A 56,673-nucleotide genomic window follows, 5' to 3' on the forward strand; every position below is an offset into this window, starting at 1 on the left:
TCGAAAGAGTCTGGAATAGTATTCCCGAGAGTACACGGGATAATTATGTAAATGGAAATCTCGAGACGGTGATGCAGTTCTCATTGCGGGATATCTCAATTCCTGCAGCACAGGAACTGATCACGTATATGCAGGATGATTTGGAATGGTATACCCCGGATGCCGGCATGGATGTTGCATATACCGGTCAGATGGTGATGTTTGGTAACCTTATCGATGGAATCGAGGAGACCAAGAATCCGATGACAATCGTTGGATTTGTGCTCATTCTTGTGCTGTTGCTGTTATTGTACAGGAAATTCACCGCGGTCACGCCGCTTGTTCCGATTATCATGATTGTAGGCTGGAATGGTATCATCATGTATTCATTGGGTCTTACCTACTCGCTTCTTACCGCATGTCTTGGTGCAATGACAATTGGTGTTGCATCAGAGTACACGATTGTTATGATGGAGAGATACCTGGAGGAAAAAGAGAAGGGGCTGGACACAATCACAGCGATTCAGACATCTGTACAGAAGATAGGGGCAGCCGTTTCTGTTTCCGGTCTTGCAACAGTGTGCGGGTTCTCTGCACTTACGCTTTCAACCTCGCCGATTATCCAGAACTTTGGAATCGTTACGGTCATTGCTGTTGGGTTCTCGATTCTGGGTGCAATTATTGTCATGCCTGCCGCAATCTCGGTATTTGAGTCGATAAATGACTTTATAGAAGATAAAAAACGCCATTATGCAGGCGGATATCAAAAAAATAAATAGAAATTGTCAGGATATGCAGCAAAATGTTCTGAATGAAGAACAATACAAAATATTATTTTTTCAAGGAAATTTATTTAGTCGGCGCTGAAATCCGGTTTTATCATGTTTTAGGAATGTATGAAAATTGTGATACACGTCAGATCGGGCGCAGGAGCAACCCTGCGTCCCTGTTCGACAACCCACAAAATCCTGAAAGAATGAATCTTTGAAACCATATCGATGGCATATGTGGTGATCAGACGAACCGAAGCTCGCTCAGGTCCTTTCCTGTGATCTCCTTCTTCTCCAAATGTTCGATTTCATGGGCGAAGCCATATGCCGGGGAACCCTCGAAGGAGATCTCCTTTTTGCTGAGACCCTTGATCCTGATCTCTCCGGCAAGGGGGTCAATGGTCATCTTCAGGATCCTGTCTGCCCTGGCCCTGACACGGAACGGTCGTTCCACGAGGAGACGGGCAGGCTGGTTTCCACATTTTTCGAGCCGGTGGACAGTCCCTTCGCTCTCTTGTATCGCCGGGTTCACGAGGAGATAAATTTCCTCCAGAGAGGAGCCAAGCTTTGTCTCCTCATCGTACACCGACGTCTTCTTCATCACCGATATTGTCGAGAGATTCTCAGAGGCGTAGCTCCAGTCACCTCCATACCGGATCGAGAAGATTATAGGGAGAAGGGCCTCAGGCGAGAGAGAAAACCGTGCGGCAAGATCCTTCTCGGCCTTGAGGAAGGTCAAATCCCTCAGGAGATCGGCAGGTTCCATTGCTCCCTCCTCTTTTCGTAAAGGAATACTCTCCGGGGTTCGATGGATTGGGTGTTTCTCATAACTCCAGACCATCCTTTTCATTTCCCGATCCAGATTCGCCTCTCCATTCTATCTCTCCTCTTTACCCTTTCACTATCTCCGCGTTAATTCTCAGGGATATTGTGAGAGAGTTTTTATTAAACTCTTTTATTGAGGGACGTGCAGGAATGTATATCTGTCACCGGATTCATGTGACATGATATGGTGTGAAATGGACATGTGGGGGAATGTGATATGAATACGAAGGCGGAGACGAAATCCATCATCAGGGTGTATTTCGCCAAAATCAGGGAAGCATTTTATGATCTCTCAGTTGAGGAAAAGTCTGCCTTTATGCGTAAGGATCGGGAACAGATGGACGAACTCGGGATGAAACTCATTATGACGATTGATTGCCGCTGGTCCAATGAAGAGTGGGATTATATCGGAATTGAGGAATGGCCGACCCTGGAATCTCTTGAGAAGCGTGCTACATTCGAAAAGGAAGAGCTGGCAACGTTTCGGTATGTGGAGTCGAGGACGTATCTGGGGACGCGGATGATGGGGGAGTATGGGAAAGAATAAACACCGTTTTTCCTTGGATTTTCTCGTTCTTTGCGTTTGTCTGAGTTGTTTTGCAGCATGGCTGATGTAATGCACTGGTTTCAATGAGTCTGTCCGGTCAGATCGGCATTGTATGGACATACCCACAACGATACCCGTTTATAAGAAGAAAAAAAGACAATTTAAACCAGACAAAGGCCTGGCGAGGTAACTGTATGGCAATGAGTAAAAAACAATTGGAGAAGCAGAACAAAGCAAAGAAGGCCAAGGCAGAAGATCTCTCAAAGCAGGCGGCTGCGGGTAGCGAAGCCGCTAAGAAGAAGCTCAAAAAGCTCAATAAAAAGCTCAAGTGAGCTGCCTGAAATTTTTAACCATTTTTATTTTTTCTTAAAGATTTTTTTCTTAAAGGCTAATAATACGAATATAGCTATGCAAGTCGCAAAATGCCTGTATCCGGAGGGGAGCGGAATAAATCCACAAATACATTTGGGAGATAATTGGAGCCGTATCTGTAATTCCGGTTCGTGAATTGGGTGGAAATGTTCACTCTGAAAATATCGGATGGAGATGTTTGAAAATTTCGATCAGGAAAAATATGGTCAATGAAATATGGTTGAAACAGTCTTTCAATTCTTAAAAAAAGATACGGAGGCACTGTTCGACACCCTGCGAATTCCTGAAAGAATGGATCGTCAGAATCATATCAACAGCAGTTATGGGAATCAGACGAACCGAAGCTCGCTCAGATCCTTTCCTGTGATCTCCTTCTTCTCCAGATGCTCGATCTCGTGGGCGATGCCATATGCCGGGGATCCCTCGAAGGAGATCTCCTTTTTGCTGAGATCATCGACCCTGATCTCTCCGGCGAGGGGGTCAATGGTCATCTTCAGGATCCTGTCAGCACTGGCCCTGACACGGAACGGCCGTTCCTCGATAAGACGGGTGGGCTGGTTTCCACATTTTTCAAGCCGGTGGACAGTTCCTTCACTCTCTTGTATCGCCGGGTTCACGAGGAGATAAATTTCCTCCAGAGAGGAGCCCAGCTTTGTCTCCTCGTCATACACCGACGTCTTCTTCATCACTGATACGGTCGAGAGATTCTCAGAGGTATAGCTCCAGTCACCTCCATACCGGATCGAGAAGATGAATGGGAGGAGGGCCTCAGGGGAGAGGGAAAACCGTGCAGCAAGGTCCCTCTCGGCCTTGAAGAAGGTAAGGTCCCTGAGGAGGTGGGCGGGTTCCATTCTGATTCTTCCTCTTTTTCCGGATATGGGATAATGGTAGGGGTTTGATAGGTTGGGCAGTTCTCAAAATCGTGGGCCATCCTCTCCGTTTTCCCCTCTTCTTCTCCTTCTTGCCGTCATATTTGTCGCAGGCAGAAATATCCGGAACATTCCCGGAGCAATCGTGTTACCTTTGGCTGCCAGAGCCGGGACTGGGTAATATTTATATGTCGAGCGCAGGTATTTAATCATTGATATATAATGATTTCCAATTACAAATACAAACCTCTGGTTTATTTTGCTGCGGTTTTTATCGTGACCTATGTTCTCTGGTTTGCAGGGGCGTATGTAAGTTTTCAGGATGATATAAGCGGGCTCTATATGCTCCTTATGCTGCCCGGGCTGATGGCACCGTTTTTGCTTTCACTTGTGTTTATATTTGGGTCAAAGAATTCAGGACTGATAAAGGATTTTGTCAACCGGTTGTTCAATCTACGGCTGATTGAACCCAAAATGCTGCCGGTATTTTTCCTTATAATGCCGTTTTCTGTCGTGGTCTCCATCCTTCTTTCGCTTCCCTTTGGGGGGGCCGTTTCCCAGTTTCAATTGTCCGAAGGGTTTTCCTTCTCTTCAGGCTTTGTTCCTGTTCTGGTTCTTCTTTTGCTTGCCGCATCCTTTGAAGAGCTTGGATGGCGAGGGTATGCCTTTGACAGTCTCCAGAGCCGTCACACGATCTTTCGTGCATCAGTCATTTTCGGTATACTCTGGTCGCTCTGGCACTTCCCGTTGATATTTGTCAACAACTCCTACCAGTATGAGATTTTTCACGAAAGTATCTGGTATGCGGTGAACTTTTTTGCCGGCTTCATTGCGATTGGAATCATCATCAGCTGGATCTGCATAAAAAACGGGAAAAGTATTCCAGCGGCGATCCTCTTTCACTTTATTGTCAATATGTCGCAGGAGACACTGATGATCACCCAGACAACAAAGTGTATTCAGACGGTTGTCCTCCTGATTTTTGCAGGTGTGATTGTTGCACTGGATAAGGAAATGTTTTTTTCCCGGAACCATCTTGTGGTGGAGGGAAACTAATTGACCGGGGAAAAGACGGATACGCCCGGGGATCTTTATTCCAAATTCCTTTTGATCTGGTTTGGCCAGTTCATCTCGGTAATCGGTACCGGGCTTACCATCTTTTCACTGGGAATATATGTACTCCTGCAGACCGGTACAGCCTCAAGCTTTGTCTTCATACTGATGTGTGTGTTTTTGCCTCCGTTCCTGCTCAAACCCTATGGCGGGATCATGGCAGACCGGTATGACAGGCGTGTGATGATGGTTGTCGGGGATCTGGGAGCATCGCTCGGGCTTCTCTTCATATTTTTTATGATGCTGAAGGGCGACATCGAACTCTGGCACATTTATCTGGGGATTGCAGCCAGTTCGGTTTTTTCAGCGTTCCAGGAGCCGGCCTACAAGGCCTTGGTTACCGACCTTCTGCCCGAAGAGCAATATGCTAAGGCAAGCGGACTGGTGCAGCTGGCAGGTTCTGCTCAATATTTAATATCCCCCTTTTTAGCCGGAATATTGCTGACACTGATGAATATCGAATATATTTTCTTAATCGATATCAGCACTCTCATAATTGCAAGTTTTATTGTTATCTGGGTAAGAAAGACGATAGGCGGGATTCCGGTCCAGCGGGTGGAGCATGACTTCATGGCCGAACTGAGAGAGGGTATTAGGGAATTTTCGAAGAACAAGGGTGTGGTTAACCTGGTCCTTACGATCACCGCCGTGCTCTTTTTTGTCGGGCTGCTTCAGTCTCTGTTTATTCCGATGCTTCTTAACCTGACAACCGCAAAAACCGTAGGGATCTCCCAGTCCGTCTGCGCAACCGGCATGCTGATCGGAAGCCTGTTTATCGGATTGTTCGGCAGCAAAAACAAACAGGTGAAAATACTGGCGGTTTCACTATTCATCGCAGGAATATTTTTTGCCAACCTTGGACTCTCAACCAATATCGTCTTCATTACGCTGGCAGGATTTACGTTCTTTGCGACCCTGCCTTTCATTAACACCTCGATTGAAGTGTTGATCCGGAAAAATATCGATAACAGCAAACAGGGGCGTGTGTGGTCAATTATTTCAATGGTTACCTATCTCGGATCCATCATCGCTTTTGCAGTCACCGGGTTTCTGGCAGATTCTGTTTTCAATCCGCTTCTGGAACCCGGCGGGCCTCTGGCTGAAACAGCCGGTGTTGTTGTTGGCGTAGGGGAAGGCAGGGGAATTGCCCTGATGTTTATCATTTCCGGGTTAATGATTTCCCTGATTTCTTTGGTTTTATGGAGAAACAAAAAAATCAGAATATTAGAAGATGGTGAAGACGAGGGCAGTATTATTAACCTGATTGAAGCAAGCGATTTTGTCTAACGATTTTGGATGGTTTGCCAAAAAACCGGCCTTCCGATGGATTATGGTGCCTGATACATCCATAGATTCAGGAGAGTGGTGGATAGATGAATAAAGCTATCACAGTATCCGGGATTTGGTGAAACAGCATTGTTGAACCAGCATGAATCATCCTAACGCACTCTCATACTTTCATGTGCACTCTTTTTTGGTGATAGTTACGTCCACATTGGCAGAGCCATTGATATCAGGAGAACCGATTCGGTGAAATAATCTTACAGGGGGCATTTTTGCCTTCGCTATAATCCAAACCAAAATGCGGGAAAAAAAGAAGATACCTGCTCTGTCCCACAAGGAATAGAAGATATGGGGTGCAACAAAGGGACACTGCATTATCTAAAGCAGAATGCCAGTAACCGGACTCATTTTACGATGAATGCTCATGGAAAGGGGAGGATTCAGGGATGGATAAAAAATGAAAAAATTACCAATCAATAATCCCCCTTTGCCGCATGTGATGTCACCTGGCAGCGTGGAGGGTGAAGATAAACATTGAGCTCTTCCCGGCACAATCTCCAACAGATTCACCCGCCGACAATGCAGACGATAGAGGCCCGAATATTGGTCAAAAACGGGCAGAAAAATATGCAGACGATATCAAACGCCAGACGGGCCGGGATATCTTCATTTCGCTCAGACCAGGGGCATTGCATGGCAGCAAGACCCTCCTGTTACTTAGATATGAGGTATTTTTTGGATAGTCTGTGAGCTCAGTTTAATAAAACCCGCTGAACGGGACACCGGTTACCGCGAAGGATTTTGTCAGGACTAAGGGCTATGCACTGAGGCTCAGACCCACGGGTGCACGGAAGAGAATAAATGGGGAAATTTAGAGGACGGCTGGTTTCCCATCTGCAACAGGCTGTAAAACCGGATTCTCAAACCTTCTTATCATTAGACAGGTCATCAGAGCGATAAGCAGTCCAAGGATACCTGCTATCAATAATACCGTGTTAATTCCGAAATGGACAAGAATTACTGCAAAAATTACCGGAGAAAGACTCTGACCGACATATTTCATACAATTATGAATCGACAATATTCCGCCTCTTGATTCCTGAGGTGAAATCTTCACGATGAGTACATCGATTGTAGTCTGTGCCAGCCCGAAACCTGCTCCAAACAGCATTAAAAGGAGAAGAATGCCGATAACTGAAGGTACAAAAGAGATTCCTATCATCGCTATTCCGATGAGCGTAAAACCCATACTAATGACCGCAGGCATTGAAAATTTTCGGGTGAAATTCCTTACACGGGAAGCCAGAATAACAACAGCCAGTCCTTCAATTGCGAGCATTAAACCGGATCCTCCTGAGGTAAACCCGAACAAATCCCTGAGCAGGAAGGGCACATAGATGATCAGGGCAAATAACATGAAGAATATCGTAAATGCCAGGAAGACCGTATAACATATCCGAATATCCTTTAGAGAGGCAAATGCTTTCGTAATTCCACATTGCGTTCCTGTTTTCCTGTCACTGCTCGTCTCGGGAAGAAATACCAGTATCAGAACGGCGAACGGAAGGGAAAGTGCATAGAATAAGAACGGATAATTCCATCCCAGCATTGCCAGGCTTCCGCCGATAAGAGGAGCGGATACTGCGCCAATAGCAATAGACATACTGATTCTGCTTATGGCCATTACACTGTCATGGCCTTCATACACCTCCCCGATAATCATCAGAGCCAGTGTCATCATTGACGACACCCCGATGCCCTGTATAAACCTCAGGACCAGAATCGTATGAAAATCTGAGATGAAAAAACATACAAGCCCCGGCAGGCCATAGAAAATGAGACAGGGCACAAGTATGGTTTTCCGGTTAACCCGGTCGATGAAATATCCGACAACAAGGGTAAAAATTGCTGTCGAGATGGTTAATACCGATATCATCAGCCCTATTTCGGCAGCTGTTGTATGCAGAGGCTCGACCATCTCCGGCAATACCGGTGCCAGAACCGCTCCTCCTGCCATTGCAAAAAATGCAGTACAACAGAGCATGAGCAGGTGAATAGCTTTGAATTCCATAATTTCACCCGTTTAATCTTCCATTTTCCGGGATATGTTATCGGACATATCCTTCAAATAATCCACAATTAAGCTCCGATGATCGGTATCATAGCCGGATAACAGAATATCCTCCCACCCTGATGCAATCTTCCAGATATCCGGTTCAATCTGTCTTCCTTTCCCGGTCAAAAACACACGATATGAGCGATTGTCGTCTTCGTCCTTTTGCCGGACAACATAGCCTTCTTCAATCAGTTTTTGTATGGACCTGGTGATTGATGTTTTATCCACTTTTATGATCCGGGAAATCGATTCCTGGTTTATTCCATCGGATTCAAAAAGGGACATCAGTATATAGGCCTGACTGGATCCAATATGGTATGGTTCCAATTCTTTGTCCAGGTATTTCTGAGAGTCCCGGTAGAGAAATGCGATATATTTTCCGATAAATCCTTCACTTTTCATATATTCACCATTGGTAAATGTGATCACAATAACCATCTAATTCAGAATTTTGCTATTCTGCTGTCTTAATTGCCAGGCAAGATAGTTGCAAATGCAACTATTTACGTAATCATCCTATCAATAAATAGTTGCGCATGCAACTAATTGTGCAGTCGAATGGTTACTGCGAGAATCTGAAAAATGGCCTTCACGAGATGAACAAAGTCCGGGATTTGGTGAAATGAGCATTGTTGAATCAGCATGGGGTGCCGCAGGGAAGTGCGACGGATCACTTAGAGCCGGACGGGATGCAGGCAACGGCATTCTATGATCACCTCACCTGTGAGCAGGAACTCATGATATCCTCCGATGAGTACGGTGCCGGGTCGCACTGCCGGTTCGGGGCATTCGGTCAGTCGTTTGCCGCCACGTTTGACTGGCTCGACGATACGATGGGGATGAAGGGGTAATGGGGCTTAATTGACCTTCTTTCCCAATTCTTTTTATTTAATGGGCTGATAAAACGAATCTCTCTATGGAAGTCGTAAAACGCTCGTTTCCAGATAAGAGCGGAAGGCTCTGTTTTGACTCTGTTGAATTCCTGAGATGCAGCAACGAGAATATTCCGGGAATATACTTTCAACAACAGGGTTTCAATAAAGGCGTTATCTGGGAATTATTGAACCATTGTAACCGGCTTAATGTATTTTTGAAAAAATGAATATCTGTTCTCAGCACATTCCGCACGACATGGCCATTGTCCCGGATGGAATATTGAATTCGTTCATATCTGTTGTAGCGATGACTTTGGGGAGATATTTATTTCTTATTCTGAGAGTGAGTCTAATTTTAAGCTCAATTTTTTCATCTGAAACATTAAGTTCAACATCAACTTCATGAGGATTTTTTAGCGCATATTTCGAGACACCAAATTTTTTGGAAGCATTCTGTATCTCTACGCCCTTGATATAATTTCCTTCACCAAAATCAATTATGATATTATCTAAATTCAGCGAATGTGAATATTCAGCCCCTTTGAGGAATAAAAAAAGACTGTCATTCTCATAATCATAATCTATGGTATCTACATCCGTATGAATTAAATTTTCAGTCATTTTATTTCACCCTCCTCTTTCTTTCTTTTTTATAACAGGTTATTAACCTTATTATTATTTCAGGATTGGTATCCTTTACCGAAACTACCAAAGCCAAATCATAATCCTCGTTTAAATTGAATAATATTTCAAATTTTTCGCCTTCTTGATTCGATATTGCTACTGGATCACTACTTATAAGCATTTTATGAATACCATCAATATCAGGCATTACATCATCTTTCCTTTCTTCAAATCGTATATTAAAGTGAGTGGAACTTGTAATATTCTCACTTTTTAATTTGGGAAGAGATTGTAATAATGTTGAAATATTCATGTTATCATATTCGTTTTTGAGATGTCCTTAGTTAAGACATTCGAATTCTTTAGAACGAAAAATAGAAAATTCTGCTGAATTCAGGTCCCCATACTTTGTTCCTTAGAACACTGACATGAATTTGGAGATTTCATTCCCGAAAAGTCTGAATTTGAATCTATTACTACTGTTTTCGAACAGGATCGCCTGGAGCCGGTGATCAGGTCAATTGCATTTTCGAATTTGGACATTATCTTCTTGAAGCCGAATGTCTGAAATATATCAATAGTGTAGGACCTGATGCACATGTGGGATTCCTTCATGAGATGTAATCCTGCAAGAATAGTCTGGCGTATGATATGCAGGAGTTGTTCCGGTTTCTTGTTGATCTGGCGGTTGTCAACCTCGGTGAGCGGGATCGGGTGACCGTGAAGAATTCTTGTCAGGACGGAGAGCTATGCACTGAGGTTAAGGCCCATGGGTGCACGCAAGATGACAGAAGAGGTGAACACATGGTTCAACAAGACGGCCCTGGTATCAGGGCAAAGTGCTGATGTGGAGTTATGTGATGGTGCTGAAGGGCAGTTGTCTGGATCCAGATATTTCTTAACTGTTCGTCTGTCATATCCGTTTCTTCTGGAAAATTTGCTGATGTTTTGCCGGCCTCGTTCCCGTTCCACGTCGTGGGCAATGTCCCGAATCATTAAAAATTCCTCCATGTTCAACATTTTGCCAAACCTCCAAGGTGGTTAACCGAGGTTTGGTTTTTGTGGATTTTTAAACCGGCACACTTGTGGATTTAAAGACGGCAGTGACAGATGGTATGAGGTTCTTAACAACCTCTTTTAATCCTTAATAATCCCTTCTTCTTCCGGAAACATTCCAAGACGCACTCGAATGAAGTTGTACATTTCCTGTGCTATATCTATACCACAACAGCTTTCCACGCCTTCGAATCCTGGTGAAGAGTTTGCTTCACATACTTTGAAGTGTTCCCCGTCGAAAAGCAGGTCTATTCCTGCAATATCAAGACCGAATATCCTTGCAGTTTCGGTAGCCAGCCATTCAATCTCGGGTGTCATTTCAAAAGACCTGACCAATCCTCCTCTTGAGAAATTTGCTTTGAAATCTCCTTCCTTTGCTACTCTTTCCATGCAGGCTACGGCACGTCCCCCAATAATTATGACACGAAGGTCCCGTCCCATACTAGTTTTCACGAATTCCTGTAGGATAAAATTGACGTTGCTCTTTGTTGAACGTATAATTTCCATCAGGTCGACGAATTTAGATTTGCTTCCAGAAAGGAAAACTCCACTTCCCATTGAACCTGACAGCGTTTTTACAATCAACGGAAAACCAAATTGTTCCTCAACAAGGTCTACATTGATGGGATATTTTGCGAGCATCGTCTTTGGGAATGCAATATCCGCTTTGGCGAGTATCTGGTGAGAATAAAGCTTGTCCTTAACAGTTTCAATACTCTGGGATGAGTTGAATGTGTGAACTCCAAGACTTTCCAGATGTCTGATGACCGCCAGTGCGTAGTATGAGGTTTCTGCTCCCATTCTGGGTAAGAGGAAATCCGGAAGTGAAGCAGTTTCTCCATCCAAAAGAATGCTCTTTCTGTCACCTCGTGTGACGATTAGTTCGAATTGTTCGGGTGTTAATACCTTCATCTCGATGTTGTTCTCTTCAGCAACCTCAAGAAGCCGGTTTATTTCATAGGTTTCCGGCTTTAATTCCAGCTCGGAATGCTTGTATAATATCCATCCTTTCACTTTGTGTTCCTCATTTTAATGGGGGAATATTCTCTATGGTATGGGGATTTGGTGGATAAATACTGTACTTATCTGTCATAAATCCGGAATCAAAAAACAATAATTTCAACAGAAGTTCGCCACTTTGATTTCAATCACCCAGGATGACTATCCGCTATAGTGATCAAATAAAATTTTTGTCGGGATAATGAATTTGACAGTTTGGATTATTATACGTGTCAAATCACAAAATCGGCCTGCCCTAAATAGAATATTCAGTAAACATTTGATCGCTTGCCAATCTTAATTATCCCGATGATCTCAACTCCATTATCGACTTCGTACAGGACACGGTAATCTCCCACCCTAATACGGAAGATATCCTCCTTTGTCCCTCTCAGTTTGATCGAACCATGTGGTACGGGATCATCCTTTAGCTTCTCGATTTTGGAAATATCCGGCGTCTGGTCTTAAGATCCAGATTCATTAGAAACTTGCATGACTGTGAAGAGAATCTGAGCAGGTACATTTACAGGCCAAGCTCTGCTTTTACTTCAGATTCTGAGAGAAGTTTTCCTTTCTCCTTTTCCACACGGTAGCTTTGGAGACAGATATAATCTTCTTCGGTAAGGATCGAGTCGGGATCGACCAGATTTGACTTGATCTCCCTGATCTCTTTTTTCAGGATGTCAATCTCCTTCTTCATATCCTCCATGGAAATGGATTCTGTACTCATTTTATCCTACTATTATTCTGCAAGTAATAATATTTTTTGATGGTAGCATCATCTGCCGGCAATATGACAGTGTCAACGCCGGATTCATTATCCCAAGTATGCCAGGAGATTCTTGCGACACTGTCGCAAATATTGAGCTGGCGCACTATCTGACCGATAAGAAACAATCGGTGAGTTACATGAAACCGGAGTATCAGGTTGACCGGGTTGATACGGATGGGATGAGATACGCAGTAAGATTCTCAGTATATCATATGCTGACTGGAAGAAACCGGGTTTCTCAAAAGGTTCATTGCATTATATGAAAAAGAACGCAGAGTCAGAGAAGCCATTTTCCCTCAATCAACACGTTGTTGAACGGTTGATGGCGTGGGATCAACTGAAAAAGACGCTATCTGCCTGAGATTTCTTTCTCAATTTTTCTTTTCTGTTGAGTCGATTCAATGGATGTTGTGAGTTGATGTTAAAGTATTGTTTATGATTATTGAACAGTATCAAACAGATTCTAAACCAAAATGATCAAGAGTATGGCGTGAAATATGCCATAAAATTTATTTATAAATAATATATTACGCTATCAAATGTATTCTTCAGGTATTATTACGCCGTTTGGGAATGAGTTTGTAGTTCTATCAACATGGAAATAATTTGAGAGATCAACGACCTTTTCATTGAATAATGCGTCTTTTGTAAGTATGAAAACTGGATAATTTATTTCTTTTGTGTTTAAATAGGAAATTAAGTTCTCAATTTCCACTGAATCAGTTTCTTTCAATGTGGAAAATATAATAAAATCAGCCCTAATTTTTTTCCTCATTTCTAAGATTCTATCAAGTTGACCAGTTTCAAATCCTCTATCAGCCTTCACTTCTACAATACCAATTTTTGTTCCTAAAGTTAAAAGGATATCAATCTCCCCAATCAAAGTACCAGTTTCATATATTTCAATGTCGAATATAAACCGAATCGCACGATAATTTTGTTTATGTAGAAGGTAAGTTGTTAATAATACTGGTAGAACACCTTGATCAACTGCGGTACAAATTAACTCGTTTAGCTTAAAGGAGTCATTTTGTGCTTTATTTGTATTATATATTGGAATTTTCAAGTCATTATTACAACAATAACATTGTAAATCATCTTGCAATCCGGAGATAGGATACCAAAGGGTAGTACCACACTTTTGACAGATTACTTTTTTCCCTCGCAATAAAAGATTAAGGAAATATAACTTTTCAATTTTTGAGAAAAAATTCTTTTTGTCATTTACTTTTTGGCTCCCACCAGCCAACGAATAAAAATCATCGGCTTCAATATACGTGTCTGATTTTATAGTAGAAATTTCCCCAATTATATCGCAAATAAGATCCTCTAACTTTTCTTCTTCGACACTAGCGTTTAGTTCTTTTGATAATTCTTTTACAATTCTATCAATTCTTTTTGGAGCAATTTTAACAATTAAGTCGAAAACGGCCTCATCCTTTAAGATCTCAATGTTTTGATATCCATCTAGTAGATTAATGACTTGGCTAATTATTTGAGATTGTTTTGATTCCTTAGAAGTTAAACCTCGTTCAGTCAGTATTTCCTTAAATATTTGAACATCAGTAGGAATTTTCAGTTCTTCGTACAATGGAGACTCTTCGTACGGAGCAAAGTCTGATAATAATATTGCTAATCCGTTAGAACCAATTTTTACAAAATGGTGTTTGTTGAATTGATCATCTTGCTTAAATAGTCTTCCAAGAATCGGACTTTGTGGTAATATTGTCTCTTCAAATCCTCTAATCTCAAGTGCGATATTGACATTAAATCCAGATTTTGAAAATAGCTTACTTTGAGGGTGAATTATTCTAACATAGTCATCATTAAATGATACATTCTGTAAATGTTCAAATGAGTCCCAACAACTAAAAGAACTGCTAAAGTAGTATTTATCTGAGGCAATTTCTTTGAATTCTTCGCAGATACTTCTTAAATTATCCTTGAGCTCTTCCCCGCCAGAAAAGATACAAAAATTATTGAACTTTTTGACTCCATAAAGATATTCGTCAACCAATTCAACAGGGATCCAAATTAATTTTGAGTATGGATACGTTGCTCTAGTATTCCAAAAATATGTTATACTTTCTAGGTCATCTGACCTTCCAAAAATTATTGTACCTTCATCTGAAAAATATTTGTTTCTATTATGGTTTACAGAATATATGCTACTAATACTGGTCGGCCTAGACAATAAGGTAGAAACATACAATAAATTTGAATTTTCCTCCCATATTCGGAAAATATCTTGGTTTGCGAGCCTTGGTTGAACATGGTCTATTTTTACTCCTCGAAAAATATTATTAGATTGAATCTCCTTTTCTGCCTTTTTTGATAATGATCCAAGGTTTACAAAATTTACTGAGTTCTCAGGTTCTTTGAATTGACTGTCCCAAACAACAATTTTATTGAATATTTCATAAAAGACCGATCGAACAAGATCTGGGATATTGTCTAAAACAAAGATTGGTATAGTAAAGTGGTTCAAATTAAAATTTCCCTGGCTCTTTGGATCAATTATGCGAACATTAAATTTATCCAATAAAAGATCATTCTCACATTTAGAATAATTTATAATGATGTCTGGATCGTGATATTTTATGAATTCAATGGTATTTTTTGAAAATAATTTGTCATTGTTCAATAAAATTAGATTGAAAAATCCTCCAATCTCCTCTGTGAAAGTATTGTTTATTTCACAAAAGAGATCAAAATCATCATCAATAATGCAGAGTTTCTTTATTGGTCTGGCCTTAGATAGTATGGTTTCAATCCTTGACATTATATGTGGATAGAATTTGAGGCTTTAACCACTTTCTTATTTACCACATAGTTGGAGGACTAAACCAGTTATTAGATTCATCCTTTACACGATGAAGGGAAAAACGTTCAATTTCATCAATAATTAATATGTAATGGTGAAGGAAGATATTGCAGCTTTTTGGTTGGGAATATGAAAACATTACTCTTGAAATAACCGCTGCGGAAAGTCCGATGGCAAACTTGGGTTCAAAATTAAATAGTTTTATTAGATCATGGATATTTTTTTATTTATATTAGATGATGGGAGGAAAAATGCATTCCCAAAGACATAATTCAATGCTCTGACAATTGATTATTTTCATAGGATAAAACATCCCTGCTCTGATTTATAACAGACAATATAGATTCCTTCAGATCGTTTGAGGGTTCAGTTTCAAAAAGGGTTATGCATCTCTCTTCAAGAATTGTCAAATCTGATAGTGTGCATAAAGAAGAGATATTTTTCCAAATTTTCTTAATATCATACAATAACATATCCACTTCAAATGTTTGACCTATATCATGCCTTTGATTAATAGCAAAAATCATTCTTTCAGTTATAAGAGCAAGCCAGTTGACTTTATCCTCAAAAAGAGAGCCAGATCTCCATAATTTATCGATAAAATATTCAAATTGCCGGGTATAAATCAAAGGACTAATCCCAGGGACAGTAATGTGATTAATCAAATGATAGGATCTCAATTTGATTTTACATTCATCATCCATTGCAATATGATATAGATCTTCACCATCGAATGGCAAAAATATGTACATCCTTTCAGCTAAAACCCCGATTGCAACTCCATATGTTTTTGAATCAACAAACTTATTTTCTAATAAATAGCTTAAAAAAAAGAATGTAGTTGTTCCTCTTATTTTGTACTCTTTAAATAATCTGATGAGATTGAAATCATCTGATAATAATATTGAAGTTTCATAAATTGATAACAGTTTAATTGAATCGATTATCCATTTATCAAGGTGCTTGGAAATTTCTTGGTAATCTGAAGGGTCAGCCTCTATATCAACAATTGATATGGAATTTGAATTTCTGAGATAATCCCATAATTTTCTTAGATTGGGATCTTCATAGAAAATTAGGTCTAACTGAATTTTTTCAAACAATGATTTAGAAATAAATAGTTTTGCTTGTATTCTCTCAAGTTCCCCAAGTAAATCCATTTTTGAAAGATTCAATAAAGAGGAATAGTCAAAAACAAAAACCTCACCCGCGTCATAATTATCCATCATCTCCTGTTGAGATGCTTGATCAGGTGGGTGATATCGAATATGAAATTGTGTATCTGTTAATTTATTCACCATTTCAGCATAATTCAAATAAGTGACATTGGCAATAACATAAATTGGGACTTGATGTTCCGTGCATATTCTTTTTATATTTTGATCTCTTTCAAATGCCCGTTTAAATTCGTCGATTATTTCTTGAGGAGGTTTTTCATCATTTTCATTAACAGAAATGACTTTTAAAATTTTTCTGTCTGGGAATTTATCATCATATTCTTGGATGCTAGCAAGCATTCTGTCATTTTCTTTCCCGCTATCCCGATACCGCTGTATCATAGTATAACTATGAGATAACACTCGTTCTTCCCATTCTGAAGATCCTTTTGATGCATCCTTTGCTTTTTCTAAATACTGGAGCATTCCGGTTTTGTTATTTAATAATACTTCAATAATGCTCATGTTAATCAAAAAGCGGATATCTTTTTTAGATTCGGCTTCAGATTCCAGAGACTTAAATATTTTTTTTGCTTCTTCGGGACTACCCCTATGTAAAAAAACCAAAGCAAATTTAATTTTTGTTTCGTAGGTGAATTCTTCCCACATTCTGAGTGAAAATAACTTTTGAGATGCTGAGGAAAAATGGCAAGCGTTTAATTCATTTACAAAATCTAAAAATTCAAGTGTGTGTTGTTCGTTTTCGGGTAACTGAGATGAATTTATACTAAACCGAATTATTTGGAATTCTTTTTCATTAGACCGGTTAAGCAAAATTGAGCAAGTATATATTTCCTTTTTAATTCGCTCTATTAGTGTTGGATCTGTGTTCTTGTGACATAGAGATAGGGCTTTTCGATAGTATTCTAATGCCTTTTCGATGCAATCATACTTTTTCAATTTTGGGCAAATTTCGAAATCAGAAAATAAATAATCCTCTGCTAGTGATATCTCCCTATATGCACTCGCTTTTATTGCATAATGATCTGGATTTTGGGGATCTAACTTGATTGAATTATTGATATATTGTAATGATTTTCTCGGATTGTTGTTTACAATGTAGAATCTAGCGATAAGATTAGATAAAAGGTCATTTTGTTCAGTTAAATCTTGCGCATTTTTTGATGATTCAAAAAAAACTATTGCATCAACAACTGATTTTGTAAAAAATAATCCCCATAAATAGACTTCTAAAAATTGCGGATTGTTTTGCTCAGATTGCTCCCATAGTGGAGCAGATATAGAAAATGATTTTTCAAAATTTTCTTTGCCGTGTTTATTGATATAGATTGATGCAAGAGTTCCCTTTATTTTGTCATTTAAAGGATCAAATTCTAAAGAGCGTTTCGCGTAGTGTTCGGCTGTATCGAAATTTCCACCAACCCCTTTATTCTTATTGTATGTAATTGCCAGTAGATGATATGCTCTCGATAACAGTTTCTTATTTTCTTGAGGTTTATTTTCCATAACCCCGATAACCGCGAATAATTTTGTTTTTGCCTCTTCAATTTCGTTTTTCCCGATTAACTCAATCACTTCTTTAAATTCTTCATCAATGTAATCCAAAGGTACTTTACTAGAAATGAATCCATGGGGCGATTTTACTTCAGATACTACATCCTCAAGAAGGTTTTCCATCCGGTTTTGGCCATCCCTTAACTCCTTGTGCCGCTCCTCACTTTTATACTCGAGAGCAACAATTTCCCCTTCGAGGATTTTCCTTTGAAGAAAAGCATTAAAGGCTTGTTTAATGCAAAAGAATAATTTTTTTCCAAATTCTTCATTTGATTGATTCGTTATTGGCTTAATCTCACAAAAATCTTTAACAAACTCGCTTTCTATTTCAGAAAGCGTTTTTTCGGAGGCTTCATAAATTTGGGAGAAAATGCATATAATTTTATCCGAGTTGAAAAAGGCCTCCAGAGCAGTTATATCGATTTCAGACCCTTCTAAAAAAGATAATTCTTGTTCTAAATTATATTGGAAGGAGGTTGATTTTAAGTAATCTTCAATTTCTTGAGGCCTGAAAATCTTGTGAGCGGCTTTATTTAATCCTGCGGAAATCCCTGAAGAAATGAGGTTTAATAGTATAGTTGCAGTTATAGGATCTACCATTACAATGTATCATTGATTATTGGTATATAAAGTAAAGTCGGAATATTCGGTTCTTCAATGATTGAAAAGGGTTCGGTGCCTCTTAAGAAACTATGCAGAACAGTTTGATATCATTTTTGAGGAGTTCAAAAATTACAAGATAACTATTACCCAAACCAAAAATGCGAGGGGAGGGATTCGAACCCGCGAACTCCTACGAGACTGGGCCCTAAACCCAGCGCCTTTGACCGACTCGGCAACCCTCGCACACGACAATTGATTACAATTGATTGCAATCGTAGAAATTGCAGTCCAGTATTAGCGCTAAAAGGGTATAATCCCTTTTGTCTTCAGGGAATAATCAGGTGAAAAAACGGAAAAAAAGAGAGATCAATTTATGATCTTTCGATGCGGGCATTTGATTAACCGGGAAAAAAAGAGAATTGCCTGAATGAATCCAAAATTCTTCACAATGGCTTTCTCATTACCATATAGGTATTCCCAAATTCATCCGGGTATTTCTCAAAGATTTCGGTCTGCTTTTTCAACCCCTCAATTATCATCAGAGCGACCTCATCATCTGCACATTCCTCTTCGAGTTCTCCAAACTTCTTTCTCAACGGACCGTAGAAACTGTCTTCCCATACGCGTGAAGGGAGCCGGAAGGACCCGACCAGCTCAAGCCCGGCATTCCGGATGAGCTCAAATCCTCCGTCTTCTGTTATCATTGCAGGATGGTGTTCGGCAAAAAATTCCCGTGGCTCATCAGAGGGAGTCCCGGTAAACCAGAATATATCCGAAATCATGATGTGTCCGCCCGGTTTCAGGAGTTTTTTCCAGTACCTGACTGCATTTTCAATGCCAATTATTGAGGCACATCCTTCAGCCCAGATAATATCGAAAGACTCCTCTCCAAAGGGAAGGTCGTCCATAGACGCACGGACCGTTTTCACTCTTCCGGAAAACCCTTCGGCTGCAATTTTTTCATCCACCGCATCGAGAAAAGGCTGGTGTATATCTGTCGCTATTATCCCGCAGGACGGGCACAGGTGGGCAAGGGCCATCGTCTGTACGCCCTTCCCGCACCCAACATCAAGGATCTCACCACCTTCTTCAGGTGGTTCTGCGATGAGTGAAAATGCCTTTTCCGTGTGCTCATCATCCCCGGCCCCCTGTCTGGGAACCGATTCAAAAATTGTAAAAATAGGATTGTTTTCCATATATTTTTTTAATTATAGGATTGGATTTAGTTTGCGGTCGTACCGGCACCGCTGACGCCTGTTCTCCCTGTACCGGTCTGTTGAGAGTTATTCTGATCTTAGTGAAGAGTAGCTAAAAATGAGAGAATTACTGAATTCAGATATGCTCAAACCGGAGGCTTCTCCAGCCATCCGTTCTCTTTTGCCTGTTTCATGATCCGAATCAGTTCACGTCCGGATGCGACCAGGAGAGCCAGGACCAGAGGTCCGATCACAAACCCGACGATCCCCATGATCCACAGCCCGCCGAAGAATCCGACCCACATGATTGCGGGGTGAATGGATGTCCGCTTGCCCATCATGATTGGCCGGAACAGGAGGTCCGGGACCGCACAGACAACCGGATATCCGATGATCGCAATCAGGGCGGCAGCCCGGTAATCCCCTGTGGCAAGAGCATAGATGCCCAGGAAGATCATGATAAGTGTCGGGCCGATAATCGGAATCAGCTGGAACAATGCCACAATCAGGGACCAGAAGAGGATGTGTCCGTATCCCAGCACATAAAAGAACGGAATTGCAAGAAGGAACGTAATCACCGACGTGGAGATATGGACAATATAAATTGAATACAGGGTGTTGGAACTGATCTCTTCGATATGACTCACAAATGTGTTCATGGATGCAGGAACACCGGAAAGAATGCCCTTCCAGATGTTTTCACCAAAAAAGATGAAGATGAAGAGTGTCAGGAAGAAGATAATTGCATTAAATATTGCTTCGGTAAACCCGGATACCACCGAGAAGAAACCCGACTGGATCATCTCCATCTGGGAATCCAGAATCTCTCCGACATCTATGGGTGGGGTGGATGCAACTCCCGGTGTTGTAATCTGCTGCATACTCATTATGGCAATATATATATCCGTAATAATCTGTGTCAGATAATCTGCATTTTCATATAATATGACCACGCCAAACAGCAACGAGCCGACCACAATAAATCCCACAATAAATGTGACCGCAAATGCCGCAACCTGTTCACGAACGTACCGTGAAAGCCACGTTTTAAGTGGCATCACAACAATAGCGAGAGAAATTGCCAGTATGACAATACCAAGCAGAGATCCAAACGCGTACAACGTGAGAATCAACACAATCCCGATAATCAGGAGTGCGAGTTTGTCATGATCTGCAAAGGCGCTTTTCATCAGGTATAAAATCACCCTGACGGGCTATATACATACTGGCAGATGTGAATCCACCAGCCTGTCCATTGTAATATTTCACTCTTTTAAATCAAATCTAATGCATTATTGTATCATTATGCAGATATGTCGTGTAATTCGCGTATTTGAGATATCAAACGGTGATTTTACTGTGACAATGGGAAATGTTAAACCTATGAAAGAGTATCTGTTATTATTCGGAGTTAATAAATGCCGAGTGTGGTCGTAAACATCATCATTGCAGTACTTGTCTGCTGGATTCTTTTTATTACAATTGATATTATATTCAGGCTCCCTGAAAAAGGGGGTGTGAGTGGTGCACAAGCGATTGGCACCACCATTGCAGCTGACAAGGGTTCGCTGAATGGCGGATTTATGATGGGAAATATTGTATGCTCACCAGATGCTTCTGCAGGGACACTGCTCGCTGCATGCGGGGTATTTGTGGCGGGTCTTCCCGGTGGACTGATTGCTGCTGTTTTGGTATTTATCGGAAACAGAATCTGCCACGATCCGGGATATGCAGGAACAACAGGAGCATTCTGTGCTGCACTCATTATAACAGGGTTTGGCCTTCTGGGTGTACCAGCTGATGCCTTTATCGCCGGCATGGTGATCGCAATCCTGACCATTCAGGGAGTATCCCATCCATATGCAAGCCAGCTTCTCACCAGACTATGGAGGATTCGGGCATGATTCCCGCGTATGATGCCGGTATGCTTCCGGTATATATCTGTGGAATCGTTGCACTGTACGCTGTCATCAGGGTACTGACCGAGAAGAAAACCCTCAAAAAACTGGTTTTCCTGAATGTCATGAACTTTGCCATAACGGGACTCATTGTGCTATCCATTCCGGATATCATGGCCCTCTTCGCGGGAATCGCCTATTTCGTCGGTTCAACCCTCGAAGCAAATGCCATTGCAAGCACCTTTGCGGGAGGGGTTGCCAATGAATGAATTCTATATTGCAATCCTGAGCCTGATCGCAATCCTGGGCGTAATCTCCGTCTACTTCAAAAAGAGTCCTTTTGACAAACTGATCGGCCTTGCCGTCATGATGGGTGGTGTGATTCCCCTTATTGTGCTGAAAGGTTATATTGACGTGGCAGTTCTTGTCGCAATCATCATGCCGCTGACGACAATATTCATTCTGCAGGCCACCGGGAGGAATAATGATGACTCCTGAACTAATCTTAGGATTTATCATCCTCATAGCAGGAGTCGCTGCTGCTGCATTTCCCCGTGAACGCGATTATATCTCCCGTCTGATTCATGTCGAAATTGCCGGGACCGGCCTGATGCTGGTCATGCTTGCCTATGATGAGACCATTGCTCTCCTGACATTTGTTGCCGTAACCGCGATTGCCACCATTGTCCTGATCCGCGTCATTGAACGGGGTGATCCCTGTGATTAAATGGCTTTCCCGCTACATGGCGGATGTTGACAATCTGATCGCAATTTATTCATGTATTGTTGTAGCAATTGCCTGCGTCTCTCTTATTGTCCTGGTTGTATCCCCCCTGGGATACGAAGACACCCAGCTGTACCCAAAAGATATCAACACTTCTTCATCCCTGAATCCCTATGACCGGGGAGGAGTTCCGTTTGGTACAACAGAAGTTGCAGCACAGTATCCGCAAAATTCTCCCTATCTGGGATATGTTACCGCATATCTTACCCCTTTGTCGGCATTTATGGCAGTCACCAATCTCTATTTAGGGACAACAATCGTGTCCCACCCCGGTGGCATCATCGATGAAATCCTCTATAACACGAGGGGACTCGATACCATCGTTGAAACAAGCATTTTGTTCGCTGCCTTTGCGATTGCCTCGTATTTATACCGGAGGGAGGAAGAATGATTGATGAATATGCAATCGGCCTGATTATTGCATTAATTGCTGTCATCATCACATTTGTCGCAGCAATCCGGGAGAATAATGACATTCACCGGCTGATAATTGCCGACCTCGCAGAAGTCTCTGCCCTTGCCATCATTGCACTTATCGCAACCGATCTCGCAGAGGCACTCATCATCCCCGGCCTTGTTGTGGGAATTTCTGAACTAATGGCACTCTCTGAAATATATCTGACCCGGGAAGGACTCAACAGTCCGGTAAAAAAACCATTCAGAATTGAAGTGCTGGATACCGCTCCCACGATCATTGCAGTCATCCTTGTTGGATACGGCATTGTACTCTCCGGGTTTACCGGAGGTGCAGTTGCAGGAACCGGAATGATCTTCTACTTCATGGGAAAGAGACATGCCGAGCGGTTTGCGCTTATAGAAGCCGTATCCGGGTATGCATGGGCATTCTGGATTGTCGCTTTCTTTATCTTTATGGTTATTCCCGAATACTGGTTCTTTGCAGTTATGCTTGCAGGCGGAGCAATCCTCGCCAAAGTGACCGCAAAGATGTCACTTATCGGAACAATGCGGGGTGGAAACAATGTTTGAACTTTCATCCTCATCTGTCGGAGGACAGGAATTATTTGTCCTGCCGTTCGGAGATATTGTTGATTATTTCACCCCGTACACAACAGCCCTGTTTCTGTTTGCACTGGTGTTTACCCTCATCTGTATCTTTTCGAAACCGGAAAAACAGCTGGACGTTGCCTTCGGAACAGATGCAATCTATGCAAAGGATGTAACCGGGAAAGAACTGCATTTCAGACGATTTATGGCAATTGCCTGTGGTTTCGCCACCATGGGAGCTGTCGCAAGCGGAGATGTGTTTAATTTCACCCTCTTTGTGAGTATGGTGGGTGTGTGTATCATCGGTATTGTTGCTGCGGTAAAAAGCAAGCATGTACTGAATGCCGCATATAACTATGGCATCATCTCGATGCTTGCAACCGTCCCGCTCTTTGGCGGGGCAGCCATCACCCTTGCTACAACAGGCACCCTGTCAATCTGGGAACTCGCAGCAATTGCACCGGCAATGCCATGGATTGCAAAAGCCCTGATTCTCATTGGTGTCATGGGAGAGGGAATCGCCCCGTTTTATGCAGCAAAGGCAGAACTGTTCCGTGCACCGGGTGCACCGTACGTGATAATGATACATGTGAGTTCCCTCCTGATGTTCCTGAGGGTTGTGGAGATTATGCTGACAGTGTGATGATACTATGACTGATAAAAACAATATTCAGATATTAACCGTTCTCGCGCTGATTGGACTTGTCATCGGAGGAATTGGTCCGTATTTCGGTTTGATTTCAGACCTTTTACAGGCGGTAATCTGTATTATCACACTCCCGGTGTTTGTCATCGGCGTGATGCTACTCTGGAAATATCGTGACGGAGACGAAGATTATCCGTTTATGGGGTACTAACAATGATAGGTTATCTGATTGCAACACCATTTATCGGGCTATTATTCATGGGAATACACCGGAAAGCAATTGCACGGATACAGGGCCGTCCCGGTCCTCCCATCTGGCAGGAAATCCTTCATACCCTGAAATTTTCCTTCAAAGAGACGTGGATTCCCCGTACCGCAAGTAAAGTACTCTATATTGGCATCGTATTCATCGCCATTGCCATATGGGTGGGTGCACTGTATATTGTCATGCTGGGCGGCAGTCTGCTTCTGTTGTTCGGCGTATATATGCTGCATAAAATGGTTGAGCATGGTGTCGGGCTGTCGCCTGGTTCCCCCTACTCAAAGTTCGGTGGTGTCCGTTCTGTTATATCAGCATCATCTGAAATTCCGTTGTTTGCAGTGATCGCAGGAATCTATTTCTTCACCGGTTCCCTGATGATCTCAGATATTATCCAGTATCAGGCAGTACACGGACCTCTGCTTTTTAGTCTTCTTCCCGCAGCGATTGCGATGTATATTGTTATCCTCTCAAAGATGCACTATGGACCATTCTCAATTGTTGAGGCAAAAGAGATTGTCAGCGGGTATAAAACCGAGCATTTTGGTGCATGGCGTGCAGGACTTGAGATCTCGGATGCCATAAAAACAGTCGTTCTTCTGATGACATTTATACTGGTATTCTGGGGAGCCATGTCTCCGGTTATGCTCTTTATTGCAATGCTCATTGTGCTCATTTCACTCTCATTTGTCTGTGCGGTAACACCCATGCTTGGTCCGTATGACAGTGTAACCGTACAACTGGTAACAATTGTTATTCTTGTTGCCTGGATGGCACTTCTGGCGGTGATTGCATGACACAGATTAAAAAAATACTTGCCGGGGGTCTGTTTGCCTACATCATCATTGCATTGTGGCAGACAATCCTGCACCCGGAAGTATTCCTTCAGGCACTCGTTCTCGGACTGATTTTCATTACTCTGACCGGAATTGCCTGGATCCTGGATGAAGAAAAACTCAAGCGTGCAGAGATGGCCATCCTATGGATATGTGTCGGACTCTTCGCCCTGTATGCGATTCTTGTAGCAGGAGGGATTGCCTGATGGTTACCTTCCTCTATGAAAAAGATCTCCGGGAGATGAAGCTCATCATCCTTTCCAGTCCGCTTCATGAGATAACGATGGCTGCACTGTGTGAAAGGTATGGGATCCGTCGTCAGATTCTCCGGAGAAAAATGATCAACACCTTTGACATGTCCCTTCTGGAAAATATTCCGGCACGCTACGAAGTCTGGGAAAAAGAGCAGAGTGAAAACGAGAGTTCAATCGAATCGGAATTCGGTGCGACTCTTATTACCCGACAGATACCCCTTCTCACGGAAGACGAGATGAACAGAATTATTCAGCAAACAAAAGAGAAAATTTCAGCCGGTATGGGTAAATCCCAGGCAATAGACGAAGGAATGACAATGATACGGGAGGTGATCTCTTCATGACAGCGCTACAGGATATCAAAAATGCCGTTCGTTCACGTTCCATTCATGTCTGTTATGTAAATGTAGGTTCATGCAATGGATGTGATATCGAAATTCTGGCATGTCTTGCACCCAGATATGATATTGAACAGTACGGCATTTATGTCCATAATAATCCCCGTGAAGCAGATATCCTTCTTGTAACCGGTGGGTTTTCCCCACAGTGGGAAGATAAGCTAAAAGCGGTCTGGGATAAAATTCCCGAACCAAAAGCAGCAATTGCAATTGGAAACTGCCCGATTTCCGGATGTGTCTTTAATCGGGAAGGGACCTATCTTGACCCGCCTGTCCGAAAGCACATACCGATAGCAGCAGAAGTTCCCGGGTGTCCCCCGCGGCCGACGGAAATTCTTGAAGCCGTGTTGTCGCTTGCACCCGTTGTATTCAAAGATTATGAAAGGAGAGAAGAATGAAGAAGACTGTTGATGTATCCCTTCCGATAGGGCCGGTGCATCCGGTCTTTAAGGAACCGTGCAGGATAAAATGTGAAACCCGCGGTGAATATGTAATCAATGCGGAACTTGAGCTTGGGTATGTGAAAAAAGGTATTGAACGGATCATGGTTGGACGACCGTGGCAGGAAGTGATGTTTCTTTCAGAACGGGTATGTGGGATCTGTTCTGTCATCCACAATTATGTCTGCATTGAAGGGATGGAGCGCATAAATGATATCCCCGTTCCTGACCGGGCAGCATATCTCCGTCTGGTGGTAAACGAACTTGACCGGATTCAGAGCCATCTGCTTGCAAACTATTCATACTGCTACACAATCGAGCATGAAACGCTTGCCATGTATCTCCTTAATCTACGGGAAACCGCAATGGATGCTCTTGAACTGGTCACCGGAGCACGGGTAACCTGTTCGTACATTATTCCGGGAGGCGTGCGGTTTGACCTGACCGAAGAGAAGGAACGAAGTATTCGTACCATGATTGACCACATCGATTCTGAACTCACCCGGTTTGTTCATATGTTTGAGGGCGGGTCACTGATCGCCCTTCGAAGCAAAGATGTCGGCACATTCACCCGTGAGGAGGCAATCGAATCCCATGCGGTCGGACCAACCGCCCGTGCGAGCAATCTGGACAATGACTGCAGGCTGTTTCATCCAACCTACAAAAAACTTGATTTTGAGTCAATATTACTGGACGAAGGCGATAATTATGCACGTATTATGCTCCGTTTCCTTGAGGTGTTCCAGAGTACGGAACTCATCCGTTCCGCTCTTGCACAGATGGAGACGGGGACTATCCGTGGTGGCGGGGAAATCGGGGGTGGCTTTGCCAAATGGTCAGGAGAAGCTCCCCGTGGCGAGCTGTCGTATTCCATCGACACCGATGAGCACGGACGGGTAAAAAAGATTGGGATACGGACTCCGTCAATAATGAACATCGAGGCATGTGTGCACTACATGCTGAAAGGTGTTCATTCGTCTGCTGACGTGACATCGACCTACATCAGTTCCGATCCGTGCATTGCATGTAATGAGAGGTGAATGAAATGGCATCTTCGATTATCTGGTATCTGAGAGAATTTGTCCGTGGGGAGTGGATACGTAAATTTTTCACTGTTAAAACGGCCCCTCTCGTCACTCCACCCCATTTCCGGGGATTCCCTGCTCTTACCGACAGAGAATGCACTCATTGCCTTGCCTGTATGATGATCTGTCCTGCCCCCGATGCGATTGAAGTGCTGGAAACAGATGGTGTCTGGAACCCGGTGGTATATCCCGGGCACTGCATCCGATGCGGACTATGCGTAGAGGCATGCCCGGAAGATGTCTTAACAGCAGGAGAACTTCTTTCCATACAAAAAGAAGACCAGAGCTCATTTGCGTCAACGTTTCATCTGACAATTGATCCCGTTTTGTGCAGCAGGTGCGGAAACTGTGCGGTTGCCTGCCCCATAAATAAAGAGATTGACCCGTATCTTGGCGGAACCGGCACCGCATTTAGTGAAGAAGTGATTATGCGAATTATCAACGGTGAGATGCGTGTCATTAACCCGGAGAAATGTACCGGGTGTAAAACCTGCGAAAAAACATGTGCAAATCATGCAATCCGGGTGGCACGTGTGGTTGTTGGTATTCAGGAGGCGGCGGTATGAAATTCATACTGAATACCGGACGAACCATCCGTCAGGGCAAATATATTGAAAATAAACTGGGCCAGGGATATGCTGAGGAGACATCCCTGTGTCGCATTCATCCGCTTGACCTTCTCGAACTGGGTGTGGAAGAAGGGGAAAATATCCTTGTGAAAAGTGAAATTGGAGAAATTGTACTGGAAGTACTTGCTGACGAGGGATTGCCGAAAGGGATGGTATTTATCTCGTACGGCATTCATTGCAATTCCATCATTTCACCCCGCACACATGGAACCGGTATGCCGGATTATAAAATTCATGAAGTAGAGATTTTCCCGACATCAGAACAGCGTAAAACACCGACTGAAATACTCGAACAATTAGGAGGTGTCAGGTATGCAGGAAATTAAGGATATGGTCTGCCCCTTCTGCGGGTGTCTCTGTGATGATGTTACTCTGGGGATTGAAAACGGCTCCATTGTATCGACAGATAATTGCTGTACAATTGGAAACGCAAAATTTTTAGGCAAAAACCGCCTGAAGAACCCCATTCAGAAGGTGGACGGGAAATGGATTGATATCACCTACGATGAGGCGGTGGATGCCGCAGTTGATATCCTGCTGGATGCAGACCGCCCCCTTCTGTTTGGCTGGTCCGGTACGCATGGAGAAGCACAGTGTGTCGGAGTTCATATGAACGAGATCCTTGGTGGCGTAATCGACAGCACCACATCTGTCTGCCACGGCCCCTCCATTCTTGCAATCCAGGAAGTCGGCCATCCCGGCTGTACCCTGGGACAGGTGAAAAATCGTGCTGATCTCGTAATCTACTGGGGTTGTAATCCAATAGAGGCACATCCCCGTCATATGAGCCGGTATACCACGTATGCAGACGGGTATTTTCTGGATAATGCATTCAGAAACAGGAAGGTAATCGTCGTCGATGTGCGTGAAACCGAGACGGCTAAAGTTGCAGATGAATTTATTCAGATAAAATCCGGTGGGGACTATGCGGTTCTCTCTTCCCTGCGGGCCATTCTCCGGGGAAAAGCGGATATGATCCCTGCCTCGGTTGCAGGGGTCAGCAAAACGCAGCTCATGCAGGTGGCGGAGATGTGCAAAACCTGTTCATTCGGTGCGTTATTCTTTGGTGTCGGTCTCACGATGGCGAAAGGGAAATACAAGAACGTCAGGAATGCCATCGAACTCGTTGACGACCTAAACCGGCACACCAAATTTACGCTGACTCCCATGCGGGGGCACTGGAATGTGTACGGGGCAAATGAAGTGTTCTCGTGGATGACCGGCTACCCCTTTGCTGTCGACTTCTGCCGGGGTGTTGCGTTCTATAATCCCGGAGAAACAACGGCAATAGATATTCTTGCACGAAAAGAGTGTGATGCCTGTATGATCATCGCAAGTGATCCGGCAGCACATTTTCCCCGTGCATGTGTGGAGCAGATACGTGACATTCCTATGATAGCTATTGACCCGTTCCAGTCATTGACCACACCCCTTGCAGACCTCCAGATACCGGTCGCGGTAACGGGTATCGATGCGGAAGGAACGGCATACCGTATGGATGGCATTCCCATCAAAGTCAAAAAAGTAATGGACTCCGGATATCCGTCTGACACAGAGATTCTTACCCGGATTTACCAGAAAATGCTGGAGGTGAAAGGATTATGAAGACGCTCCTCGTAAAAAATGCCTATGTCATTGATCCCATTCAGAACATATCCGGGGAAATAATGGATATTGCCGTTCGCGACGGCAAAATTGTCGATGACGTGAAGAATCCTGACGACGTGATTGATGCCGCAGGGATGCTCACTCTCCCCGGCGGCATTGATTCTCATACCCATATCTGTGGAACGAAAGTCAATTTCGGGAGATACATGAGTCCGGAGGATATGCGTGCCGGACGCACGTCCCGAAAAGGAGACATGCATGCAACATCCGGATACAGTGTTCCGACAACCTACGGGAACAGCTACCGGTATTCCCGTATGGGATACACAACCCTTCTTGAAGGTGCCATGGCGCCGATGGAGGCGCGACATACCCACGAGGAGTTCCGCTACACGCCTTTGCAGGATTGTCTTGCAAATACCCTTTTTGACGGCAACTGGTTCGCCCTTGAGGCGATAGAGAACGGGGATATCAAACGGCTGGCAGGGATTCTCGCCTGGTATCTCTCTGCAGCGAAAGGGTTCGGAGTCAAACTGACAAATCCGGGCGGGACAGAAGCATGGGGATTTGGCGAAGATGTATCCTGTATTCATAAACCGATTCCGCACTTCGGGATCACTCCCCGTGAGATCATCGTAAAGATGATTGAAGCAAATGAGATGCTCAATCTGCCGCACTCTGTGCATCTGCACTGTAATAATCTGGGAAAACCGGGCAATTACCTGTGCACGCTTGACACGTACAATGCCATTCCGGACCTCAATGATAAACGTCAGTCGCTGTATTCAACACATGTTCAGTTCCATTCATACGGAGGGTCGTCCTGGAACGATTTCTGTTCCAAGGCAGAAGATATCGCCCATTCGGTGAATGAAAAGCCGCAGATCGTCATTGACACCGGTCAGGTCATGTTTGGGAAAACGACCACGATGACTGCGGACGGGCCGATGGAGTTCAATCTTTATCGCCTGTACCACAATAAATGGAGCAATCATGATGTTGAGATGGAAACCGGGTCAGGCATCATTCCGGTGTTATACCGAAAGAAAAATCTTGTGAATGCTATCATGTGGTCGATCGGGCTTGAACTCGGCCTTCTGGTTGACGATCCATGGCAGTGCATTCTTGCAACGGATAATCCCAATGGTGCACCCTTTGTCAAATATCCTGAAGTAATAGCACTTCTGATGAGCAAGGAATACCGCGATAAGGAATTTGAGACGCTTCACAAATCAACGGGCAAACGAGTAGCTCTCCCTGCAATTGAACGGGAACGGACCTGGGATGATATTGCGGTCATGACCCGTGCAGCACAGGCACGTGCCCTGGGCCTTATTGATTACGGAAAAGGATTCCTTACGGAAGGTGCAGAAGCAGATATTGCAATATATCCGATATCTGTCGACACCACGGACCCGGCTCGTGAATACGAACGTATCATCAACGGGTTTGCGACAACAGAATACACAATCAAACGAGGCGATATTGTCTGCCGGCGGGGAACCTGTACCCTGGAGGGAAATCATTCCACATACTGGGTGAAACCACATGTGCCCGCTGCATATGATATGAGCACAGATTCAGAATTCATTGATGGGTTCAACAAATATTACTCAATGAGAATTGCCAACTATCCGGTTGGTGAAGAATACATTGGGCGTAATGTCTGCATGGAGTCGGAGGCATCCCTATGATGAAAGTAATTCTCGAAGTCAAAGAACGGCATAAACCCAATCTTCCGATTGAGGCAGAATGCATTACCCCCAAAAATTTCCTCGACCCGGAACGGGCATTCCATGTATGGAAAGGGAACAAGGAACTGGACATATCTGATGTCTTTCACGTCCGAAAAGATGGGAATGCAAAATCGGCTGAACAGGTGGAAATTATCATCCGTGGCAACAGTGCAAACATCAAACGGGTCGGAGAATATATGGACGGCGGGAAAATCCTGATCGAAGGAGATATCGGGATGCATTGTGGGAACTTCATGAGTGCCGGACTAATCGAAATAAAAGGAAATGCCGATTCCTGGCTTGGTCGTGAAATGAACGGGGGGAAGATTGTCTGTCACGGAAATGCCGGAGACTACGCCGGTTCCGGGTATCGTGGTGAAAAAAAAGGAATGCTGGGTGGCCATATTGAGATCATGGGTGATGCAGGGGATTTCGCGGGAGAAACAATGGCCGGAGGTGAGATTATCATTCACGGTAATGCGGGGGACATGCCGGGGGTTGATATCCGGGATGGACGCCTGACAATCATGGGGGACTGTTCCCGTCCCTGCGGTAATATGTCCGGTGGAGAATGCCGGATATTCGGGACAGCATACGATATGCTTCCGACGTTCAGGAATGAAGGTCTGACATCAGTTGAATCAACACCGGTTACCCGGTTTTCCGGAGATTATATCTCCCGTGGGTTGGGAACAATTTATGTTGCGAACTACAAATATATGGAATAATGCTGAAACATAGTTGCGGTTACACTGCTCCGATTCATTGTAAAAACTGTGGTAGACCACTCATCTATCACGAAAAAAACGGGTTGTATTGCCCATACTGCGGACGCCATGTGAATATGATCTGTCCCGGATGTGGGAAACCCTGGTAAAAGCCGTTAGTGTATGTCGGAACTGACCCGGCGAGCATACTCCGCGCGCAGTTTTCTGGTCTCATCCGGGGTCAGATCCGTTCTTTTATTTTGATGGAGATAGCGTTCCAGTTCTACGACTACGGCATCTGCGTCATGGTGGTTTTCGACTTCAAGATATTTCCGGACACTGCTCTTCTGCATAGTTTCCCCGCATACCGGGCAGAGTTTCCAGTTCTGGAACCGGTCAATATAGGTGAATGTACCACAGCTCTCACAGCGGACAATAATATACATATTTATATCGCTAATATGTTTAGCATATTATTAATCCTTTTGAGCAATGATCAATCATTCCGGCCAATGATATTTTCGTATCATTTTTATTTCAGAGGATGATTAGTAATTAATGACAATCGAAATCATCCCGGTTGAAGGAATTCCCATTGTTCAGCCAGGGGATAATATATCTGCGTTCGTTGCAGAATGCCTGTCTGTTGAAGACGATGATATTTTATGTGTTGCATCTTCCGTATATTCCAAATCAAAGGGATATTTACGCCTCCTCGAAGACATTCAGCCATCCGAACGTGCGGGGGAGATTGCTGAGAAGTGTGGAGAAGACCCCCGTTTTATTCAGGCAGTTCTTGACGAAGCTGATGACATAATAATTGATTATCCGTTTATTCTCTGCTCCCTGCCCCATGGGCATGTTGGTGTACGGGCAGGTATCGACCATTCAAATGTAGAAGACGGACGAATAATTCTGCTGCCGCCAAACCCTATGAAAGCTGCTGATGAAATCCGTGACGAAATTAAGAAGATCACCGGAAAAACAGTCCGGGTTATTCTGACAGATACCTGTGGCCGATCATTTCGGCGGGGACAAACAGGTGTTGCAATCGGGTGGAGCGGAATGTCCGCAATACAGGATTACCGTGGTGACACGGATCTATTTGGGCATACGCTCGAAATTACCGAAGAAGCCGTCGTTGACGAAATTGCAGGTATTGTCAACTTTGTTATGGGTGAAAGCAACCGTGGCGTCCCTGCGGTAATCTGTAGAAACATGCCACACTGGGAGGGACATGATAACCTGTATTTCAACGCAAAAGAGGATATTACCAGAACGGCAATGAAAAATAAGTATTAATATAGTGCATTCAGGACGATCGTAATGACTGCAATTACTCCTGCAGCGATCATAACAGTTGTCGGGGAAATGTGGATTGCTCTGCGATCTTCACTATCATAATACGTAACCAGACCGGCTGAGGATACAAGCCTTCCGCCACTCTTTTTTGCCATGCAGTACAATTGAATTTTAGCATATTTAAATTGGAAGGTGAATATCACTGTACTCTGAAGAAATATTTGAGGGAAAGGCTCTTCTGGGGGATGATTTTGAAGAACGAAATGTTCGTATCATAGTCACAAACGGGGTTATTACCAATATTGAAGAGATTTCCCGGACTCCGGACATATGGATATTCCCCGGTTTTTTTAACGCCCACACGCATCTTGGAGACACCATTGCAATGGATATCGATGCCAATGGTCCTATCGGGCAGCTAGTGGCGCCACCAGATGGGCTTAAGCATCGTTTATTGCGTGCAGCAACACCTGCAATGTGTGTTGAAGCAATGAACGCCAGCATACGGACAATGGCAGATACCGGAACATATGGATTTGCGGACTTCAGGGAAGGGGGCGTTGAGGGTGCACGATATCTTCAGGAAGCGAATGCAGAGTGTTCCCTTGATTCTGCTGTTTTTGGAAGAGACGGGGGAGAAAAAATCAGTGACGGACTGGGCGTCTCAAGTACCCGTCATTATGGAGAAGGGTTGACCAAAATAATTGAAGAGTCACGTGCGGACGGTAGAATTATTGCTTTCCATGCAGGAGAAAAAGATGCAATGGATGTCGATAGCGCCCTCGCATTTGATCCTGATATGCTTATTCACTGCACGCATGCAACGTCAAAGCAGATTCGCACCATTGCAGATGCAGGTATTCCTGTGGTTATCTGCCCCCGTTCAAACTGGAAACTGGGGGTTACTTCCTCAGGCAAAAATCCGCCGGTGCATGAAATGATTGATGCGGGTATTGAACTCTGGCTGGGGACAGACAACGTAATGTTTGTCCAGCCGGATATGTCAGCGGAGATGTCATTTTGCCATTATGTATATGGAATTGACGCACAGACAATTATGAAGATGGCAGTGGGGGGCGCTCACATTCTGGATATGAATTACGGCATTCATGAACAGAATACGGCACGATTCAACAGGTACAATACGGCGCGTCTTAATGCAAAATTCTCAAAAAACATATTAAATACTATAATAAACAGGTTGAACCCACTTGGGTTGGAAGGAAGTCTTTTAAATTGATATTAAAAATACATAATAAGCAATTCTAAGAGGTGGATCTGTGTTTACAAATATTCTCGTTGCCGTAGATGGATCAGAAATCAGTATTAAAACTCTGGAAACGGCATTGACCGAAGCCAAAGTCTGGAATGCGCAGCTTAATGTAGTCTATGTTCTTGAAACCGGTCTTTTTGACGATATCCCTGCCGATGAAAAGATGGAGTACATCAGAAACCTTCTGGAACAGCAGGGACTGAATGTGTTTTCCTATGCAGAAAAACGCAGCGAAGAGGAAGGTATCACTCTGAAAACTCACCTGAGAGAAGGCCATGCAGGAATCGAAATTATTTCTGCAGCAAAAGAATTGAATGCTGACTTAATTGTTCTCGGATCCCATGCAAAAAGTGATATCGAGAAGATTTTGCTTGGCAGTGTGACAACCCATGTTGTCCGTCACAGTCCTGTCAGTACTTTGGTGGTGAGATTATAACACCGGAAACAGTCCGTGACGTGATGACAACAGATGTTGTCTGCGTAGAAATTCCGGGAAACAGGGATGATGTACTAAGAATCCTGAAACGAACCGGTATCAGTGGTGTTCCTGTCCTGAAAGAGGGTGTGCTGGTAGGAATAATCACCCGAAAAGATCTGCTTAGAAAGCCTGATGAAATGCAGCTGGGGCTTCTGATGACACCTGATCCTGTCACGATCACTCCGGATGTGACCATTCAGGCAGCAACAGCAATATTAACGGAAAATCATTTCCGCCGGTTGCCTGTTGTTGAGGGAGGGGAACTGGTTGGTCTGATCAGTATTTCAGATATTGTCGGCGCTATTGCGCGGATGAAAATTACGGACGAAATCCGCAACAAGTTCAGTTCACATACCTTTGCAATCTGGGAAGAGTCCCCTCTGCCGCTTGTCGGCAGAATCATGGAGATGTCCGGATACGATGCTGTGCCGATCCTGAATGAGGACGGTCAGCTGACAGGCATCATCTCAGAACGTGATTTAATCCGCAATTCAAGTATCGAAGACAGTGTAGAAGTAAGTGACTTCTCAAATGGCACTGATGATGATGAATGGACATGGGAATCTATCCGTGATATGCATACGATATCATATGGTATCTCCAAAGTTCAGCTTCCGGATAAACCCGTTAAAGATGCGATGGTAAAGGAAGTTGTCGCTGTACCCCTCAATGCGGAGATCAGTGAATGCGCTCTGAAAATGAAGCGGGCACGTGTCGATCAGCTTCCGGTTATCAATGGGGACCGAAAAATGGTTTCTATGCTCTATGACCGCGAATTAATTCGAATAATTCTTGAAGAAGCTTAAATTCTTCCTGAATTCAAAATAATTTCAGAACGTTTTAGAAATAATATCCAATACCTTTATGAAAGAATGGTGCGTTCTATATCTAAGCGCTTTTACTCCCTTATATAGCGTACTTTTGATTGGAGGATTATAAATGTCAGAACTACCAGAAGGGGTTACCAAAGGCACTACAACTGTAGGTCTTGTGTTTAATGATGGTGTAGTGCTTGCAACAGAACGACGTGCTACAATGGGTACGATGATTGCAAGCAAGCGAGCAAAAAAAGTCTATCAGATTGCGGACAGAATTGGTATGACAACAGCCGGAGGAGTTGGTGATGCACAGACACTTGCACGTTTGATGCAGGTGGAATGCAACCTGTACCAGATCCGTCGTGGTCGTGATATGACTGTTGGTGCAGCAGCGTCACTCCTTTCTAATGTGTTGAACCAGAACCGATACTATCCATATTATGTCCAGTTGCTTGTAGGTGGATTTGATACCGATGGCCCAAGTGTCTACTCCGTGGATGCGATGGGCGGTGCATCAAAAGAAGATGATATTGTTGCAACCGGTTCAGGATCCCCATTTGCATATGGTGTACTGGAAGACCGCTATGAAGAAGGTCTTGATGAAGAAGCAGCTGTTAGCCTTGCAAAACGAGCACTCAGAGCAGCCATCAGGCGGGATTCAGCATCTGGTGAATCTATGAGTATAGTAATAATTACCAAAGATAAATATGAGGAGATGAGTGAGGAGGTTCTTTAAACTCTGCATTCATTCCGCTATTTTTCTTTTTTTAGGACGATTTTAATGTTAATTGATGAACGGCTAGAAGATCTCAGGAAGAAGATCAATTCTAAAGTACCTGCGGGTATTTCAATATCAGAAGTTGAATTTGAAGGACCGGAACTTGTCATCTACACTGATGACACAAAAAAATTCGCAGAACAGGCGGATTTAATAAAAGTTCTTGCACGCGAACTGCGCAAACGCATTGTTGTTCGCCCGAATATTCTGGAGGATCCGGAAAAGGCTGCCACAAAAGTGCGTGCTGTTGTTCCGGAGAGTGCCGGTATAACGGATATGTTCTTTGATCCGGATACGGGTGAAGTTCTCGTAGAAGCGGAAAAACCTGGTGTTGTTATAGGGAAAAACGGAGCAACACTTCGTGATATCACAAAAGAGATCGGATGGACCGCGAAAGTCGTGCGGACACCGCCCATTGAAAGCAAAACGGTCAAGGACATCCGCCAATATCTCAGATCGGTAAAAGATGAGCGCAAAGAATTTCTCCGCCGGATAGGAAAGAGAATTCACCGTGATGTACGAAGCAAAGATAAATGGGTCCGGGTAACTACCCTCGGATGCTGCCGGGAAGTAGGACGGGCGGCTTTTCTCCTGTCAACACCGGAAAGCAAGATCCTCATTGACTGTGGCGAAAAACCCGGCAGTTCATCTGAAGGATTCCCCTATCTTGGTGTTCCGGAAATATCCCCTCTGAGTTCACTGGATGCAGTAGTTCTTACTCATGCACACCTTGATCACTGTGCAATGATACCCCTGCTGTATAAATATGGATTTGACGGACCGGTATACAGTACACCGGCAACGCGTGATCTCTCTGCCATGCTTCAGCTTGATTATATCGATGTTGTCAATAAAGACGGCGGAGTTGTTCCGTATTCATCGAAAGAAGTGCAGGAATACCTGAAACATTCCATTACCCTGAACTATGGATCTGTTACCGATATTGCCCCGGATGTCAAACTGACCTATCATAATGCAGGACATATCCTTGGATCGGCAATCTCCCATTTCCATGTGGGAGACGGGCTCTATAATATCGCATTTACCGGGGATTTCAATTATGATAAGACCCGGCTGTTTGGCCCTGCAACCGTGCAGTTCCCCCGTCTCGAAGCAGTGTTCATGGAAAGTACATACGGTGGCTCCCATGATATTCAGCCGTCCAAAAAGGATGCTGAGACTAAACTCTACGATATTGTTAATACCACAATCAACCGGGGCGGGAAGATTGTCATTCCGGCATTTGCCGTAGGCCGTTCACAGGAAGTTATGCTGACTCTTGAGGAAGGAATACGTCTCGAAAAAATTCCCAAGGTCAAGGTATACCTGGATGGAATGATAAAAGAGGCCACTGCCATCCATACTACCTATCCGGAATATCTTAATCCGGATCTGAGGACACAGATATTCAAAGAAGGAATGAACCCGTTTTTGGCAGAATGCTTCGAGCAGGTTGATTCATCGAACCTTCGGCAGAATGTCATCGACGGTGACCCGTGTATCATCATTACCACAAGTGGTATGCTTTCAGGCGGTCCCGTGATGGAATATCTGCGTGCCCTTGCCCCTGAAGAGAAGAATTGTCTGGTTTTCGTCGGTTACCAGGCAGACGGAACCCTTGGGCGAAGAATTCAGAAGGGATGGAAAGAGATACCTCTCGGGCGTCGTGAAACCATCATGATGAACTGCGAAATACAGACTGTTGATGGGTTTTCCGGCCACTCTGACAGAAAACAGCTGATGCGTTATGTCAAGCATCTTCAGCCGCGTCCAGAACGGATATTTACCATTCACGGGGATGAAAAGAATACGATTGATCTTGCATCCTCAATTTACAAAAATTATCATATCCAGACCGTTTCGCCGATGAACCTCGAAACATACCGTCTGGTATAACAGGAATCTCTTTTATTCCCTATACCCCAATTATTGCATTAATGAAACAGCGCCTCTCCCTGGTCGTCGGGATCTTTATTGTAATGGCACTTTCCAATGCTATTGTACCCGTTCTTCCAAATTTTGCCAGTGAAATGCCTGCCCTGCAGGGAATAATATTTTCAGCATACTTTTTTGGGGCATTTGTGGCAGTCATTCCGGCAGGCGTGCTGGGCGACCGGTATGGCCGTGTACCGTTTATCAGGGCAGGGCTTGTTCTCACCGTCCTGTCCGGCGGACTGATCCTCCTTGGCGTGAATCCGTATGTCGTGGCCGCCGCACGGGCTTTCGAGGGAATAGGTGCAGGGTTATTTGTAGCCTGTGCACTCTCGTGGGTGAATGTGCAGCCGGACCATGCACGACTCTCCGGGTTTTATTTTGCTGCCCTGAATGCCGGGCTTATTGCAGGATTTATGGGAACAGGAATTCTGAACAGTCAGTTTGGCCTGTACAGCGGGGTAATACTGTATACCGGACTCGCCGCATTTCCGATGGTTCTGTCGTTTTTCATTCAGGAGGCAAAGGGTGTTGCATCAGAGAGATTACCGGAAATCCACATCATTGCAGGGAGAAATGTATGGCTCTACCTTTCAGCATTTGTTCTCATCGGCATCTCAGGAGTCCTGATTTCATTATATCCTGAATTTACGGATGAAAGCCCGTTTGTCCTGGGAATATTGTTTGCATCAATGAATGGCGCAACGATCTGCACCTCACTCATTGCCCCGAACATCTCTCTTCAGCCGATACAGACAATACGCATTGCGTCCGCATTAGTCGGAATTGCTGTCCTGAGTGCATTTTTTTTACCACTGTATGGAGGAATCATCCCGGTATTTATCCTTTTCATGGTCATCGGAGCATCGATAGGATTTGTGTTTGTGTCCCAGATGAATTATCTCGCAGTCACGGAAGAGCTGCAGGGAACGGCAATCGGCCTCCTTACCGCTGCATCCTATGGCGGAATGGCTTTCCTGCCGTTTTTTGCAGGCATTGTTTCTGAATATCTCTCATATAGTGCTGCATTTGTTGTCAACGGCATCTTTTGTCTGTTCGTGACAGCAACAATCACCCGGTGCAGATGTACGCTTCCGGTGTAATTACGCAGGTGTATTTTGGCTACCGGGTCAATGGATGCATTTCTTCATCCGTTTCAAACCGGCTGATACCTTTCAGTATGGCAGGCATCACGAGCATTGCTCCCATCAGGGAATATCCAACGGTGATGACCGTTGTTGTGCCAAAATTACTGATTATTTTGAATGCCGACATGATGAGTGCGGAAAAGCCGAATACGGTTGCCAGTCCGGATATGGTAATTGCAGTCCCGATTTTTTGAACGGAGCGTGCGATGGAGGAATATCAGGGTCAGCTGATTGGACAGGAGATAGCGTTTGGCAACGTCCGGGTGAATCCGGGAAAGAATTGTTGATATTTCAGCCTTGTTTGTCGGGACATTCCCGTTATTGAGCTGAACAATGAGTTAGGTCACGCTGGAAGATGGTTCAGGATAGGTTTCATTGTCCGGGTCCTGCCGGAGATTGTGGATATAGGCTATCACATCGATGTCTGTGATGTCATTGCCTTCGACGATGACAATTACCGATGAGGTGCTGAACGTGTCCGGGTATTTGTTTAATATTGTGCTGCGTGGTGTAACTCTTCCGACATAGGTTTCTCTACCGGTCTCCATCGTGAGCGTTTGTAGTGCCATGGAGTGAGAGGAGTATACGCACACCAACTGCCGCTGTAACAATCCATGGTGCCATATCAGCCAGATCTGCCAGTAGTGCGAACGGTGAGCGCAGGTTGGTTCCCCCTTATACTGATAGATTGGAATGGCAGGTTTATAGATCGAGGCGTCATAAAACAGGAACGGTGAACAAAATCCAAAGGTCTGTCTGCGGGGTACTGAGAGACAACTCTTCCACCGGGCGCAAGAGATTTATCTCGCGGGGATAATAGAGGGTCCATGGCTGTTTACCTGGGCAGGGCAGAGGTCAAGAAGAAAACCGAAGAACTGTTTGAAATATGCTCGCCTGAAAAGGTTTTGGATATGGAGAAAGAGCTTATTAAATTAGGCTATATTCAGAGGGGATCGGACCCTGCATCGGCGGAGTTCCAGCACATGGAGGCGGGCCTGATGTTGGATGTCGAGTTCGGCGAGGATGGTGAGATACATTCATATGAGCTCCTGACAAGCGAGGAGATAGAAGAGAAACAACGAAAGTTCCGCTGGTAACTTTCAGACGCCGGTATGCTTCCTGCGGTTTAGAGTCGGGAGCAGATCTCTGTATATATTCGGTATTTTATGTGAAAGCGAGATGAATTGCTATTTTGCACGGTATATCCTTTGCTATCCGGTTTGGGCGGGTATGCTGTCACAAAATACTATCTGTCCTGGTATCAGATGGGGTGTGCGGACGGTTCTGAAAATACCCGTTTTGAGCGGCGGTACCAGCAATTCCCTGCATTATTTTTGGAAAAAGCACGATTGGGACTGAGATATTGCGAAAAATTATCGGATTGTCGGAGGGGGGTCTAAACCCTAAAAAGTCCCGTACACTTTCCACCATTGAAGTATACAAAGACAGTACTGATTATTGTAATAATATACCCAACCAGGAGCGCAGAGATGATCGTCCCTTCCCCCAGGCCTTTCAGTGATCCGAATACAGAGTACGAAATAATTCCTGCCGTACAACAGAGCGACGTGTCAAAAGCAATCTTAATGTTTCCGAATTTTCTGCCGGTTTTATCCGCAATAATTTTTACGATGGCGTCACCCGGATAGATGAATGTCTTTGAGGATACCTCCAGATACACTCCCAGAGCCAGGACGACACAGCCGGATAGCAAAATAAGAATTCGTGATGTATACAACGAAGGCTGTACAAATACCAGTATCTGCATCCCCAGATCAATGAATATACCAAGGAGGAGACCTACAAATATCTGCAAAAGCTGAATTTTCGGAAAGTTACTTCCCAATATCATGATTTCCAACAGGAGAAACAGGACACCCAGAAAGAATGCAAATGCCCCAAAGGTCACGGGAAATACCAGGCATAATACATAGGGAACGCTTGAAATCGGAGACGTTCCCAGGCACGATTTTGTAATGAGACTTATTCCCAGGCCCATAAGGAATAATCCGGCGAATAATACGAGATATTTTTTAATAATCGTAGTATTTGGCATGTTTCAAGATCTTTTATATGTTAATGATATTGCAGGATATACTATTGCATACGGGCATTTTCGGGCCTCAGAACCCACTCCGGAGACGCATTTTGCTACTTGCTTCTTCGATTATGTATATTCAACGACCGCTCTTGAGAGGGTCCGGGGCATCTCAGCGAATCTCCGGGATGATCTCCATCAATACTGTCAGATCGAGTCGAATTACAACGTTTGGAAATGCAAATATCAAACCTATGAACAACTACGCTCCGACAATAAAATCACAAAAAGAACAAATGCGAGGGAAGGGATTCGAACCCTCGAACTTCTACAAGACTAGGCCCTGAACCTAGCGCCTTTGGCCAAGCTCGGCAACCCTCGCGCCTAACATAATTAGCAGTCAAACAAAATAAAGATGTTTATTGGTTATTTTGTTTCCATATTCTTTTTGGTGATTTTTTCCATCTCTCTCTGTTTCAGTTCTTTTCTCCGAATTTTTCCGGAAATTGTCTTTGGGAGACTTTCTACAAATTCAATTGCCCGTGGATATTTGTAGGGAGCGGTTACTTTCTTGACATAATTCTGAATGTCATGGATAAGGGACTCTGAGGGCGTGTATCCGGGAGCGAGTATAACAAATGCCTTCACGATCTGACCCCGTATGACGTCCGGTGTTCCGATGACTGCCGCCTCCTGAACTGCCGGGTGTTCAATCAGGGCACTTTCCACCTCAAACGGTCCGATACGGTATCCGGATGCCTTAATCACATCATCATCCCGGCCGACAAACCAGAAATATCCATCTTCGTCCGTGTATGCTTTGTCTCCCGTATAATAATACCCGTCACTGAAGGAACGTGCATTTTCGGCATCATTATCAATATATTCCCGGAAGAGACCAACAGGTCGCGGATCGGTTTTTATTGCGATATGACCTTCCTGATGCGGTGCGGCGGGTTTTCCGTTGTCATCATGAATTTCAATCTGCCATCCGGGCGCAGGTTTCCCCATCGAACCAAATCTGGGTTCCATACTGGGGAATGTTCCAATACAGAGTACCGTCTCTGTCTGACCATACCCTTCATATATCGTATGGCCGGTCGCTTTTTTCCAGACCCGGATGACTTCGGGATTGAGGGGTTCACCGGCACTGCAACAATGGCGCAGCTCACTGAAATCATATTTTTCCAGTTCTGCAAGGATCATCATCCGGTATATCGTAGGAGGAACACAGAACGTGGTAACACCATACTTTTCAATGATCGGAAGGAGCTCCGTTGCATGGAATTTGCCCCGAATATCATAGACCATGATGGCCGCACCCTCATTCCATTGGCCAAAGAGCTTCCCCCATGTGCTCTTTCCCCATCCGGTATCCGCCACGGTAAAATGAAGATCATTACTTCTCACGTCATGCCAGAACCGCCCGGTAACGATATGTCCGAGTGCATAACTATGGTCATGCAGCACCATCTTCGGTTCTCCGGTTGTGCCTGATGTAAAGAAGATCAGCATGGGATCGGTTGATTTCGTACGTTTCAGTCCTTCAAACGGCACCAGTTTGCTGGAGACAGGGGCCGGATATGCCAGCTCAACCGGGTAGCTGATCCATCCCTCCCGTTCGTCATCGATGATAAATTTCGATGCGAGAGACGGGCATTCGTCAAAGATTGCATCCACCTTGTGGGCATTCTCAGCATCGGTAATGACCATCTTGATGTCGGCTGCATTGATCCTATACTTCAGATCCTGTTCGGTGAGCATGGTTGGCGCCGGGCAATAGACAACGCCCATCTTGATCATACCCAGCACAAAGAACCACCATTCCGGAACACGCGGCAGCATAATAAGAACACGTTCCCCTTTTGCAGGGCCGTATTTTATGAGCATATTGGCGACCTGGTTTGAGAGGCGGGAAAGATCACGGAATGTGTATTTCTTCTCTTCACCTTTCTGATTGACCCAGATCATGGCGAGTTTATTCCGATCCTTCTGTGCCAGAGCATCAATGACGTCAAAACTGAAATTGTAATATTCGGGCACATCAATAGAAAAAGACCGATAGGTTTCATCGTAATCGGTAATATTATGCCGGGGGAGATGTGCAATATCCCGGTTCATCTGGAGGATTCCACTTCCTTCAAGTTCCGGAAAATGTGTGGTGCACACTTCCGATATCCATTCTGAACGGGAAACTCCCTGATTCTTGCAATCATTATCTATTTTCTGGACAAGCTCATTGTCCATCGTAATTGAATATCGCACCATCGTAGAATAATTTGGTGCGGGGAATGATAAAAGATGTGGTGGGATGCACCACGGGTAGATGAGATTATTAATCGTCTTTGGATTTTTTCAGTTCCTCGTCACGCAGAACATTTCGTTTAATCTTGCCTGAGATGGTTTTGGGAAGCACGTCGACAAATTCAATCACCCGTGGATATTTATACGGTGCAGTCACCTGCTTCACATGATTCTGCAGTTCTCTGATCAGTGGTTCCGAACCTTCAAATCCCTGATTCAGTACAATAAATGCCTTTACAACCATACCACGGATTCTGTCAGGCGTTCCGACAACTGCTGATTCCTGAACCGCCGGGTGTTCTAAGAGAGCGCTTTCCACCTCAAACGGTCCGATACGGTATCCGGAACTTTTTATGACATCATCATTTCTGCCAACGAACCAGAAGTAACCGTCTTCATCCCGGTAGGCTTTATCCCCGGTATAATAATATCCGTTCTGGAACGACTCCTTGTTTGCTTCAACGTTATCTATATATTCCACAACAAGACCAACAGGGCGTGGATTGAGGGAAATTGCGATGCGACCTTCTTCATAATCAGCAACAGGATGGGCATCATCATCATGGAGTTCAATATGCCAACCGGGCGCTGGTTTCCCCATTGAACCCGGCTTGTGCTCAATGCATGGGAAGGTGGCAATAGCGCTGCATGTCTCTGTCTGGCCGTATCCTTCGTAGATGGTATGCCCGGTCCCCTCTTCCCATACTTTGATCACTTCAGGGTTGAGCGGTTCACCGGCACTGCAGCAGTGGCGCAGTTCAGCAAGGTCATATTTTGCCAGATCAGCGATAATCAGCATCCGGTAGACTGTCGGCGGGCAGCAGAACGTCGTGACTTCATACTTTTCAATGAGCGGGAGAAGCTGCGTTGCATTGAATTTTCCCCATACATCATAAATCAGCAGACAGGCGCCCTGGATCCACTGTCCGAAGATTTTGCCCCACGCACATTTGGCCCATCCGGTATCCGAATAGGTAAAATGCACATCATTCTCCCGGACATCCTGCCATAACCGGGCTGTGACAATATGTCCCAGTGGGTAGGCATTGTTGTGCAGCACCATCTTTGGTTCACCGGTTGTGCCGGATGTGAAATAGATCAGCATCGGATCGGTTGAGCGGGTCCTGTTTGTATATGGCATACTGACCTTCCGGTGTGATACCGGTGCAGGGTATAACAGTTCGTTCTGATAACTGACCCACCCGTCCTTCTCGCCATCAACCAGGAACCGGGTCTGTAATGAGGGGCACTCTTCATGCACTTCGTCAATCTTATCCGAATTTTCAAAATCTGTTATGATAAGACGGAAATTTCCTGCTTTGATTCTGTATTGAAGATCTTTTGGTGTTAGGAGCGATGGTACCGGACAGACGACTGCACCAAGTTTGATTATTCCGATTACAAATATCCACCATTCCGGAATACGCGGCAGCATGATCATGACCCGGTCTCCTTTGTTAATGCTAAATTTCAAAAGAATATTTGCTGCCATATTGGAGAGGTTCATCATATCCCGGAATGTGTATTTCTTCTCATCCCCGTCCTGATTCGCCCAAATCATCGCCAGTTTGTTTCTGTCACGCCGTGCCCAGTCGTCAATGACATCATACCCGAAATTGAAATATTCGGGCACATCAATGGAGAATGTACGATACATCTCATCGTAATCTTCCATATTGTGTTCTGCATCCGCCATAGAATCACTAGCTATTTTTGATGTACGCGGGTAATAGTATTTCCTTCTCTCCAGATCATTGCGCATTAATTACCAGAAGCGGTGCGTTTTGATATAGGTGCGTTCCGCCTTGAGAATTTCCCGGTAAAAATCGTCGCCCTCACGCATTTTTGCAATTATCCGCGAAGCATTTTCCGGGCCGACCCCGCGTGCTGCAAGGGCTACAATTGCCTGTCTTCCGCTGGAAAGGACAATGTTTGCATTCTTCAGGAATTTTTTCTCAATCGCGCGCTCTTCGTCTGTTTTTTCGCGTTTTCGAACCGCCGGGATCAGTTCATCTTCCCACGGTTTCAGGGCTGCCACAAGACGTGCACCACATTTGGGGCACTGGGGCGGGTCTGTGATGCGGGACACCTTGGTGAGACTCTTCCATTTCCGGCAGTTCATGCAAAAGAGCAAAATATTATCGTCCTCAATCCTGCGCCGCACGGCGGCAATAATGGCCTGGTCTTCACTGGGTGGTGGAATAATATCCCGTGACGATGTCAGACCCTCGCGGCCGATTGCGGATAAGGGGGCAATTGTCACCGTTGTTTCTTCGGACTGTATCTGCCGCACCAGATGTGCCGCCCCCTCTGCATCCATAATGGTCGTAAAGAGTTCGCGATAGGTTTCTGCCTGGATTGGCGTTCCTTCAAATGTATCGAGCAGCCGGTGTATACTGATACGTTCATAGTCGGCATTCGGGTCAATGGCGCCGAATTTCTTTGCAATCTGGACAATTTTCCACTTAAAAAGGGCGGTATGTTTCATTGCAAGACGGAGAAGTCCTTCGATGTGTGCCGGATCAATTGAATAGAGCAGTTCACGAATGTTTGCGGCCCTGATCTGTGAGGGAAGACGGAAAAGAATCCGGTATGCCCCCACCTCAATACCCACGCTTGACCCGTAGCGTGCTGTCAGAAGAACGGAGATGACACGGGAGAGGGCCTCATTTGCCTTGTGCCCTCCGCAGATATTCATCACAACTCCCTCATCGAAATGCTCAAGCGTCACACACCGATCCGTTGCGACGGGCGCATCGGCATCATCCATTGATGTCAGAATATCGTCTGCATATGCCTCTGAGATGACACCGGCCCCGTACGCAGAGAATGATCGGGTTCGGCGGAGTTTCCCGGTCTCCTGTGCAACGGCATAGGGAACCGGTATCTGTTCCCCTTCCCACGAAGGCAGTTCACCGCTTACCGAATGAGCCGGTTCAACGATAATTTTCCCGTCATCCAGATCAACGACCTGCCAGAGCTGCCCTTTGACGATAAAGGATGCACCGGTATGAATCCATCCGATCACAAATGATTCATCAAGGGTTCCTACCGTGCGGCGTGAGACGAGATCAAAGATCTGCACTTTCCGTTCATCAGGTATCATCGAGAGATTGCCATACAGGTATGTCCGGCACCTCCCGGTGCGTATGAGGGTGTCCCCTTCCATTTTTATCAGCCGGTGTTCTGCCATCTGCCTGCATACCTCAGGCACTGCATTCCCGCTGTCGGAAAATCCATATGCCCGTTCAATAATTGTTCTGGCCCGGACAATCGATACCTCACCATATTCTACCAAAAGTGCGGCAATCTGGTTTGCCAGCACATCCAGTGCGCCATGGATAATGCCGACATTCTCCGATGCATTCTGTTTTGCCCGGTTTGTAATCACCAGTGACTCACAAAGATCGTCAAATCCGGTGGCAAGTATCGTGCCGTGAGATACGGTATCCAGACGGTGCCCGGCCCGGCCGACACGCTGGAGGAGGCGTGACACCTCCCGTGGTGAACCAAACTGAATCACCCGTGAAATGTGTCCGATATCTATGCCCAGCTCCATGGACGAGGTACAGATCAGGGAACGGATATCCCCCCGTTTAAACCGGTCCTCAGCGTCGATTCTGATCTCTTTTGAAAGGGAGCCGTGGTGCACGTCCACATCTCCGCGCCCATACAGGCGGTGTCCCAGTGCCTCACCGGTGGAACGCGTATTGACAAACAACAGTGAGGAATCCTCTTTTTCAATGCACCGTTCAACTGTTCGCACCTGGGAATCAAAATTATCTCCGGCAAATCTGACAGAGATATCCATGTGCGGCGCAGCCGGGATATTGACAATCGTATGGGGGCGTTTTGTTCCGGTGAGAAATGATGCCACCTCTTCCGGGTTTCCTACCGTAGCAGAGAGGCCGATTCTCTGAAATTCTCCCGCATATTCCGCCAGACGTTCCAGTGCGATGGACAGCTGGGCGCCCCGTTTACTTCCGGCAAGTTCATGAATTTCATCAATGATGACATGCCTGACCTGTGGCAGATGTTCCCGGAGGCGTTTTCCGATAAAAAGCGCCTGCAGTGTCTCAGGTGTGGTAATAAGAAGATCCGGAGGATTTAGCGCCTGCTTTCTTCGTTCGTATTGGGAGGTATCGCCATGCCGGACTCCCACGGTTAACCCCAGTTCATGGCACCACCATTTCAGGCGGGAGAGGATATCCCGGTTTAAGGCGCGGAGCGGGGTGATGTATATTGCCTTAAATCCGGTTCCCTGCAGACGGAGAAGATTATCGAATACCGGAAGCATCGCACTTTCCGTTTTCCCGGTGCCGGTCGGTGCGATGAGCAGGAGATGATCTCCACCATAAATGGGGGGTATAGCCTCCTGCTGTGTCTGTGAGAGTTCCTGAAAATCTCGTTTCAGGAGGGTTTCCTGTATCTCAGGGGATAACAGATTACGCGCGCTCATCTCCCACCAGTGCTCCCAGCCGGTCAATGTAGGTCCCGTCACTCAGGAATACTTCTGCACAGTCCACGTCAAAACACCGTGACACAGGACTTAGTCTGCTGACATGAATTTTTCGTACATCAATGCCCCCAGCATATTCAAAGAATGCCGGCATGAAGAGGATGCGGGTATTTCTGCTGTTTTCATTTGAAACAAAGCCTGCACATCCTTCATTCACTTCTGCAAAAAGATATGCAGGTTGTGCCCGGAGTGCACATCCCACTTCGTCATAAAGGCTCACAACCGGATGATGGTGCCCACATACGATGAGATTCCCTGCTGATTCCGGAGGCAGATGCATATGCCCGTGCACATACCATGTACCGTCAATCAAGGCGCCGCGTTTTGGCAGCAGCTCTCCGGGGTTCAGGAATCGTTCAATACCGCCGTCATGATTTCCGGGTATCAGGCGGAACGGAATCTGATCCCTGATGGTCTCAAGAATCTGTGGGAGTTCGGTAAACTCCTGCCGGCTCATCATGGGAACAGAATGTTTCAGGTCCCCGAGGAAAAGAAGCATGTCAGGGGTTGTTTCCTCTATACAGGAACAGATCCGGCTCAGACGATCTGTGCTGTTACTTGCGATATGGACACCTTTGCGGGAAAAGCCGGATTCGGCACCAAAATGTGCATCTGCAATAACCAGTATCCTGCGTGAATTTTCCATAAAGAGTGCAGGTCCGGCGGAAATAAATTCAGGAGTCATCTCTGTTACAATCGTCTGATAATGTCCGGTTTCGGCTGATAACACTCGCCATTATCGATCAGGGTATTTAGAACAGCAAGTGTTGTTTCCCGAGAAATCCCTTTCTGATTCAGTGTTTCAATCAATTCTTCAAGATTGACCGTCTTTTTGTCTTCACAGCATTCCAAAATCAGGTTTTCCGCTTCATTCAAAACGGCGGTTTTTGGTATTGTCGGGTTTGGAGCCCCGGTTTGCACGGTAGAAAGAGCTTTTTTTGCGATATTGCAGATTGTATTCTTCATATCAGCGGGTATATCCGGAGAAGAGGTCAGATGGCTGATAAGATCATCTGCGGCGGCAAGAACAAAGACGTCCCTGATCTCCCGGGAAACAGGCATAATTGATTCCAGCATGGGCATGCATGTTCCGACACTGCTCCGGATGGCTGCCGTACAGAGAACGAAAACCGGAAGGGTTGTCTCTGTCAGAAATCCGGATATTTCACGATTTCCGGTATGATATTGTACTGTTAAAATCCCTGTCGGGTCATAGATACTGAGGTTCTGTATTGGTTTTTGGGAATCGGGAATCTCGGTAAGAGCTCCACAAAACAGACATTTGGTAATATTTCTTACCGAAAGAGTCCGCACTATAGCATTTCGTGTGTCACATCTCCCTGAATTCAGGTCATCTGCAAATATTTTCTGGTATGATTCCATGCAGTATCCTACTAGTATCTTGTCGGGACAATCTATAGTGTATCTGTTAGGTGCATGCATTTTTGGAGAATGTGACAGACATCGATCGAAACAAATACTCTCCTGAGAACAAAGTATCATATTAACAGATACATGGATCTGCGGAATATGATTACGGGGTAAAGGAAACAGGAATGACACAAAATACAATATGGATTGAAAAATACCGCCCGATGAAGCTGGATGATATAGTCGGGCAGGATGAGATCGTCGCCCGCCTGAAATCGTATGTTACTTCAGGAAATCTTCCGCATCTGCTCTTTACCGGAACCGCAGGGATTGGAAAAACAACATCCGCTGTTGCGCTTGCACGGGAATTCTTCGGTGAGACATGGCAGATGAACTTCCGGGAACTGAATGCCTCGGATGAACGGGGAATTGATGTCGTACGAAACCAGATTAAACAATTTGCGCGGACAGCACCTCTGGGTGGGGCGGAATTTAAAATTCTCTTTCTGGATGAAGCAGATGCACTGACACCGGATGCACAGGCAGCACTTCGCCGCACAATGGAAAATTATGCGCAGAACTGCAGGTTTATTCTTTCCTGTAATTATTCTTCGAAAATTATCGATCCAATCCAGAGCAGGTGCGCAATATACCGGTTCAGGCCGCTCTCAAAAGATGCTATTATTACTGAAATCTCCCGCATAACAGAGATTGAAGGGCTTGAAACGACGCCTGAAGCGAGAGATGCCATTGTCTATGTCGCCCAGGGCGATATGAGAAAGGCCATCAATGCGGTGCAGGGTGCCGCAATTGTCAGTAAAAAGATAACGGACGATATGGTGTATGAAATCACTTCGACTGCACGCCCAGAGGAAATTGACGGTCTGATGAAGACATCTGTTGCAGGGGACTATGAAGGAGCGGAAGCACTGGTGCATGAACTGCTCTATTCGCGGGGCATTGCCCCCAATGAACTGATAAACCAGATGTACCGGTCAATCATCCGTCTCCCGGTAGAACGGCGGCTGAAAACAGAATTAATTTCACATCTGGGCGAAGCAGACTTTCGTCTCAGTGAAGGCGCAAACAGTGAGATACAGATGGAAGCACTGATTGCAAATATTGTGCTCAGTGCTGACGCAATGAAAGAGTGAGGAGGTCAGGGTCAGGTGGAAGAAGAGATTTTTGACATAGAGATTACCGATCGTGCAGCTGACTGGAACACGTTTCTCACGAAGCATTACCGGAAAGAACTGGGGGAGATTAGTACAGAGTATCCGCATCTGAGATCCCTTGAAATTGATTACCGGGAACTGTCGAACTGGGGAAAAACCGGACTTGAAATAGCGGATGAAATCCTGCACAATCCGGGAAAGGTTATTGGAGATGTGCGTGATGCCGTCAGAAATTATAATCTGATTTTTACCAAGGATGAGGAAGAGAAAGCGGAGAATATTAATATCCGCTTCCGCTGCCTCCCCAAAAAAATTGATGTCCGTGACATTCGTTCGCACCATATCAATACCTTCATTTCGGTAGAAGGAATCCTCAGAAAAACAACCGAGGTGCGTCCACGGCTGACACAGGCAGTGTTCCGGTGTCTCCAGTGCGGTACAATTACCGCACCGTATAAACAGGATTATTCACGGTTTCAGGAACCGTACCGGCCATGCGCCCAATGTGAGCGCCAGACTAAAATGGACCTTGTTCCGGCGCTCTCCACCTTTGTGGACGCGCAAAAATTACGGATACAGGAATCCCCCGAAGGACTGAGGGGAGGGGAGCAGCCGCAGACGCTGGACGTTGATGTGATCGATGATCTGACCGGAACCGTTGCGCCGGGTGACCGGGTGATAATTAACGGTATTCTTCGCTCTGTTCAGCGGGTAAATCATGGCAACAAAAGCACGCTCTTTGATATCTATATCGAAGCGAATTCAATTGAGATCGGCGAAAAAGAGTTTGAAGAGGTAGAGATCTCAGAAGAGGATGAAAAAATAATCCGGGATCTGAGTAATGATCCTGAAATTTACGATAAAATATCCCACTCTATCGCGCCCTCGATTTATGGTATGCAGGATGTGAAAACGGCGATCTCCCTCGTGCTCTTTGGCGGAATTGCCAAAGAGATGCCGGATGGGAGCAGTCTTCGTGGTGATATCCACATGCTCCTTGTAGGAGATCCGGGTATTGCAAAGTCCCAGGTGCTCAGGTATGTCATCAAGTTATCTCCCCGTGGCATTTATACCAGTGGGAAATCATCAACGTCTGCCGGACTGACTGCAACTGCTGTCAAAGACGAATTCGGAGATGGCAGATGGACTCTTGAGGCAGGTGCACTGGTCTTAGCAGACATGGGTATCGCTGCGGTTGATGAGATGGACAAGATGGCAAAAGAAGATCGCAGTGCACTCCACGAAGCGATGGAACAGCAGACAATATCCATTGCAAAGGCAGGCATCACCGCTACTCTCAGGTCACGGTGTGCTCTTCTGGGGGCGGCAAATCCCAAAATGGGGCGATTTGATGAGTATGCCCCCATTGCGGAGCAGATCAATATGCCGCCATCGCTGCTGTCACGTTTTGATTTGATCTTCATCATGGAGGATAAACCCGAACAGAAACTGGACCGTGCCATTGGTGAGCATATCCTGAAATCCCACAGTGTCGGTGAACTTATTCAGCACAATGAAAAGTTCCCGATAGAAGGAATAAATGAAGAGTACATCCTGCAGCAGCTTGCACCTGTCACACCAGAGATTGAACCGGAGGTTTTCCGCAAATACATTGCCTATGCAAAACGGAACTGTTTCCCGATTCTCTCTGATGACGCCCGTGAAACCCTGATCAGCTATTATCTGAATCTGCGAAGTCTTGCAGATGATAACAGTAAACCGGTTCCCGTTACCGCACGACAGCTGGAAGGGCTTGTCCGTCTTTCAGAGGCAAGTGCACGTATCCGCCTCAGCAATGAAATTGAAGTGTTTGATGCGGAACGCGTTATCCAAATTGCCGACAGATGCCTGAAGAAAGTGGCGTATGACGCTGAAACAGGCACGTATGATATCGATAAACTGGTTACCGGCGTCCCAAAGAAACGTCGTGATATTGCGCGCCTCCTAAAAGAGACAATTCGTGAACTGGCGGATGACAAAGGAATGGCACAGATATCCGATATTGTCAGCACTCTCCTGGCTTCCGGGCATAACAGGGAAGATATTGAGAAGATGATCGAACAGATGACGAAATCAGGAGAAGCCATGGAACCACGCCATGGCGTAATACGGCTCATTAATTAGAGCCATAACCACTGATTTTATTGATTCACCGGAGAAACCAAAAATAATGACAGACGATGCTATTCAGGCTGCCTTTGAGGCAGGAATAAAACTTGGTGCCCTGTACCACCAGTGGGTGGGTACCCCGATATCGCCTGATACCGCCAAATCGGTTGAAACCGCAATTGCAAATGCTGTTGCCCTGCAGCCCTGTGTCGATTCCGTATCCGTCACCATCAACACAGAGATGATGGAAATAAATCCGTTCGGATACAGTGAGCTTGCAGGAAAGATGTTTGAGGTTGAGATTCAGACGTCAGTCGGAGACACAACATGCACCGCATCCCTCAAATTTGACGGAGAATATCCCCTCATGGAAATTCTTGATATCAAATGACAGGACTGGACATTCCGGTAACTGATGATCATATCCATATCGACCGGGAAAACGGACGGGGGATAGAGGCCGCCAAGGATTTTTTCCGTGCAGGCGGCACACATATTTTTCTTGTGACGAAACCGTCATGGTCCCATAATGTCCATCCGGTGACCGGGGATGAATTCAGGCATGTATACGAATTAACGCTTGAAACCGCAGCAGCCATCCGGGAGACGGGTGTTGTGGTCTTCCCGATACTCGGAGTGCATCCCGCAGAGATCGGGAAACTGACTGATCGGATGTCACTAGCTGACGCCGAAGCGGTGATGAAAAGAGGTCTTGACATCGCGGCAGAATATGTGGGGGAACAGGCCGCAGTCGCACTGAAATCGGGCCGTCCGCATTATCCGGTTGAACCCGATGTATGGGAGGCATCGAATCGTATCCTGGAGCATGCTCTCATCCTCGCGCACGATAGTGACTGTGCCCTGCAGATTCATGCGGAAACAGGGCCGTGCGCTGATGTGTTTGATATGGCAACCCGCATTGGAATTTCACCGGGACGTGTGGTCAAACATTTTGGGACACCGGATACCCCCCTGATGCCCTCCCTTCTTGCACGCACCAAAGAGATTCCAGCGTGTGCGCACCAGGGTCTTGTGTTTACGATGGAGAGTGACTATATGGATGACAACTCCCGGCCGGGTGCAGTCATCGGCCCGAAATCCGTGCCGCGTTATACCCGAAAATACCTTGAAGGGGACCTAATCAGTGAAGAGGAAGCATGGAATATCCATGCAGACACACCTGCAAAGGTATACGGTGTGGAAATATCACTATTCTAGTGCCTTCCCCATATTTTTAATCATTCCTGCGAAATAGTATACATAATGTATATGAAGATACACCGGTATTCAGGTGTAGGTCACATTGTTGCTGTATGCGACACGGAACTTCTCAACACAACTCTGACAGACGAAGACCTTACCATACATGTTAATGAGGGATTTTACGGCACTACCCAATGCACTGATGATGAGGTAAAAGATGCAATTATGCATGCGTCGAATTGCAACCTTATCGGAAAAAAAGCAATCAGAATAGCCATTGAATGCGGCATTCTGGATAAAAACGGATATATGATGATTGGGGATGTACCGCATGCCCAAATTTACCGGACTTAAAAAAAGAGTATAGAAATATGGCAATACAGGAGAACTTCTGCCCGAAATGTGGAGGCAAAACCGCAAATGAAGGCCTTTGCAATAAATGCAAGGTGGAATCTATTGAATGGCTGATCTGCGAACCACGGGTAGAATGTGTAATATGCCCGACATGCGGCTCGATGAAACGGGGGAGCATCTGGACTGATGTGACATATGATCGTCAACAACTCATTGAAGAACTGGCATTTGCAGCAGTGTCCGTTCATAATGATCTTGAAGATCCGGAACTGGCCATATCCACCAGAGATCCGACACCAAATCGCACGCACTGCATTATCTATGTCAGGGGACAGTTGTATGGTCTGCCTGTCCAGAAAACCTGTGAACTGAAAATTATCTGGAAAAAAGAGAATTGCGACAGGTGCAGCAGATTATCCGGCGGATATTACGAATCGACCATTCAGGTGCGTGCAACGGACAGAAAACCGGATGCATATGAACGGGAACGGGTGGAAAAAATAGCGTATGATATTGAAGAGAGCGTTCAGGAAGCAGGAGAACGCCTTTCGTTTATCACCCGTGTTGATAATACCCGTGACGGTGTGGACATTGTTGTCTCAAGCCACAATATTGGCGATACCATCTCCCGGCAGATTGTAACGGAAATGGGTGGAAAAATAACCCGCCATCCAAAACTGGTGGGTGAGCGGGACGGAAGAAAATTATACCGTATCACCATACTCCTTCGGCTTCCCCAGTTTCGGAAAGGCGATGTTGTTTTCTTTAAAAAACGGTATTACGAAGTCAGGGGCACAGATTCCGGTCTTCTCAGGGTTTTTGATCTGAGTGAAGGGATCTCAAATGTTCTCCATGACGGGGAGTATCGGCTGATTGGCAATATCAGGGATGCCGAATCCGCTGATGTCACCTATATTGATAATGATATTGCTGGCATTCTTGACCCTGTCTCCTACGAAATAAAGGATGTAAAAGCACAGGCATGGCTCAGGCTCGCCGCACATGAAAAGGTACGATTTCTTCGTGACAAAGAAGAAGACGAGATCATTCTGGTCGGATGATAATGAGGGTGCGGAAATATCCACGGGAGATGCTCTCTGTCCTCACGGATGCAGAATGGGTGGATACTACCCGCCGCCCGTATGTGAGAGGAGATGATGCGTTCATTCCTGTCAAAACGGGGTATGCTGCAGACGAGGTGATCGCAGAGAAGACGCCCTACTCCGGAAGAGGATATCAGATGCTGGGTGATGTGGCACTTTTGCATGGCAGACCACCCACAGAACAGGAGATCAGAGAGATCGGGGACTGGATTCATCCACGCGGCATTGTATATGTCTCCGGATACCGTGGCGAAAAGCGAATCCCCGACGCATCTGTTGTATACGGAGAATGCGGTGAGGTATGCCATCATGAAGCGGGTTTTATCTTTTACCTGGATCCCATGACGGTGATGTTTGCCATGGGCAACCGTGAAGAAAAGATGCGTATGTCTGAATTAATCCGTACATCCGGCGAACATCACCCGATCCGGTGTGCTGATATGTTTGCGGGGATTGGCTATTTCACCATACCTGCCGCGGTGCATGGTGCAACTGTTCATGCAATGGAGATAAATCCTGACTCTTTTCATTATTTGGAGAAAAATATTGTTGCAAATAGCGTTGAAGCAGCAGTCACTCCGGAATTGGGAGACTGCAGGGATAACCTCAACGGCGTGTATGACCATATTCTGATGGGACATTTCGATGCGCTTGCATTTCTCCCCGATGCGTGTGCGCATGTGCGCCGGGGGACCGTTCTTCATGTGCACACCGTTGGAGAGCAGTATGATGCCATATCCAAAATCTGTGAAGAAGCAGGTTTTTCCACAAAGATTACTCCATATCGGGTTAAAAAATATGGACCAGGTGCATGGCACATGGTGCATGATGTGGTGATACAATGAATACCGTACGCACGACACTTACAGGAAAACAGATTGTTTTGGGGATCACCGGGAGCATTGCAGCCGTTGATGATGTGAAACT

Annotated in this window: 67 protein-coding genes and 2 tRNA genes (2 of these 69 running past the window's edge); 44 read left to right on the top strand and 25 right to left on the bottom strand. The window is 45.1% G+C overall.

Annotation, left to right across the window (positions count from 1 at the left end; translation table 11 throughout):
* Nucleotides 1-758 carry the 3' end of an efflux RND transporter permease subunit gene (locus OU421_RS11825; protein WP_268186307.1) on the top strand. The gene continues 1,582 nt to the left of window position 1, outside the view, so 758 of the gene's 2,340 nt are visible here — the last part of the coding sequence; its start codon lies off the left edge, out of view; the stop codon is at nt 756-758.
* Between the two features lie 235 nt (nt 759-993).
* Here the strand turns inward: OU421_RS11825 and OU421_RS11830 are convergent, their stop codons facing one another.
* Nucleotides 994-1,515, bottom strand: a complete 522-nt coding sequence (locus OU421_RS11830; protein WP_268186308.1) for a RimK/LysX family protein — start codon at nt 1,513-1,515, stop codon at nt 994-996.
* 276 nt (nt 1,516-1,791) lie between these two features.
* Between OU421_RS11830 and OU421_RS11835 the strand changes: the two genes are divergently transcribed.
* On the top strand, nt 1,792-2,121 hold the full coding sequence (locus tag OU421_RS11835) for a hypothetical protein (RefSeq protein WP_268186309.1): 330 nt from the start codon (nt 1,792-1,794) through the stop codon (nt 2,119-2,121).
* A gap of 194 nt (nt 2,122-2,315) precedes the next feature.
* A complete protein-coding gene (locus OU421_RS11840) occupies nt 2,316-2,453 on the top strand; it encodes a hypothetical protein (RefSeq protein WP_268186310.1) in 138 nt (45 codons plus the stop codon).
* Nucleotides 2,454-2,822: 369 nt separating this feature from the next.
* Here OU421_RS11840 and OU421_RS11845 read toward each other — a convergent pair whose 3' ends face one another.
* Nucleotides 2,823-3,344 carry a RimK/LysX family protein gene (locus OU421_RS11845; protein WP_268186311.1) on the bottom strand — a complete coding sequence of 174 codons (522 nt, stop codon included), beginning with the start codon at nt 3,342-3,344 and terminating at the stop codon, nt 2,823-2,825.
* Between the two features lie 240 nt (nt 3,345-3,584).
* On the opposite strand from OU421_RS11845, the gene mmrce1 reads away from it, so the two are divergent.
* From mmrce1 to OU421_RS11860, 3 genes are all read left to right on the top strand, one after another.
* Nucleotides 3,585-4,418 (top strand): MmRce1 family CPBP family CAAX prenyl protease, encoded by an 834-nt coding sequence (gene mmrce1 / locus OU421_RS11850; RefSeq protein WP_268186312.1) that lies wholly within the window; start codon nt 3,585-3,587, stop codon nt 4,416-4,418.
* Nucleotides 4,419-5,762, top strand: coding sequence for an MFS transporter (locus OU421_RS11855; protein ID WP_268186313.1), 1,344 nt, complete (start codon nt 4,419-4,421; stop codon nt 5,760-5,762).
* Nucleotides 5,763-6,280: 518 nt separating this feature from the next.
* On the top strand, nt 6,281-6,502 hold the full coding sequence (locus OU421_RS11860) for a hypothetical protein (RefSeq protein ID WP_268186314.1): 222 nt from the start codon (nt 6,281-6,283) through the stop codon (nt 6,500-6,502).
* Between the two features lie 128 nt (nt 6,503-6,630).
* On the opposite strand, the gene OU421_RS11865 is transcribed toward OU421_RS11860, so the two are convergent.
* Together OU421_RS11865 and OU421_RS11870 are read right to left on the bottom strand one after the other, a co-directional pair.
* Nucleotides 6,631-7,830 (bottom strand): MFS transporter, encoded by a 1,200-nt coding sequence (locus tag OU421_RS11865; RefSeq protein ID WP_268186315.1) that lies wholly within the window; start codon nt 7,828-7,830, stop codon nt 6,631-6,633.
* Nucleotides 7,831-7,842: 12 nt separating this feature from the next.
* A complete protein-coding gene (locus OU421_RS11870; protein WP_268186316.1) occupies nt 7,843-8,277 on the bottom strand; it encodes a MarR family winged helix-turn-helix transcriptional regulator in 435 nt (144 codons plus the stop codon).
* Nucleotides 8,278-8,504: 227 nt separating this feature from the next.
* On the opposite strand from OU421_RS11870, the gene OU421_RS11875 reads away from it, so the two are divergent.
* The gene (locus OU421_RS11875; RefSeq protein WP_268186317.1) at nt 8,505-8,726 is read left to right on the top strand and encodes a hypothetical protein; all 222 of its coding nucleotides are present in this window, start codon (nt 8,505-8,507) and stop codon (nt 8,724-8,726) included.
* A gap of 261 nt (nt 8,727-8,987) precedes the next feature.
* Here the strand turns inward: OU421_RS11875 and OU421_RS11880 are convergent, their stop codons facing one another.
* Nucleotides 8,988-9,371, bottom strand: a complete 384-nt coding sequence (locus tag OU421_RS11880; RefSeq protein ID WP_268186318.1) for a DUF2283 domain-containing protein — start codon at nt 9,369-9,371, stop codon at nt 8,988-8,990.
* Between the two features lies 1 nt (nt 9,372).
* The gene (locus tag OU421_RS11885; RefSeq protein ID WP_268186319.1) at nt 9,373-9,687 is read right to left on the bottom strand and encodes a hypothetical protein; all 315 of its coding nucleotides are present in this window, start codon (nt 9,685-9,687) and stop codon (nt 9,373-9,375) included.
* Between the two features lie 212 nt (nt 9,688-9,899).
* Here OU421_RS11885 and OU421_RS13085 point away from each other — a divergent pair, with 212 nt between their 5' ends.
* A complete protein-coding gene (locus tag OU421_RS13085; protein WP_407659800.1) occupies nt 9,900-9,998 on the top strand; it encodes a hypothetical protein in 99 nt (32 codons plus the stop codon).
* 160 nt (nt 9,999-10,158) lie between these two features.
* Entirely contained in the window at nt 10,159-10,419 is a 261-nt protein-coding gene (locus OU421_RS11890) for a hypothetical protein (protein ID WP_268186320.1), read from the top strand.
* Between the two features lie 92 nt (nt 10,420-10,511).
* On the opposite strand, the gene OU421_RS11895 is transcribed toward OU421_RS11890, so the two are convergent.
* The 8 genes from OU421_RS11895 to OU421_RS11925 form a co-directional block, all read right to left on the bottom strand.
* Nucleotides 10,512-11,444, bottom strand: coding sequence for an ATP-grasp domain-containing protein (locus tag OU421_RS11895; protein ID WP_268186321.1), 933 nt, complete (start codon nt 11,442-11,444; stop codon nt 10,512-10,514).
* Between the two features lie 254 nt (nt 11,445-11,698).
* Nucleotides 11,699-11,878 carry a type II toxin-antitoxin system RelE family toxin gene (locus tag OU421_RS13090; protein ID WP_407659801.1) on the bottom strand — a complete coding sequence of 60 codons (180 nt, stop codon included), beginning with the start codon at nt 11,876-11,878 and terminating at the stop codon, nt 11,699-11,701.
* A 74-nt stretch (nt 11,879-11,952) separates the two neighbouring features.
* On the bottom strand, nt 11,953-12,159 hold the full coding sequence (locus OU421_RS11900) for a hypothetical protein (protein ID WP_268186322.1): 207 nt from the start codon (nt 12,157-12,159) through the stop codon (nt 11,953-11,955).
* Between the two features lie 577 nt (nt 12,160-12,736).
* Nucleotides 12,737-14,983, bottom strand: coding sequence for a hypothetical protein (locus OU421_RS11905; RefSeq protein ID WP_268186323.1), 2,247 nt, complete (start codon nt 14,981-14,983; stop codon nt 12,737-12,739).
* A 314-nt stretch (nt 14,984-15,297) separates the two neighbouring features.
* Nucleotides 15,298-18,357, bottom strand: coding sequence for a tetratricopeptide repeat protein (locus tag OU421_RS11910; RefSeq protein WP_268186324.1), 3,060 nt, complete (start codon nt 18,355-18,357; stop codon nt 15,298-15,300).
* A 162-nt stretch (nt 18,358-18,519) separates the two neighbouring features.
* Nucleotides 18,520-18,603 (bottom strand) — tRNA-Leu (locus OU421_RS11915).
* Nucleotides 18,604-18,803: 200 nt separating this feature from the next.
* Nucleotides 18,804-19,556: a class I SAM-dependent methyltransferase gene (locus OU421_RS11920; RefSeq protein WP_268186325.1), complete on the bottom strand. Its 753-nt coding sequence runs from the start codon at nt 19,554-19,556 to the stop codon at nt 18,804-18,806.
* Between the two features lie 146 nt (nt 19,557-19,702).
* Entirely contained in the window at nt 19,703-20,746 is a 1,044-nt protein-coding gene (locus tag OU421_RS11925; protein WP_268186326.1) for an AI-2E family transporter, read from the bottom strand.
* Between the two features lie 228 nt (nt 20,747-20,974).
* On the opposite strand from OU421_RS11925, the gene OU421_RS11930 reads away from it, so the two are divergent.
* Genes OU421_RS11930 through OU421_RS12020 form a run of 19 tightly spaced genes read left to right on the top strand, consistent with a single transcriptional unit; the run spans nt 20,975 to nt 32,011 of the window.
* Complete coding sequence (locus OU421_RS11930; protein ID WP_268186327.1) at nt 20,975-21,460, top strand: hypothetical protein; 486 nt, start codon at nt 20,975-20,977, stop codon at nt 21,458-21,460.
* A complete protein-coding gene (locus tag OU421_RS11935; protein ID WP_268186328.1) occupies nt 21,457-21,723 on the top strand; it encodes a DUF2109 family protein in 267 nt (88 codons plus the stop codon). Before OU421_RS11930 ends, OU421_RS11935 begins: the two co-directional genes overlap by 4 nt.
* Nucleotides 21,716-21,952, top strand: coding sequence for a DUF2108 domain-containing protein (locus OU421_RS11940; protein ID WP_268186329.1), 237 nt, complete (start codon nt 21,716-21,718; stop codon nt 21,950-21,952). Before OU421_RS11935 ends, OU421_RS11940 begins: the two co-directional genes overlap by 8 nt.
* Entirely contained in the window at nt 21,939-22,181 is a 243-nt protein-coding gene (locus OU421_RS11945) for a DUF2107 family protein (RefSeq protein ID WP_268186330.1), read from the top strand. Before OU421_RS11940 ends, OU421_RS11945 begins: the two co-directional genes overlap by 14 nt.
* Nucleotides 22,174-22,629 carry a DUF2106 family protein gene (locus OU421_RS11950; RefSeq protein WP_326493502.1) on the top strand — a complete coding sequence of 152 codons (456 nt, stop codon included), beginning with the start codon at nt 22,174-22,176 and terminating at the stop codon, nt 22,627-22,629. Before OU421_RS11945 ends, OU421_RS11950 begins: the two co-directional genes overlap by 8 nt.
* A complete protein-coding gene (locus tag OU421_RS11955; protein ID WP_268186331.1) occupies nt 22,626-23,225 on the top strand; it encodes an EhaG family protein in 600 nt (199 codons plus the stop codon). The genes OU421_RS11950 and OU421_RS11955 overlap by 4 nt, the downstream gene beginning before the upstream one ends.
* Nucleotides 23,218-23,886 carry a proton-conducting transporter transmembrane domain-containing protein gene (locus OU421_RS11960; protein WP_268186332.1) on the top strand — a complete coding sequence of 223 codons (669 nt, stop codon included), beginning with the start codon at nt 23,218-23,220 and terminating at the stop codon, nt 23,884-23,886. The genes OU421_RS11955 and OU421_RS11960 overlap by 8 nt, the downstream gene beginning before the upstream one ends.
* Before the next feature lie 7 nt (nt 23,887-23,893).
* On the top strand, nt 23,894-24,100 hold the full coding sequence (locus OU421_RS11965) for a hypothetical protein (protein WP_268186333.1): 207 nt from the start codon (nt 23,894-23,896) through the stop codon (nt 24,098-24,100).
* A 2-nt stretch (nt 24,101-24,102) separates the two neighbouring features.
* Nucleotides 24,103-24,945, top strand: coding sequence for a respiratory chain complex I subunit 1 family protein (locus OU421_RS11970; protein ID WP_268186334.1), 843 nt, complete (start codon nt 24,103-24,105; stop codon nt 24,943-24,945).
* Nucleotides 24,942-25,190, top strand: coding sequence for a hypothetical protein (locus tag OU421_RS11975; RefSeq protein ID WP_268186335.1), 249 nt, complete (start codon nt 24,942-24,944; stop codon nt 25,188-25,190). The genes OU421_RS11970 and OU421_RS11975 overlap by 4 nt, the downstream gene beginning before the upstream one ends.
* Nucleotides 25,190-25,582, top strand: coding sequence for a hypothetical protein (locus tag OU421_RS11980; RefSeq protein ID WP_268186336.1), 393 nt, complete (start codon nt 25,190-25,192; stop codon nt 25,580-25,582). The genes OU421_RS11975 and OU421_RS11980 overlap by 1 nt, the downstream gene beginning before the upstream one ends.
* On the top strand, nt 25,579-26,034 hold the full coding sequence (locus OU421_RS11985; RefSeq protein ID WP_268186337.1) for an NADH-quinone oxidoreductase subunit B family protein: 456 nt from the start codon (nt 25,579-25,581) through the stop codon (nt 26,032-26,034). Before OU421_RS11980 ends, OU421_RS11985 begins: the two co-directional genes overlap by 4 nt.
* Entirely contained in the window at nt 26,031-27,116 is a 1,086-nt protein-coding gene (locus tag OU421_RS11990) for a hydrogenase large subunit (protein ID WP_268186338.1), read from the top strand. The genes OU421_RS11985 and OU421_RS11990 overlap by 4 nt, the downstream gene beginning before the upstream one ends.
* A gap of 5 nt (nt 27,117-27,121) precedes the next feature.
* On the top strand, nt 27,122-27,727 hold the full coding sequence (locus OU421_RS11995) for a 4Fe-4S binding protein (protein ID WP_268186339.1): 606 nt from the start codon (nt 27,122-27,124) through the stop codon (nt 27,725-27,727).
* Complete coding sequence (locus tag OU421_RS12000) at nt 27,724-28,116, top strand: molybdopterin dinucleotide binding domain-containing protein (RefSeq protein ID WP_268186340.1); 393 nt, start codon at nt 27,724-27,726, stop codon at nt 28,114-28,116. Before OU421_RS11995 ends, OU421_RS12000 begins: the two co-directional genes overlap by 4 nt.
* Entirely contained in the window at nt 28,103-29,395 is a 1,293-nt protein-coding gene (locus OU421_RS12005) for a formylmethanofuran dehydrogenase subunit B (RefSeq protein ID WP_268186341.1), read from the top strand. The genes OU421_RS12000 and OU421_RS12005 overlap by 14 nt, the downstream gene beginning before the upstream one ends.
* Nucleotides 29,392-31,092: a formylmethanofuran dehydrogenase subunit A gene (locus OU421_RS12010; protein WP_268186342.1), complete on the top strand. Its 1,701-nt coding sequence runs from the start codon at nt 29,392-29,394 to the stop codon at nt 31,090-31,092. Before OU421_RS12005 ends, OU421_RS12010 begins: the two co-directional genes overlap by 4 nt.
* Nucleotides 31,089-31,862: a formylmethanofuran dehydrogenase subunit C gene (locus tag OU421_RS12015; RefSeq protein WP_326493503.1), complete on the top strand. Its 774-nt coding sequence runs from the start codon at nt 31,089-31,091 to the stop codon at nt 31,860-31,862. The genes OU421_RS12010 and OU421_RS12015 overlap by 4 nt, the downstream gene beginning before the upstream one ends.
* On the top strand, nt 31,862-32,011 hold the full coding sequence (locus OU421_RS12020; protein ID WP_268186344.1) for a DNA helicase PriA: 150 nt from the start codon (nt 31,862-31,864) through the stop codon (nt 32,009-32,011). The genes OU421_RS12015 and OU421_RS12020 overlap by 1 nt, the downstream gene beginning before the upstream one ends.
* A 6-nt stretch (nt 32,012-32,017) precedes the next feature.
* On the opposite strand, the gene OU421_RS12025 is transcribed toward OU421_RS12020, so the two are convergent.
* Nucleotides 32,018-32,287, bottom strand: coding sequence for a DUF1922 domain-containing protein (locus OU421_RS12025; protein ID WP_268186345.1), 270 nt, complete (start codon nt 32,285-32,287; stop codon nt 32,018-32,020).
* A gap of 112 nt (nt 32,288-32,399) precedes the next feature.
* Between OU421_RS12025 and OU421_RS12030 the strand changes: the two genes are divergently transcribed.
* On the top strand, nt 32,400-33,143 hold the full coding sequence (locus OU421_RS12030) for a coenzyme F420-0:L-glutamate ligase (protein ID WP_268186346.1): 744 nt from the start codon (nt 32,400-32,402) through the stop codon (nt 33,141-33,143).
* Here OU421_RS12030 and OU421_RS12035 read toward each other — a convergent pair.
* On the bottom strand, nt 33,140-33,298 hold the full coding sequence (locus tag OU421_RS12035; RefSeq protein WP_268186347.1) for a preprotein translocase subunit Sec61beta: 159 nt from the start codon (nt 33,296-33,298) through the stop codon (nt 33,140-33,142). The genes OU421_RS12030 and OU421_RS12035 overlap by 4 nt on opposite strands.
* Nucleotides 33,299-33,381: 83 nt before the next feature.
* Here OU421_RS12035 and OU421_RS12040 point away from each other — a divergent pair, with 83 nt between their 5' ends.
* From OU421_RS12040 to OU421_RS12065, 6 genes are all read left to right on the top strand, one after another.
* Nucleotides 33,382-34,383, top strand: a complete 1,002-nt coding sequence (locus tag OU421_RS12040; protein WP_268187919.1) for an amidohydrolase family protein — start codon at nt 33,382-33,384, stop codon at nt 34,381-34,383.
* A gap of 40 nt (nt 34,384-34,423) precedes the next feature.
* Entirely contained in the window at nt 34,424-34,852 is a 429-nt protein-coding gene (locus OU421_RS12045) for a universal stress protein (RefSeq protein WP_268186348.1), read from the top strand.
* Between the two features lie 23 nt (nt 34,853-34,875).
* Entirely contained in the window at nt 34,876-35,700 is an 825-nt protein-coding gene (locus OU421_RS12050) for a CBS domain-containing protein (protein WP_268186350.1), read from the top strand.
* A 133-nt stretch (nt 35,701-35,833) separates the two neighbouring features.
* Nucleotides 35,834-36,448, top strand: coding sequence for an archaeal proteasome endopeptidase complex subunit beta (psmB, locus tag OU421_RS12055; RefSeq protein ID WP_268186352.1), 615 nt, complete (start codon nt 35,834-35,836; stop codon nt 36,446-36,448).
* 45 nt (nt 36,449-36,493) lie between these two features.
* Entirely contained in the window at nt 36,494-38,386 is a 1,893-nt protein-coding gene (locus OU421_RS12060; protein ID WP_268186353.1) for a beta-CASP ribonuclease aCPSF1, read from the top strand.
* A 41-nt stretch (nt 38,387-38,427) separates the two neighbouring features.
* Complete coding sequence (locus OU421_RS12065) at nt 38,428-39,525, top strand: MFS transporter (protein ID WP_268186354.1); 1,098 nt, start codon at nt 38,428-38,430, stop codon at nt 39,523-39,525.
* Nucleotides 39,526-39,544: 19 nt separating this feature from the next.
* Here OU421_RS12065 and OU421_RS12070 read toward each other — a convergent pair whose 3' ends face one another.
* Nucleotides 39,545-39,778, bottom strand: coding sequence for an MMPL family transporter (locus OU421_RS12070; RefSeq protein WP_326493536.1), 234 nt, complete (start codon nt 39,776-39,778; stop codon nt 39,545-39,547).
* A gap of 130 nt (nt 39,779-39,908) precedes the next feature.
* Complete coding sequence (locus OU421_RS12075) at nt 39,909-40,139, bottom strand: hypothetical protein (RefSeq protein WP_268186355.1); 231 nt, start codon at nt 40,137-40,139, stop codon at nt 39,909-39,911.
* 258 nt (nt 40,140-40,397) lie between these two features.
* Here OU421_RS12075 and OU421_RS12080 point away from each other — a divergent pair, with 258 nt between their 5' ends.
* Nucleotides 40,398-40,667, top strand: a complete 270-nt coding sequence (locus OU421_RS12080) for a hypothetical protein (protein WP_268186356.1) — start codon at nt 40,398-40,400, stop codon at nt 40,665-40,667.
* Nucleotides 40,668-40,966: 299 nt separating this feature from the next.
* Here the strand turns inward: OU421_RS12080 and OU421_RS12085 are convergent, their stop codons facing one another.
* The 7 genes from OU421_RS12085 to OU421_RS12115 form a co-directional block, all read right to left on the bottom strand.
* A complete protein-coding gene (locus tag OU421_RS12085) occupies nt 40,967-41,626 on the bottom strand; it encodes a YczE/YyaS/YitT family protein (protein WP_268186357.1) in 660 nt (219 codons plus the stop codon).
* Nucleotides 41,627-41,905: 279 nt separating this feature from the next.
* Nucleotides 41,906-41,990: transfer RNA gene (locus OU421_RS12090), tRNA-Leu, on the bottom strand.
* Nucleotides 41,991-42,034: 44 nt separating this feature from the next.
* Complete coding sequence (locus OU421_RS12095; RefSeq protein WP_268186358.1) at nt 42,035-43,876, bottom strand: AMP-binding protein; 1,842 nt, start codon at nt 43,874-43,876, stop codon at nt 42,035-42,037.
* 67 nt (nt 43,877-43,943) lie between these two features.
* Nucleotides 43,944-45,608 carry an AMP-binding protein gene (locus tag OU421_RS12100; protein ID WP_268187921.1) on the bottom strand — a complete coding sequence of 555 codons (1,665 nt, stop codon included), beginning with the start codon at nt 45,606-45,608 and terminating at the stop codon, nt 43,944-43,946.
* 69 nt (nt 45,609-45,677) lie between these two features.
* Nucleotides 45,678-48,371: a DEAD/DEAH box helicase gene (locus OU421_RS12105; protein WP_268186359.1), complete on the bottom strand. Its 2,694-nt coding sequence runs from the start codon at nt 48,369-48,371 to the stop codon at nt 45,678-45,680.
* Nucleotides 48,358-49,161, bottom strand: coding sequence for a metallophosphoesterase (locus tag OU421_RS12110; protein ID WP_326493504.1), 804 nt, complete (start codon nt 49,159-49,161; stop codon nt 48,358-48,360). Before OU421_RS12110 ends, OU421_RS12105 begins: the two co-directional genes overlap by 14 nt.
* On the bottom strand, nt 49,122-49,814 hold the full coding sequence (locus OU421_RS12115) for a hypothetical protein (protein WP_268186360.1): 693 nt from the start codon (nt 49,812-49,814) through the stop codon (nt 49,122-49,124). The genes OU421_RS12110 and OU421_RS12115 overlap by 40 nt, the downstream gene beginning before the upstream one ends.
* A 173-nt stretch (nt 49,815-49,987) precedes the next feature.
* Between OU421_RS12115 and OU421_RS12120 the strand changes: the two genes are divergently transcribed.
* The 8 genes in view from OU421_RS12120 to coaBC are tightly spaced (at most 46 nt apart) and all read left to right on the top strand, a layout consistent with a single transcriptional unit that may run on beyond the window.
* Nucleotides 49,988-50,956 carry a replication factor C small subunit gene (locus OU421_RS12120; protein WP_268186361.1) on the top strand — a complete coding sequence of 323 codons (969 nt, stop codon included), beginning with the start codon at nt 49,988-49,990 and terminating at the stop codon, nt 50,954-50,956.
* A gap of 15 nt (nt 50,957-50,971) precedes the next feature.
* Nucleotides 50,972-53,101: a minichromosome maintenance protein MCM gene (locus tag OU421_RS12125; RefSeq protein WP_268186362.1), complete on the top strand. Its 2,130-nt coding sequence runs from the start codon at nt 50,972-50,974 to the stop codon at nt 53,099-53,101.
* Between the two features lie 46 nt (nt 53,102-53,147).
* Nucleotides 53,148-53,477: a dihydroneopterin aldolase family protein gene (locus tag OU421_RS12130; RefSeq protein ID WP_268186363.1), complete on the top strand. Its 330-nt coding sequence runs from the start codon at nt 53,148-53,150 to the stop codon at nt 53,475-53,477.
* Nucleotides 53,474-54,304, top strand: coding sequence for a TatD family hydrolase (locus tag OU421_RS12135; protein ID WP_268186364.1), 831 nt, complete (start codon nt 53,474-53,476; stop codon nt 54,302-54,304). The genes OU421_RS12130 and OU421_RS12135 overlap by 4 nt, the downstream gene beginning before the upstream one ends.
* A gap of 45 nt (nt 54,305-54,349) precedes the next feature.
* On the top strand, nt 54,350-54,643 hold the full coding sequence (locus OU421_RS12140) for a DUF424 domain-containing protein (protein WP_268186365.1): 294 nt from the start codon (nt 54,350-54,352) through the stop codon (nt 54,641-54,643).
* 17 nt (nt 54,644-54,660) lie between these two features.
* Nucleotides 54,661-55,704 (top strand): 60S ribosomal export protein NMD3, encoded by a 1,044-nt coding sequence (locus OU421_RS12145; protein WP_268186366.1) that lies wholly within the window; start codon nt 54,661-54,663, stop codon nt 55,702-55,704.
* A gap of 2 nt (nt 55,705-55,706) precedes the next feature.
* Entirely contained in the window at nt 55,707-56,591 is an 885-nt protein-coding gene (locus OU421_RS12150; RefSeq protein ID WP_268186367.1) for a class I SAM-dependent methyltransferase, read from the top strand.
* Nucleotides 56,588-56,673, top strand: partial view of a bifunctional phosphopantothenoylcysteine decarboxylase/phosphopantothenate--cysteine ligase CoaBC gene (gene coaBC / locus OU421_RS12155; RefSeq protein ID WP_268186368.1) — the beginning only. 1,069 nt of this gene lie beyond the right edge of the window; only the first 86 of its 1,155 coding nucleotides appear in the window; it begins with the start codon at nt 56,588-56,590; its stop codon lies beyond the right edge, outside the window. The genes OU421_RS12150 and coaBC overlap by 4 nt, the downstream gene beginning before the upstream one ends.

It is taken from the genome of Methanogenium organophilum (genome assembly GCF_026684035.1).
GTDB lineage: Archaea > Halobacteriota > Methanomicrobia > Methanomicrobiales > Methanomicrobiaceae > Methanogenium > Methanogenium organophilum.

What these genes read in the sequence shown, in the direction of transcription:
- OU421_RS12010 (WP_268186342.1), top strand. Translation starts at nt 29,392, where the DNA reads ATGAAGACGCTCCTCGTAAAAAATGCCTATGTCATTGATCCCATTCAG.
- OU421_RS11880 (WP_268186318.1), bottom strand. Translation starts at nt 9,371, where the DNA reads ATGACTGAAAATTTAATTCATACGGATGTAGATACCATAGATTATGAT.
- OU421_RS11965 (WP_268186333.1), top strand. Translation starts at nt 23,894, where the DNA reads ATGACTGATAAAAACAATATTCAGATATTAACCGTTCTCGCGCTGATT.
- OU421_RS11960 (WP_268186332.1), top strand. Translation starts at nt 23,218, where the DNA reads ATGTTTGAACTTTCATCCTCATCTGTCGGAGGACAGGAATTATTTGTC.
- OU421_RS12120 (WP_268186361.1), top strand. Translation starts at nt 49,988, where the DNA reads ATGACACAAAATACAATATGGATTGAAAAATACCGCCCGATGAAGCTG.
- OU421_RS11975 (WP_268186335.1), top strand. Translation starts at nt 24,942, where the DNA reads ATGACACAGATTAAAAAAATACTTGCCGGGGGTCTGTTTGCCTACATC.
- mmrce1 (WP_268186312.1), top strand. Translation starts at nt 3,585, where the DNA reads ATGATTTCCAATTACAAATACAAACCTCTGGTTTATTTTGCTGCGGTT.
- OU421_RS11900 (WP_268186322.1), bottom strand. Translation starts at nt 12,159, where the DNA reads ATGAGTACAGAATCCATTTCCATGGAGGATATGAAGAAGGAGATTGAC.
- OU421_RS11890 (WP_268186320.1), top strand. Translation starts at nt 10,159, where the DNA reads ATGACAGAAGAGGTGAACACATGGTTCAACAAGACGGCCCTGGTATCA.
- OU421_RS11980 (WP_268186336.1), top strand. Translation starts at nt 25,190, where the DNA reads ATGGTTACCTTCCTCTATGAAAAAGATCTCCGGGAGATGAAGCTCATC.
- OU421_RS11905 (WP_268186323.1), bottom strand. Translation starts at nt 14,983, where the DNA reads ATGTCAAGGATTGAAACCATACTATCTAAGGCCAGACCAATAAAGAAA.
- OU421_RS12095 (WP_268186358.1), bottom strand. Translation starts at nt 43,876, where the DNA reads ATGGTGCGATATTCAATTACGATGGACAATGAGCTTGTCCAGAAAATA.
- OU421_RS12075 (WP_268186355.1), bottom strand. Translation starts at nt 40,139, where the DNA reads ATGGCACTACAAACGCTCACGATGGAGACCGGTAGAGAAACCTATGTC.
- OU421_RS11920 (WP_268186325.1), bottom strand. Translation starts at nt 19,556, where the DNA reads ATGGAAAACAATCCTATTTTTACAATTTTTGAATCGGTTCCCAGACAG.
- OU421_RS11935 (WP_268186328.1), top strand. Translation starts at nt 21,457, where the DNA reads ATGATTCCCGCGTATGATGCCGGTATGCTTCCGGTATATATCTGTGGA.
- OU421_RS12065 (WP_268186354.1), top strand. Translation starts at nt 38,428, where the DNA reads ATGAAACAGCGCCTCTCCCTGGTCGTCGGGATCTTTATTGTAATGGCA.
- OU421_RS11910 (WP_268186324.1), bottom strand. Translation starts at nt 18,357, where the DNA reads ATGGTAGATCCTATAACTGCAACTATACTATTAAACCTCATTTCTTCA.
- OU421_RS12005 (WP_268186341.1), top strand. Translation starts at nt 28,103, where the DNA reads ATGCAGGAAATTAAGGATATGGTCTGCCCCTTCTGCGGGTGTCTCTGT.
- OU421_RS12145 (WP_268186366.1), top strand. Translation starts at nt 54,661, where the DNA reads ATGGCAATACAGGAGAACTTCTGCCCGAAATGTGGAGGCAAAACCGCA.
- OU421_RS12015 (WP_326493503.1), top strand. Translation starts at nt 31,089, where the DNA reads ATGATGAAAGTAATTCTCGAAGTCAAAGAACGGCATAAACCCAATCTT.
- OU421_RS12150 (WP_268186367.1), top strand. Translation starts at nt 55,707, where the DNA reads ATGAGGGTGCGGAAATATCCACGGGAGATGCTCTCTGTCCTCACGGAT.
- OU421_RS11970 (WP_268186334.1), top strand. Translation starts at nt 24,103, where the DNA reads ATGATAGGTTATCTGATTGCAACACCATTTATCGGGCTATTATTCATG.
- OU421_RS11930 (WP_268186327.1), top strand. Translation starts at nt 20,975, where the DNA reads ATGCCGAGTGTGGTCGTAAACATCATCATTGCAGTACTTGTCTGCTGG.
- OU421_RS12080 (WP_268186356.1), top strand. Translation starts at nt 40,398, where the DNA reads ATGGCTGTTTACCTGGGCAGGGCAGAGGTCAAGAAGAAAACCGAAGAA.
- OU421_RS11955 (WP_268186331.1), top strand. Translation starts at nt 22,626, where the DNA reads ATGATTGATGAATATGCAATCGGCCTGATTATTGCATTAATTGCTGTC.
- OU421_RS11995 (WP_268186339.1), top strand. Translation starts at nt 27,122, where the DNA reads ATGGCATCTTCGATTATCTGGTATCTGAGAGAATTTGTCCGTGGGGAG.
- OU421_RS12025 (WP_268186345.1), bottom strand. Translation starts at nt 32,287, where the DNA reads ATGTATATTATTGTCCGCTGTGAGAGCTGTGGTACATTCACCTATATT.
- OU421_RS12130 (WP_268186363.1), top strand. Translation starts at nt 53,148, where the DNA reads ATGACAGACGATGCTATTCAGGCTGCCTTTGAGGCAGGAATAAAACTT.
- OU421_RS12000 (WP_268186340.1), top strand. Translation starts at nt 27,724, where the DNA reads ATGAAATTCATACTGAATACCGGACGAACCATCCGTCAGGGCAAATAT.
- OU421_RS11925 (WP_268186326.1), bottom strand. Translation starts at nt 20,746, where the DNA reads ATGAAAAGCGCCTTTGCAGATCATGACAAACTCGCACTCCTGATTATC.
- OU421_RS11840 (WP_268186310.1), top strand. Translation starts at nt 2,316, where the DNA reads ATGGCAATGAGTAAAAAACAATTGGAGAAGCAGAACAAAGCAAAGAAG.
- OU421_RS12050 (WP_268186350.1), top strand. Translation starts at nt 34,876, where the DNA reads ATGACAACAGATGTTGTCTGCGTAGAAATTCCGGGAAACAGGGATGAT.
- OU421_RS11940 (WP_268186329.1), top strand. Translation starts at nt 21,716, where the DNA reads ATGAATGAATTCTATATTGCAATCCTGAGCCTGATCGCAATCCTGGGC.
- OU421_RS12115 (WP_268186360.1), bottom strand. Translation starts at nt 49,814, where the DNA reads ATGGAATCATACCAGAAAATATTTGCAGATGACCTGAATTCAGGGAGA.
- OU421_RS11845 (WP_268186311.1), bottom strand. Translation starts at nt 3,344, where the DNA reads ATGGAACCCGCCCACCTCCTCAGGGACCTTACCTTCTTCAAGGCCGAG.
- OU421_RS12105 (WP_268186359.1), bottom strand. Translation starts at nt 48,371, where the DNA reads ATGAGCGCGCGTAATCTGTTATCCCCTGAGATACAGGAAACCCTCCTG.
- OU421_RS12135 (WP_268186364.1), top strand. Translation starts at nt 53,474, where the DNA reads ATGACAGGACTGGACATTCCGGTAACTGATGATCATATCCATATCGAC.
- OU421_RS12060 (WP_268186353.1), top strand. Translation starts at nt 36,494, where the DNA reads ATGTTAATTGATGAACGGCTAGAAGATCTCAGGAAGAAGATCAATTCT.
- OU421_RS12140 (WP_268186365.1), top strand. Translation starts at nt 54,350, where the DNA reads ATGTATATGAAGATACACCGGTATTCAGGTGTAGGTCACATTGTTGCT.
- OU421_RS11830 (WP_268186308.1), bottom strand. Translation starts at nt 1,515, where the DNA reads ATGGAACCTGCCGATCTCCTGAGGGATTTGACCTTCCTCAAGGCCGAG.
- OU421_RS11865 (WP_268186315.1), bottom strand. Translation starts at nt 7,830, where the DNA reads ATGGAATTCAAAGCTATTCACCTGCTCATGCTCTGTTGTACTGCATTT.
- OU421_RS11835 (WP_268186309.1), top strand. Translation starts at nt 1,792, where the DNA reads ATGAATACGAAGGCGGAGACGAAATCCATCATCAGGGTGTATTTCGCC.
- OU421_RS11945 (WP_268186330.1), top strand. Translation starts at nt 21,939, where the DNA reads ATGATGACTCCTGAACTAATCTTAGGATTTATCATCCTCATAGCAGGA.
- OU421_RS11870 (WP_268186316.1), bottom strand. Translation starts at nt 8,277, where the DNA reads ATGAAAAGTGAAGGATTTATCGGAAAATATATCGCATTTCTCTACCGG.
- psmB (WP_268186352.1), top strand. Translation starts at nt 35,834, where the DNA reads ATGTCAGAACTACCAGAAGGGGTTACCAAAGGCACTACAACTGTAGGT.
- OU421_RS12020 (WP_268186344.1), top strand. Translation starts at nt 31,862, where the DNA reads ATGCTGAAACATAGTTGCGGTTACACTGCTCCGATTCATTGTAAAAAC.
- OU421_RS11885 (WP_268186319.1), bottom strand. Translation starts at nt 9,687, where the DNA reads ATGAATATTTCAACATTATTACAATCTCTTCCCAAATTAAAAAGTGAG.
- OU421_RS12030 (WP_268186346.1), top strand. Translation starts at nt 32,400, where the DNA reads ATGACAATCGAAATCATCCCGGTTGAAGGAATTCCCATTGTTCAGCCA.
- OU421_RS11990 (WP_268186338.1), top strand. Translation starts at nt 26,031, where the DNA reads ATGAAGAAGACTGTTGATGTATCCCTTCCGATAGGGCCGGTGCATCCG.
- OU421_RS12100 (WP_268187921.1), bottom strand. Translation starts at nt 45,608, where the DNA reads ATGGCGGATGCAGAACACAATATGGAAGATTACGATGAGATGTATCGT.
- OU421_RS11985 (WP_268186337.1), top strand. Translation starts at nt 25,579, where the DNA reads ATGACAGCGCTACAGGATATCAAAAATGCCGTTCGTTCACGTTCCATT.
- OU421_RS12035 (WP_268186347.1), bottom strand. Translation starts at nt 33,298, where the DNA reads ATGGCAAAAAAGAGTGGCGGAAGGCTTGTATCCTCAGCCGGTCTGGTT.
- OU421_RS12085 (WP_268186357.1), bottom strand. Translation starts at nt 41,626, where the DNA reads ATGCCAAATACTACGATTATTAAAAAATATCTCGTATTATTCGCCGGA.